The 57,671-nt window shown below is 54.9% G+C and carries 53 protein-coding genes (1 of these 53 running past the window's edge); 17 read left to right on the top strand and 36 right to left on the bottom strand.

Annotated features, from left to right (window positions below; genetic code table 11):
* From ACESLM_RS08880 to ACESLM_RS08850, 7 genes are all read right to left on the bottom strand, one after another.
* On the bottom strand, window positions 1-3,158 hold the 5' portion of the coding sequence (locus ACESLM_RS08880) for an S-layer homology domain-containing protein (RefSeq protein WP_372631200.1). The gene continues 1,927 nt to the left of window position 1, outside the view; only the first 3,158 of its 5,085 coding nucleotides appear in the window; it begins with the start codon at window positions 3,156-3,158; its stop codon lies off the left edge, out of view.
* 209 nt (window positions 3,159-3,367) lie between these two features.
* Window positions 3,368-4,231 (bottom strand): SDR family oxidoreductase, encoded by an 864-nt coding sequence (locus tag ACESLM_RS08875; RefSeq protein ID WP_372631199.1) that lies wholly within the window; start codon window positions 4,229-4,231, stop codon window positions 3,368-3,370.
* Window positions 4,232-4,553: 322 nt separating this feature from the next.
* Window positions 4,554-5,318 carry an SDR family oxidoreductase gene (locus ACESLM_RS08870; protein ID WP_372631198.1) on the bottom strand — a complete coding sequence of 255 codons (765 nt, stop codon included), beginning with the start codon at window positions 5,316-5,318 and terminating at the stop codon, window positions 4,554-4,556.
* A gap of 90 nt (window positions 5,319-5,408) precedes the next feature.
* Window positions 5,409-7,241: a hypothetical protein gene (locus ACESLM_RS08865; RefSeq protein ID WP_372631197.1), complete on the bottom strand. Its 1,833-nt coding sequence runs from the start codon at window positions 7,239-7,241 to the stop codon at window positions 5,409-5,411.
* Window positions 7,242-7,612: 371 nt separating this feature from the next.
* A complete protein-coding gene (locus tag ACESLM_RS08860; protein ID WP_372631196.1) occupies window positions 7,613-9,112 on the bottom strand; it encodes a malate:quinone oxidoreductase in 1,500 nt (499 codons plus the stop codon).
* Window positions 9,113-9,438: 326 nt separating this feature from the next.
* Window positions 9,439-11,028 (bottom strand): AMP-binding protein, encoded by a 1,590-nt coding sequence (locus tag ACESLM_RS08855; RefSeq protein WP_372631195.1) that lies wholly within the window; start codon window positions 11,026-11,028, stop codon window positions 9,439-9,441.
* Window positions 11,015-11,884 carry an SDR family NAD(P)-dependent oxidoreductase gene (locus tag ACESLM_RS08850; RefSeq protein ID WP_372631194.1) on the bottom strand — a complete coding sequence of 290 codons (870 nt, stop codon included), beginning with the start codon at window positions 11,882-11,884 and terminating at the stop codon, window positions 11,015-11,017. The genes ACESLM_RS08855 and ACESLM_RS08850 overlap by 14 nt, the downstream gene beginning before the upstream one ends.
* Window positions 11,885-12,002: 118 nt before the next feature.
* On the opposite strand from ACESLM_RS08850, the gene ACESLM_RS08845 reads away from it, so the two are divergent.
* Window positions 12,003-12,992, top strand: coding sequence for a GNAT family N-acetyltransferase (locus tag ACESLM_RS08845; RefSeq protein ID WP_372631193.1), 990 nt, complete (start codon window positions 12,003-12,005; stop codon window positions 12,990-12,992).
* Between the two features lie 383 nt (window positions 12,993-13,375).
* A complete protein-coding gene (locus tag ACESLM_RS08840; RefSeq protein ID WP_372631192.1) occupies window positions 13,376-17,356 on the top strand; it encodes a carbohydrate-binding protein in 3,981 nt (1,326 codons plus the stop codon).
* Window positions 17,357-17,774: 418 nt separating this feature from the next.
* Here the strand turns inward: ACESLM_RS08840 and ACESLM_RS08835 are convergent, their stop codons facing one another.
* The 6 genes from ACESLM_RS08835 to ACESLM_RS08810 all read right to left on the bottom strand — a co-directional run bounded on the left by ACESLM_RS08835 (window position 17,775) and on the right by ACESLM_RS08810 (window position 21,838).
* Window positions 17,775-18,272: a DinB family protein gene (locus ACESLM_RS08835; RefSeq protein WP_372631191.1), complete on the bottom strand. Its 498-nt coding sequence runs from the start codon at window positions 18,270-18,272 to the stop codon at window positions 17,775-17,777.
* A 107-nt stretch (window positions 18,273-18,379) separates the two neighbouring features.
* Window positions 18,380-18,721, bottom strand: a complete 342-nt coding sequence (locus ACESLM_RS08830) for a DUF1801 domain-containing protein (protein WP_372631190.1) — start codon at window positions 18,719-18,721, stop codon at window positions 18,380-18,382.
* 27 nt (window positions 18,722-18,748) lie between these two features.
* A complete protein-coding gene (locus ACESLM_RS08825) occupies window positions 18,749-19,171 on the bottom strand; it encodes a YciI family protein (RefSeq protein ID WP_372631189.1) in 423 nt (140 codons plus the stop codon).
* 66 nt (window positions 19,172-19,237) lie between these two features.
* Window positions 19,238-20,503 carry an RNA polymerase sigma factor gene (locus ACESLM_RS08820; RefSeq protein WP_372631188.1) on the bottom strand — a complete coding sequence of 422 codons (1,266 nt, stop codon included), beginning with the start codon at window positions 20,501-20,503 and terminating at the stop codon, window positions 19,238-19,240.
* Window positions 20,500-20,934: a YciI family protein gene (locus tag ACESLM_RS08815; RefSeq protein ID WP_372631187.1), complete on the bottom strand. Its 435-nt coding sequence runs from the start codon at window positions 20,932-20,934 to the stop codon at window positions 20,500-20,502. Before ACESLM_RS08815 ends, ACESLM_RS08820 begins: the two co-directional genes overlap by 4 nt.
* A 70-nt stretch (window positions 20,935-21,004) precedes the next feature.
* The gene (locus ACESLM_RS08810; RefSeq protein WP_372631186.1) at window positions 21,005-21,838 is read right to left on the bottom strand and encodes an alpha/beta fold hydrolase; all 834 of its coding nucleotides are present in this window, start codon (window positions 21,836-21,838) and stop codon (window positions 21,005-21,007) included.
* Window positions 21,839-22,314: 476 nt separating this feature from the next.
* On the opposite strand from ACESLM_RS08810, the gene ACESLM_RS08805 reads away from it, so the two are divergent.
* Both ACESLM_RS08805 and ACESLM_RS08800 read left to right on the top strand, forming a co-directional pair.
* Window positions 22,315-23,181, top strand: a complete 867-nt coding sequence (locus ACESLM_RS08805) for a cell wall hydrolase (RefSeq protein WP_372631185.1) — start codon at window positions 22,315-22,317, stop codon at window positions 23,179-23,181.
* A gap of 285 nt (window positions 23,182-23,466) precedes the next feature.
* A complete protein-coding gene (locus tag ACESLM_RS08800; RefSeq protein ID WP_372631184.1) occupies window positions 23,467-24,573 on the top strand; it encodes an acyltransferase family protein in 1,107 nt (368 codons plus the stop codon).
* A gap of 143 nt (window positions 24,574-24,716) precedes the next feature.
* Here the strand turns inward: ACESLM_RS08800 and ACESLM_RS08795 are convergent, their stop codons facing one another.
* The 3 genes from ACESLM_RS08795 to ACESLM_RS08785 form a co-directional block, all read right to left on the bottom strand.
* Window positions 24,717-25,322 carry a hypothetical protein gene (locus ACESLM_RS08795; RefSeq protein ID WP_372631183.1) on the bottom strand — a complete coding sequence of 202 codons (606 nt, stop codon included), beginning with the start codon at window positions 25,320-25,322 and terminating at the stop codon, window positions 24,717-24,719.
* Entirely contained in the window at window positions 25,303-25,800 is a 498-nt protein-coding gene (locus ACESLM_RS08790) for an RNA polymerase sigma factor (RefSeq protein ID WP_372631182.1), read from the bottom strand. Before ACESLM_RS08790 ends, ACESLM_RS08795 begins: the two co-directional genes overlap by 20 nt.
* Before the next feature lie 173 nt (window positions 25,801-25,973).
* The gene (locus tag ACESLM_RS08785; protein WP_372631181.1) at window positions 25,974-26,426 is read right to left on the bottom strand and encodes a helix-turn-helix domain-containing protein; all 453 of its coding nucleotides are present in this window, start codon (window positions 26,424-26,426) and stop codon (window positions 25,974-25,976) included.
* A 191-nt stretch (window positions 26,427-26,617) separates the two neighbouring features.
* Here ACESLM_RS08785 and ACESLM_RS08780 point away from each other — a divergent pair, with 191 nt between their 5' ends.
* Window positions 26,618-27,109: a pyridoxamine 5'-phosphate oxidase family protein gene (locus ACESLM_RS08780; RefSeq protein WP_372631180.1), complete on the top strand. Its 492-nt coding sequence runs from the start codon at window positions 26,618-26,620 to the stop codon at window positions 27,107-27,109.
* A gap of 107 nt (window positions 27,110-27,216) precedes the next feature.
* Here ACESLM_RS08780 and trpB read toward each other — a convergent pair whose 3' ends face one another.
* Complete coding sequence (gene trpB, locus ACESLM_RS08775) at window positions 27,217-28,380, bottom strand: tryptophan synthase subunit beta (protein WP_372631179.1); 1,164 nt, start codon at window positions 28,378-28,380, stop codon at window positions 27,217-27,219.
* A 398-nt stretch (window positions 28,381-28,778) separates the two neighbouring features.
* Between trpB and tnpB the strand changes: the two genes are divergently transcribed.
* Window positions 28,779-28,928: an IS66 family insertion sequence element accessory protein TnpB gene (gene tnpB, locus ACESLM_RS08770; protein ID WP_372631225.1), complete on the top strand. Its 150-nt coding sequence runs from the start codon at window positions 28,779-28,781 to the stop codon at window positions 28,926-28,928.
* Between the two features lie 38 nt (window positions 28,929-28,966).
* Here the strand turns inward: tnpB and ACESLM_RS08765 are convergent, their stop codons facing one another.
* Entirely contained in the window at window positions 28,967-29,878 is a 912-nt protein-coding gene (locus ACESLM_RS08765; protein ID WP_372631178.1) for a LysR family transcriptional regulator, read from the bottom strand.
* A 191-nt stretch (window positions 29,879-30,069) separates the two neighbouring features.
* Between ACESLM_RS08765 and ACESLM_RS08760 the strand changes: the two genes are divergently transcribed.
* Both ACESLM_RS08760 and ACESLM_RS08755 read left to right on the top strand, forming a co-directional pair.
* Window positions 30,070-30,579 carry a DinB family protein gene (locus tag ACESLM_RS08760; protein WP_372631177.1) on the top strand — a complete coding sequence of 170 codons (510 nt, stop codon included), beginning with the start codon at window positions 30,070-30,072 and terminating at the stop codon, window positions 30,577-30,579.
* Window positions 30,576-30,971: a nuclear transport factor 2 family protein gene (locus ACESLM_RS08755; RefSeq protein WP_372631176.1), complete on the top strand. Its 396-nt coding sequence runs from the start codon at window positions 30,576-30,578 to the stop codon at window positions 30,969-30,971. Before ACESLM_RS08760 ends, ACESLM_RS08755 begins: the two co-directional genes overlap by 4 nt.
* Window positions 30,972-31,005: 34 nt before the next feature.
* Here ACESLM_RS08755 and ACESLM_RS08750 read toward each other — a convergent pair whose 3' ends face one another.
* Both ACESLM_RS08750 and katG read right to left on the bottom strand, forming a co-directional pair.
* Window positions 31,006-31,431, bottom strand: a complete 426-nt coding sequence (locus ACESLM_RS08750; protein WP_372631175.1) for a Fur family transcriptional regulator — start codon at window positions 31,429-31,431, stop codon at window positions 31,006-31,008.
* A 119-nt stretch (window positions 31,432-31,550) separates the two neighbouring features.
* On the bottom strand, window positions 31,551-33,731 hold the full coding sequence (gene katG / locus ACESLM_RS08745) for a catalase/peroxidase HPI (RefSeq protein WP_372631174.1): 2,181 nt from the start codon (window positions 33,729-33,731) through the stop codon (window positions 31,551-31,553).
* A 679-nt stretch (window positions 33,732-34,410) separates the two neighbouring features.
* On the opposite strand from katG, the gene ACESLM_RS08740 reads away from it, so the two are divergent.
* Both ACESLM_RS08740 and nspC read left to right on the top strand, forming a co-directional pair.
* On the top strand, window positions 34,411-35,658 hold the full coding sequence (locus ACESLM_RS08740) for a saccharopine dehydrogenase family protein (RefSeq protein WP_372631173.1): 1,248 nt from the start codon (window positions 34,411-34,413) through the stop codon (window positions 35,656-35,658).
* 4 nt (window positions 35,659-35,662) lie between these two features.
* Window positions 35,663-36,790, top strand: a complete 1,128-nt coding sequence (gene nspC / locus ACESLM_RS08735; protein WP_372631172.1) for a carboxynorspermidine decarboxylase — start codon at window positions 35,663-35,665, stop codon at window positions 36,788-36,790.
* A 184-nt stretch (window positions 36,791-36,974) separates the two neighbouring features.
* Here nspC and ACESLM_RS08730 read toward each other — a convergent pair whose 3' ends face one another.
* Entirely contained in the window at window positions 36,975-37,925 is a 951-nt protein-coding gene (locus ACESLM_RS08730; RefSeq protein ID WP_372631171.1) for a helix-turn-helix transcriptional regulator, read from the bottom strand.
* A 155-nt stretch (window positions 37,926-38,080) separates the two neighbouring features.
* Here ACESLM_RS08730 and ACESLM_RS08725 point away from each other — a divergent pair, with 155 nt between their 5' ends.
* A complete protein-coding gene (locus ACESLM_RS08725) occupies window positions 38,081-39,259 on the top strand; it encodes an epoxide hydrolase family protein (protein WP_372631170.1) in 1,179 nt (392 codons plus the stop codon).
* Window positions 39,260-39,353: 94 nt separating this feature from the next.
* Here the strand turns inward: ACESLM_RS08725 and ACESLM_RS08720 are convergent, their stop codons facing one another.
* On the bottom strand, window positions 39,354-39,938 hold the full coding sequence (locus tag ACESLM_RS08720; protein ID WP_372631168.1) for a TetR/AcrR family transcriptional regulator: 585 nt from the start codon (window positions 39,936-39,938) through the stop codon (window positions 39,354-39,356).
* Window positions 39,939-40,093: 155 nt separating this feature from the next.
* On the opposite strand from ACESLM_RS08720, the gene ACESLM_RS08715 reads away from it, so the two are divergent.
* Complete coding sequence (locus ACESLM_RS08715; protein ID WP_372631167.1) at window positions 40,094-41,044, top strand: ketopantoate reductase family protein; 951 nt, start codon at window positions 40,094-40,096, stop codon at window positions 41,042-41,044.
* 28 nt (window positions 41,045-41,072) lie between these two features.
* Here the strand turns inward: ACESLM_RS08715 and ACESLM_RS08710 are convergent, their stop codons facing one another.
* From ACESLM_RS08710 to ACESLM_RS08695, 4 genes are all read right to left on the bottom strand, one after another.
* Window positions 41,073-41,522: a YdeI/OmpD-associated family protein gene (locus ACESLM_RS08710; protein ID WP_372631166.1), complete on the bottom strand. Its 450-nt coding sequence runs from the start codon at window positions 41,520-41,522 to the stop codon at window positions 41,073-41,075.
* Between the two features lie 17 nt (window positions 41,523-41,539).
* Window positions 41,540-42,343, bottom strand: coding sequence for an alpha/beta fold hydrolase (locus tag ACESLM_RS08705; RefSeq protein ID WP_372631165.1), 804 nt, complete (start codon window positions 42,341-42,343; stop codon window positions 41,540-41,542).
* 161 nt (window positions 42,344-42,504) lie between these two features.
* On the bottom strand, window positions 42,505-43,644 hold the full coding sequence (locus ACESLM_RS08700; RefSeq protein WP_372631164.1) for an aminoglycoside phosphotransferase family protein: 1,140 nt from the start codon (window positions 43,642-43,644) through the stop codon (window positions 42,505-42,507).
* Between the two features lie 458 nt (window positions 43,645-44,102).
* Window positions 44,103-44,705: a TetR/AcrR family transcriptional regulator gene (locus ACESLM_RS08695; protein WP_372631163.1), complete on the bottom strand. Its 603-nt coding sequence runs from the start codon at window positions 44,703-44,705 to the stop codon at window positions 44,103-44,105.
* A gap of 173 nt (window positions 44,706-44,878) precedes the next feature.
* Between ACESLM_RS08695 and ACESLM_RS08690 the strand changes: the two genes are divergently transcribed.
* Entirely contained in the window at window positions 44,879-45,442 is a 564-nt protein-coding gene (locus tag ACESLM_RS08690; protein ID WP_372631162.1) for a hypothetical protein, read from the top strand.
* 69 nt (window positions 45,443-45,511) lie between these two features.
* On the opposite strand, the gene ACESLM_RS08685 is transcribed toward ACESLM_RS08690, so the two are convergent.
* Entirely contained in the window at window positions 45,512-46,249 is a 738-nt protein-coding gene (locus ACESLM_RS08685; protein WP_372631161.1) for an SDR family oxidoreductase, read from the bottom strand.
* A 161-nt stretch (window positions 46,250-46,410) separates the two neighbouring features.
* Here ACESLM_RS08685 and ACESLM_RS08680 point away from each other — a divergent pair, with 161 nt between their 5' ends.
* Window positions 46,411-46,992: a TetR/AcrR family transcriptional regulator gene (locus ACESLM_RS08680; protein WP_372631160.1), complete on the top strand. Its 582-nt coding sequence runs from the start codon at window positions 46,411-46,413 to the stop codon at window positions 46,990-46,992.
* A gap of 17 nt (window positions 46,993-47,009) precedes the next feature.
* Here ACESLM_RS08680 and ACESLM_RS08675 read toward each other — a convergent pair whose 3' ends face one another.
* The 3 genes from ACESLM_RS08675 to ACESLM_RS08665 are packed head-to-tail and all read right to left on the bottom strand — an operon-like array spanning window position 47,010 to window position 49,206.
* Complete coding sequence (locus ACESLM_RS08675; protein WP_372631159.1) at window positions 47,010-47,441, bottom strand: hypothetical protein; 432 nt, start codon at window positions 47,439-47,441, stop codon at window positions 47,010-47,012.
* Window positions 47,442-47,452: 11 nt separating this feature from the next.
* Window positions 47,453-47,992, bottom strand: a complete 540-nt coding sequence (locus ACESLM_RS08670; RefSeq protein WP_372631158.1) for a LytTR family DNA-binding domain-containing protein — start codon at window positions 47,990-47,992, stop codon at window positions 47,453-47,455.
* 32 nt (window positions 47,993-48,024) lie between these two features.
* Complete coding sequence (locus ACESLM_RS08665) at window positions 48,025-49,206, bottom strand: serine hydrolase domain-containing protein (protein ID WP_372631157.1); 1,182 nt, start codon at window positions 49,204-49,206, stop codon at window positions 48,025-48,027.
* A 307-nt stretch (window positions 49,207-49,513) separates the two neighbouring features.
* Here ACESLM_RS08665 and ACESLM_RS08660 point away from each other — a divergent pair, with 307 nt between their 5' ends.
* Complete coding sequence (locus ACESLM_RS08660; protein ID WP_372631156.1) at window positions 49,514-50,278, top strand: potassium channel family protein; 765 nt, start codon at window positions 49,514-49,516, stop codon at window positions 50,276-50,278.
* Between the two features lie 66 nt (window positions 50,279-50,344).
* On the opposite strand, the gene ACESLM_RS08655 is transcribed toward ACESLM_RS08660, so the two are convergent.
* From ACESLM_RS08655 to ACESLM_RS08630, 6 genes are all read right to left on the bottom strand, one after another.
* Window positions 50,345-50,767, bottom strand: a complete 423-nt coding sequence (locus ACESLM_RS08655) for a VOC family protein (protein WP_372631155.1) — start codon at window positions 50,765-50,767, stop codon at window positions 50,345-50,347.
* A 114-nt stretch (window positions 50,768-50,881) separates the two neighbouring features.
* Window positions 50,882-51,307 carry an SRPBCC family protein gene (locus ACESLM_RS08650; protein WP_372631154.1) on the bottom strand — a complete coding sequence of 142 codons (426 nt, stop codon included), beginning with the start codon at window positions 51,305-51,307 and terminating at the stop codon, window positions 50,882-50,884.
* Between the two features lie 75 nt (window positions 51,308-51,382).
* Window positions 51,383-52,339: a sigma-70 family RNA polymerase sigma factor gene (locus tag ACESLM_RS08645; RefSeq protein ID WP_372631153.1), complete on the bottom strand. Its 957-nt coding sequence runs from the start codon at window positions 52,337-52,339 to the stop codon at window positions 51,383-51,385.
* Between the two features lie 118 nt (window positions 52,340-52,457).
* On the bottom strand, window positions 52,458-53,192 hold the full coding sequence (locus ACESLM_RS08640; RefSeq protein WP_372631152.1) for an ABC transporter permease: 735 nt from the start codon (window positions 53,190-53,192) through the stop codon (window positions 52,458-52,460).
* A 12-nt stretch (window positions 53,193-53,204) separates the two neighbouring features.
* On the bottom strand, window positions 53,205-53,957 hold the full coding sequence (locus tag ACESLM_RS08635; RefSeq protein WP_372631151.1) for an ABC transporter permease: 753 nt from the start codon (window positions 53,955-53,957) through the stop codon (window positions 53,205-53,207).
* Window positions 53,954-54,871: an ABC transporter ATP-binding protein gene (locus ACESLM_RS08630; RefSeq protein ID WP_372631224.1), complete on the bottom strand. Its 918-nt coding sequence runs from the start codon at window positions 54,869-54,871 to the stop codon at window positions 53,954-53,956. The genes ACESLM_RS08635 and ACESLM_RS08630 overlap by 4 nt, the downstream gene beginning before the upstream one ends.
* A 166-nt stretch (window positions 54,872-55,037) precedes the next feature.
* On the opposite strand from ACESLM_RS08630, the gene ACESLM_RS08625 reads away from it, so the two are divergent.
* Window positions 55,038-55,751: a response regulator transcription factor gene (locus tag ACESLM_RS08625; RefSeq protein WP_372631150.1), complete on the top strand. Its 714-nt coding sequence runs from the start codon at window positions 55,038-55,040 to the stop codon at window positions 55,749-55,751.
* A complete protein-coding gene (locus tag ACESLM_RS08620; protein ID WP_372631149.1) occupies window positions 55,752-57,140 on the top strand; it encodes a sensor histidine kinase in 1,389 nt (462 codons plus the stop codon). It abuts the gene before it with no gap.
* The last annotated feature ends 531 nt before the right edge of the window (window positions 57,141-57,671 follow it).

Raw genomic sequence — 57,671 nt, 5'->3', positions numbered from 1 at the left:
CCGGTTCGGAAGCCGATGACGCGAAGCCGGTCTCCGGGACCGAAGCCCTCGATCATGTCGGTTCCATTGCCGTTCTCCCGATATGCGATCGTCTCGGCCCCGGCACCCAGCTTAATCGTATCCGCGCCCGAAGACGGCCAGATGTCGATTCCGTTGCCGCTCAAGGTATTATCGGAAACATTGAGGGATGAGCCCGCTACGCTGGAGCCTTCCAAAATCGCAGTGCCGAAGCCCGCAATCACGTTGTTGCGTATTGCGACATTTTTACTGTAATTCAGCCCGATTCCATCGTTGGAATAACCTCCATCGTTGGATGTCGTGGAATTATGCCATGAGGGAACGGAAGGCCCGGTTATTGTGTTGCCTTCCAGAATAAATCCGTCAGCAGCCTCCCATAGAAGGATACCCGATGGGCCGTACAATCCCAGATTCAGATAGGATCCGGTCTGTCCCGGTTCGGGAATGACCAGGCCAAGGTCGGTAATCTGGTTGTTCCGCACGATTCCGGAAGTCCCCCTGCGATCTCCGTTGCCACCGCCGATAGCGCTTCTGTCGGAGGAGGCGATTTGGATGCCGTTGCCCGTGCTATAGAGCGTTCTGCCATGTCCCTGGATCGTATTGCTGCGAATGTCGACTTCCAGCGCCGGTCCCCAGGCCAGTATGCCAGACTTATGAAATCGCAGGATGACCGAATCCTGAACGGTTACTTGATGCGCGCCCGTTCCGGCAGCTCCCTCCAGCAGGATGCTTTCGTTATGGTTGGCGCCCGACGGTTGATCCTGCGGCGCATAGTCGCTTGGCAGCGGGGCAACGACTCCCGAATAATCGGAATACGTATCCCGGACATCGATAATTTTGACGCGATCGATCGTCGCCGAGGTGTCGCGGACGGCAATGCCGCTAAACGTATACAGATCGGAATTTCCGCCATGCTGCGGGAGATACCCTTGCTTGAGCCCGTCAATCGTCAAGTTGCGGATGACGACCTGCCCGGGACTTCCCGTCTTTACGCCGACCACCGCATAGATGTGCTGATCCTTCAGATTCCTCCAGGCGCTGGGCAGCAGTTTGTCCGAATCCGGCGACGCCAACACCGTCTGATCGATGCCTGCGCCTTCAAGAGTAATATTTTTAGCGATGTTCAGTTGTTCCTTAAACACGCCCGGCGCGATGCTGACCGTGTCTCCATCCGCCGCCGCGTCGACAGCCCCCTGAATGGAGCCGAAGTACGTGGTGACGCCCTCATGCGTAAGACTGGCGTACACGGCAGTCGTTACGCTCGCCTTGGAGACAGCCTGCGCGCTCGCCGAAGCGGATGGATCCGCGAACGCCGCCAGTTCGGGATAATAGACTTCGGCGATACGGCCGTCGATGTCCGTCGCGTGAGGACGCTTCAGCCATACGCCTCCGGACAGCCCGGACATGCTTCCGGACTGGGCCGCATCCAGAACGTTCGGCTCCGTCATCTCGCCCGTGTTCAGCGGCAGGCCCTTAAGATCGTCTGTCTGATTGGAAGTAGACGTATCATAGAAAGTATTTACGGCCGGACTTCCCCCGTTAGCTCCTATTGCGCCGCCAATCTGGGCTGCGCTTCCTTGAACGGCAGTCGGGATTCCTGTTGAATAGCTGCGAACTACATTGGAGTCGGTTCCGATAGATCCGATCAACCCTCCGACACGTTCCCAGTATACCGAGTCCACCTTGGCACGGCCTCTGCTATAGCTGTCTTTAACATCGGAAGTCGCGGTGGCGCTGCGCCCCAACAACCTGCCCGCCAAGCCGCCCGCTCCCGAATTGCCCTGAGCGGCAGAGCTGCGACTGTATGCATCGCCCGTGCTGAAGCTTTGATCGACGGAGGCCGCCCATAACATGCCCGCAAGGCCGCCGGCATACACTTGTCCGTTGTCCGTTTTCACGGCCGACGCATTGCCTGTCGCGTAGCTTCTTTCAACCAGCACGGATGCCGTAAATCCGCTCGAGTGTCCGAGCAATCCTCCCGCCGCGATCAGAGCAGCAGAATGCGCTTCGATCGAAACATTACCCGTACTGTAGCTGTCTGAGATTCGGGCCGGCGCAAACAACATATATCCGACAAGACCGCCTGCTCCGGCAGTGGCAGAGCCGGAGGGCGCGTTGTCTCTTAGCCGAAGATAGACATTGCCGGTCGCATAGCTATTCTCCACGACGCTTGTGACGATATGGCCGGCCAGACCGCCTGCGTACGATCCGCTCCTGCCTTCAAGCGCCGTAACTTCCGCCGAGCTCCAGCTTCCGCTGATCGTCGCGTTGCTCGTATAGCCGACAAGCCCCCCGACAGTCGGAGAGCTATTATTATCCAATCCAACGATGGCAGCTCCGTTAGCGCTCACCGTTCCTTGGCTGAGGCTGTCGGTTATTGCGCTGCCGCTGCTCGTCGAATCGCCCACAAGACCGCCCACATGAAGGACTTGGTAGCTGTTGGAGCCTTGAATCGAAACTGCGCCCGAGCTTTGGCTTACGATGCCGCCTTGGTTGCTGCCGGAACCGCGGTTGGAGCCGTTGGTGCCGACGAGGCCGCCGACCGCAAGATCTCCGCTCGTCGCCGAGACGGTGCCCGACACTTGAATACTCGTAACCGTACCCTCGTTCATGCCTGCGAGCGCCCCGACGAAGGCGGTACCGGCTGTTGATGCATTCGTATAGACGACATTGATATTGACTCCGGACAACGCCACGTTTTGAACTGCGCTGCCGGGCCCAAGGAGACCGAACAGCCCAACCAGCTTCGAAGCCGCCGCCTGGGGCAAGTCCTGACTTTCGTTAATCGTCAATCCGCTGATAATATGGCCCTTGCCGTCAAACGTTCCTTTAAACGGCGCATTCAAAGCTCCGATGGGAGTCCAATTATAATTGCTCAAATCAAGATCGTTTGACAGTTCGATTGTTGTCCCGCTGAAATCGTTCTCGGCATTCACGAGTTGGGCAAGTCCGGCCAGCTCGTCCGCCGTACCGATCTGATAGACGGGGGGGACAGGCGCATGCGTGTACCAAACCGTATCCGGCTCGGGTGAGCTGGCCGATGCAACAGGCAATCTGACGAGGGTCGCCAGTAAAGCCAACGCGGTTATCGCGGCCAACAATTTAAATAATTCGCTTCCAATTCTCGTAGTGCTGGTCAATGTGATTCCCCCATGGAGGCCAGAGTGTCTGCCTCTTGAGTATATCACGAAGGTAACAACATATAATCAACATATTGGAAAAGCGTTCGGCAGTACGAGAATACCGACGCCTTCAATGGAAAAGCGGTATCGGCAAGCGGATGCCACAGGAAATAAGCCACTCCCGTCCGGGAGTGGCTTTCTTGTAGTCGCAAAGATAATCGGACGAATCAGGAAAGTCCTTGAACGAGCCCGTTCAGAGCGTCGCGAAGCGGCGTAAGCGGACGGCCGAGCAGCTTCTCGAAGTCGCCGCTCTCGATCGCCAGCTCGCCGTCGCGAATGCCCTGCTGAATGCCGACGAGGAAAGGAAGAAGGAACTCCGGCACGCCCGCGCCCTTCATGATGTCGGCATACGCGTCGTCATCGACCTGTTGAACGGGGATGCTCTTGCCGAGAACGGCGCTCAGCTCGGCAACGAATTGCTCTTGGGTCAGCAGCGGACCCGACAGCTCGTATACGGTATTCTCGTGACCGCTGCCGGCCAAGACGGCTGCTGCCGCTTCCGCGTATTCCTGCTGCAGCGCCCAGCCTACTCGGCCCGTTCCGGCCGACGTCACCCAAGGCGCTCCGGCCTTCGCGCCTTGAATGCCGGACGCTTCGTTCTCCAGATACCAGTTATTGCGCAGGAACGAATACGGGATGCCCGTCTTCAGAATGGCCTGCTCCGCAGCTTGGTGCGGAGGAGCAAGGAATAGCTTGCTGTCGGCCGCGTTCGCAAGACTCGTATAGGCGATGAAGCCGACCTTCGCGCGGGCGGCCGCCTCCGCCGCGTTCGTATGCTGACGGATTCTCGTCTCCGTGTCCCCGTCCGCGGAGATGATCAGGAGCCGATCGATGCCCGTGAATGCCGCATCCAAAGATTCCGGACGGTCGAAGTCGCCCTGGCGAACGTCCACCCCGCGGGCGCGAAGGCTCTCCGCCTTCACGGGATTGCGCACGCTGACCGCCACCTGGCTTGCAGGCACGGTTTTCAATAATGTCTCGACAATTTTAGTCCCCAGCTTTCCCGTCGCTCCGGTAACCAGCAGTTTCATATTCTATTCCTCCGTTTTTCATCGTTATAACCACGATAGTTACAACCCGTGTTGTAACTATTTTAGTTACTTCAAGACACTTTGTCAATGCCGCCATTGCGGCTGTCTCGTTTCCGTTGTATCCTCGAGACGAGACGCGAAGGCAGCCTATTTTGCCGATGATGGCCCGGGTCATCGCCGCCAAGCTGAGCCACCCGCTGGTATCCGTCCATTCTTCGCATCAGTGCAGACGGTAAAAAGCGCCGTTCCCAAGCCCTGACGGGGGCTTGAGGACGGCGCTTGTCGGCGATCTTTCGTTCGGGCCCGGGATTCGTTCCTCCGCTTACAGATGCGAGCCGCCGCTGGCGTCGATCAGCTGCCCCGTCACCCAGCGACTGTCCGGGGAAGCGAGGAAGGCGGCGATGTCCGCGACGTCCTCGGGCTCTCCCCATCGCTTGAAGGCCGACAACCCCGCGGCGTATTGCTGTCCCTGAGGATCCTGCAGCGTGCCGGCGTTCATCTCGGTGTTGATGATGCCGGGCTGGATGGCGTTCACCTTAATGCTGCGGCCGGCCAGTTGTTTCGCCAGAAGCCGCGTGAACGTGTCGATGGCCCCTTTGGACATGCTGTAAGCGAACACGCTCGGAGAGGCCGCGCGCGTCACGAAGGAAGACAGGTTAATGATGCTTGCTCCGTCTCTAAGACGGGGGAGCGCATGCTGGGTGACGAATAGCGGCGCTTTGACGTTAATCCTCATCACTTCTTCGTAGGATTCCTCCGTCGTCTCTTCCAGCGTCAAAATTTGGCCGATACCGGCATTGTTGACGAGAATATCGAATTCGCGGCTGCCCGTGCGCTCCCGGACGGTTTCGTCCGTCTGCTCGAACAACCGGCGGACGCCTTCAAGGGCGCTCAGATCCGCTCCAACCGCGCATGCGCTTCCTCCGCTTTGCTCGATTCGCCGAACGACCTCCTCCGCTTCGTCCCGTCTTTTTCCGTAGTGCACGATAACCAGGGCGCCTTCAGAAGCCAGGCGCAAGGCGATGCTGCGGCCGATTCCCCGGCTTGCTCCGGTGACCAAAGCCGTTCTGCCCTTTAGCCTATCCATGTCGTTCTCTCCCTTATAGTGAACTTCATGTTTAGGTATACCATAGGGCAGCCATCGTAATGTTGCTGTCTCATTGAGCAGGCATTTTCTTTATTTTAATACCTTCAGAAGCTCCTCGTCCGTAATCGTCGCAAAATCCTCCCCTTCTCCGAATCGAAGGGTAATCATCGGCACATCCCGAATCGCGAAAACTTCCGCCTGGCTCAGATTCAGCACGGCCTTGCCTTTTCCGGGAACGATGGCGTCCGTCTTCATCAGAATAATCCTGTCCCCGTTCGGGGGGTCGAACAAACTGACGAAACGTTTGACCTTGCTCTCGTAGGCTATCTCAACCTTGGATCCGTCCTTCGTCTTGTACAGATTCAACGAAACGATTTTCAAATCCGGGCTGGTCAGATTAAGGCTGTAACGAACAGTTCCGTTCGTGATCGTGTCGCCGTCCTCGGGGCCCTGCTCGGAATGCGGTCCCGTCGCGCCCTTGCCGGGATTCGTATAAAGCACCATGTAATCGAAGCCATTGTTGTCCGTTCGAGGTCCAGCGTTGCCCGATGCCGGAGAAGCGGATTCCGCCCGCAGTACCCAAGCGCTCCATTTTTCCAGAAAGGCGTTCAAGGAAAGCCCGGTATCGCGAATGAGATTGTTCTGCGCGTCGGACACGTCGATATAGTTGCGGTACATCGCGCGCCGGGCCGCCTTCTCTCCGTACTGATCCTCCGGGAAGGCGTACATGGAACCCATCAGATAATACGTATACAGATGGCCGTCCGGATTCCGGGCGCCTTTCGTATACCACGACCAGTTCAGTGCGGTCTTGTAGCCGGCGACGAGCTCCTTGAACTTGGGCACTTCATGATTGGCAAGGAAACGATACCGGATAATCTGGCGGATATCGTTCGAATATGGGCCCTTCGGTTGCAGGTACTGCGTAAAATGACTCTGCCCCTGCCATTCCTGCAGCTCGAAGTTGTCGCCGGCATAAGCGTTGGCCGTCGCCAGCGCATGATTCAATTCATGGGCGATCGTTCCGGAGAAGGGACCTCTGCGCATGTAAATATACATTTGGCCGCCAGAGAGATTCGCGAAGCCTCCCCCGGCGGCCTCCGAATGCTCCTCCAAGTCTTTGCGCCCCGCGATCTTCGCGGCTGCGTTGCCGTCCTTCATAAACAGGGCGTTCACCTTGGCTTCGGGAAGAGGATAATAGTTGTACTTGGCTACCCTTGCATAGATCGAGTCCATTTCTTTCAGCACATCGGGGGTTATCTCGCCGATGTAGCTCTCATCCGCATACACGTTAAAATGTCGGGTGACGATACGGTGCAGCGTCGTCTTCGGATTTTGAAACTCGGCTTTCGTAACCGGCAGACGGGAATAGTCCAAGCTGACAGAATTCTCTTCCGCGATCCGCCGCGACAATTTATCGGACAGCTCGAGCAGCGATCGCACCCCGCTCTCGTAGCTGCTTCGGGAGACGTTCCCCGCCTTGTCCGTCAGTGAATCGTCCACCCACGTGTCCCGGTCCCGGACGAGGAGCAGCTTATTCGTCTTCGTCCGGAGTACGGACGACAAGGCGTTGCCCGGATCGGAGTTGAAGATCGGCGCGGGCGACACGGCTTGGGCGGCCGCTTCGAAGGACTTGTCCAGGTAATTCACGAACATGTCGCCCAGCCTGCCGTTTCCGCCCATCGCATACAGCTCGACCGTAGCGGCGATGCGGTCGAAGCTGAGCTTGTCCGTCAGCGCCTTGATGCCCTCCTGTCCCTTCCACTTGCTGCCCACAAAAGCGAAGATCATCGTATATTCGGGCGTGGTTTCTTTGTAATGCCGGGCCATGTCGAGCATCATCGCGGCGGACGCGGAACCCGCTTTGGCGCTTTCGTACCATCTGCCGTCCGGAAGGCTGCCGAAGCCGTCGATGTTCGTCACCCACAGAATGGCCTTCTCCTCGGATACCTGATTTTTTCGAGTCGCGGGTCCGTTTTCCGAACACAAGTGAAAGAGGCTGTCCCATAAGTAAACAGAGTCGTACAGACAATTATCGATGGATGAATGTTCATGGGCATCTATCTCCTTCCGCTGCAAGATACCCCACAAAGTGACGTTAAGCTTCGAAGCTTATTCCGATTACTTTGCGGGAACCCCGAACCCCGATCCTGAAATTTGATTGGTTAACCCGTCACAGGGTCATTTCAGGACCGTATGAGGCAGTCTCCAGGAGATAGATGCCCTTCTTTTTTCATCAATAATCTTGTACGCCCTTACTTATGAGACAGCCCCTTGATTCGAAAATGATAATATTATACCGGTTGAAGCTCCCTGCTAAGTCCGAGAGCCTGCGCCGTAGCCGCGTGAATCTCTTCGTTGAGCTTCGGATTTTTGACCAGGGACACGCCGTAGGAAGGAATCATTTCCTTGAGCTTAGGCTCCCAAGCCGGCATCTGCTGAGGGAAGCACTTCTTCAGAACTTCCAGCATGACGGAGACGGCCGTGGAAGCGCCCGGGGAGGCCCCCAGCAAAGCGGCGATCGAGCCGTCGGCCGCGCTGACGACTTCGGTTCCGAATTGCAGCGTTCCCTTGCCGCCTGCGGCGGTATCCTTGATGACCTGCACGCGCTGTCCCGCCACGACCAGATCCCAGTCCTCGCTTCTGGCGTTCGGGATAAACTCGCGCAGCTCCTCCATCCGTTTCTCTTTGGACAGCATGACCTGCTCGATCAGATACTTGGTCAGAGGAACGTTTTTGGCGCCCGCCGCCAGCATCGTCATCACGTTGCCCGGTTTCACGGAACCGATCAGGTCGAACATGGAGCCGGTCTTCAGGAACTTCGGCGAGAAGCCGGCGAAAGGCCCGAAGAGCAGCGACTTCTTGTTGTCGATAAACCTCGTGTCCAGATGGGGAACGGACATCGGAGGCGCGCCGACTTTGGCTTTGCCGTAAACTTTGGCGTGATGCTGCTGAACGATTTCCGGATTCGTACAGACCATGAACAGTCCGCTGACCGGGAAGCCGCCGATTCCTTTGCCTTCCGGAATGCCCGACTTCTGCAGCAGATGAAGGCTTCCGCCCCCGCCGCCGATAAAGACGAACTGCGCGGTATGACGCTCTACGGAGCCGCTGTTCAGGTTGCGAACCTTCAACTCCCAAGAGCCGTCGGCGGTCCGTCTCATATTATCCACGCTATGCTTGTAGTTTATGCCGACGCCTTGTTTGCTCAAATGGTCGAACAGAATGCGCGTCAGAGCGCCGAAGTTGACGTCGGTTCCCGAATCGATCTTGGTGGCCGCGATCGGCTCGTTCAAGTTCCGGCCCTGCATAATGAGCGGAATCCATCCCTTCAGCTTGCCCGGATCGTCGGAATATTCCATGCCTTGGAACAGAGGATTGCCGGACAGCGCCTCGAAGCGCTTCTTCAGGAACGAGACGTTCTTCTCTCCTTGCACCATGCTCATATGCGGCAGCGGCATTATGAATTCCTGAGGATTGCGAATCAGGCTGCCGTTGACGAGATAAGACCAGAACTGCCTCGATACCTGGAACTGTTCGTTAATGCTGACGGCTTTGCTGATATCGACCGTTCCGTCCGGTTTCTCGACGGTATAGTTCAGCTCGCACAATGCGGCATGGCCGGTCCCCGCATTGTTCCATTCGTTCGAGCTTTCCTCTCCCGCGCTGGCGAGCTTCTCGAATACCGTAATTTTCCAATCTGGAGCCAGTTCTTTCAAAAGGGTTCCCAACGTCGCGCTCATAATGCCGGCCCCGATTAAAATAACTTCTGTTTGGGATTGTCTGTCGCTCATGATTTTCCTTCCTCGCATGCTATATTTGAAAAAGTTGTAACGCTCCCGCTCGCTTACGCACACAGCAAGTCAAGGCGCGTTGGGTTTACGCACCTTTTCCGGATCCATTCTTTAATCTCATCACTTTCCGTGATAGACTAGTTGATTTGCTCTCTATTATATGATAGTTGCATGCGAGTTGAAAGCCGGAAAATTCAGTGTTGACATCCTGTTCCAGGGTAAGAACCCTTAAATATGGCCATAAACCGCCAGGAAACTGCAAAAAAGCAAGGCCGCGGCCTTGCCATTGTATCTTTCTATTAGCTCGATAAAACTTGTATATCACCCTATTCCGAGAGGCGTCTTCGGTCCGGCTTTCCCAGGGAAGTATACGGGAGCCGATCGACGAATACGATCTCGCCTGGCATCTGGAATCTCGCCAATCGTCCGCGCAGCCAACCGCGAAGCTCGTCCTCGGTCAGATCGGCCTTCTTCGGCCCGCGTGCCGCTGCCTCGGGGAGCGCGGCGATTTCGACGTATGCCTTCAGCCGCTGACCGAACCGTTCGTCGGGGACGCCGACGACGACCGCGTCCGCTACGCCGGGATGCGTGAGCAGAACCTGCTCCACCTCCAGCGGATAGACGTTCTCGCCCGCCGAGACGATCATGCTGTCCGTTCTCCCCCGGAGATAATACAGCCCCCGTTCGTCCCGGAAACCAAGGTCTCCCGTCTCGATCCATCGGAGAGTACCGTTCTTCGCAGACCAATCGTTCCGAATGCAGAACCGTCCGACCTTGCCGGTCGGCACCTCTCCCCCCCGCTCGTCCACGATCTTCAATCGGGAGCCGCGGACGAGCCTGCCGACTGTATGCGGGGACTCGGCTAGATCCTCCGGCGAAGCGATCAGATTCAGGCCGGCCTCCGACGTGCCGTAGAGATTGAACAGCACCTCGCCCAGGCGCTCCCTCGTTTCGACGACCAGCCGGGGATTCAGCTCCGCCCCTCCCGATGCGACGCAAGCGAGGGACCGCAGATCGTCTCCCTGGTCGGCGTCGAGAAGTTTGCGCAGCATCAAGGGAACGACCGTCACGACTTCGACGCGATGCTCGCGGATGAGCCGGCAGGCCCGCTCCGCGTCGAACCCCCGGCGAACGACCGCCTTTTTGCCCAATGCACAGAACAGCAGCAGAACTCCGATTCCGTAGCCGTGGTAGATCGGCGTGGCGATATAGGCGGTCTCGCGCTCCGCGAGCCGCAGCCGGCCCAGAAACTCGGAAAACGGATTCAAGTAATCCGTCAGCGACGGCTTGTGCGCAGCCTCCTTCGGCATTCCCGTCGTTCCGCCGGTCAGAAGCACCAGCTTGCCGGCGGAGCTTCGAGCCGGTTGCCGCAGAGGCCGGTCGCCGGAGGCGGAGGCCGCGAACAATAAACCGGCAACCGACGGAAGCGACGGATGGTCGCATAGAAGCGTCGCCCCCAAGTGGAACCCGCTCTCCAGAAGAGAGCCATATTCCTCGTCGTAGACGACCAGATCGAACGCATAGCTCTTCGCGAGCGCCTTCCAGCGGCTCTCCCCCATCTCCGCGTTCAGCAAATACAGATCGGCTCCCGTCGAAGAGACCGCATAGATCGTTGTCACCAATCCGGAGTGATTGCGGCACAGAAGTCCGACTTTGCGGCCTTCGCCCAAGCCGTACCGGTCCCGAAGGATCTCGGCCAGCCGGAAAGCTTCCCCGTACAGCTCCCGATAGGTCAGCGCTTCCTCTTCGTCCGCGTCCACGATCGCCGTCTTGCCTCCATAAGTCAGCGCCGCGAAACCGAGCAACGCCATCAGATTGACGCCATGACGATAGATCGCCCGGAACAGGCGGAACAACGACAGGGGCGAGAGCAGACCGATCCGGTAAAGCACGGTGAGCAGCCTATACGCCTTCATCCCTGCGCTCCTTTCTCCGGACCTTCCGCGCGGACGAACGCTCCCAGCTTCCCCGGAAGAGCACGGAAGCCAGTTGGCCGAATACGAGCCACCACGGCTTATAGGTTCTTCGGCGGGAATAGAAGGTGCGCGCGACAAGCTTCGCCGCGTTAGCCGCGGACATCGCGGGCATGTTCTTATAGGCGGCCGTAGGGGCGACCATAGGCGTCCTTACCAACGGCAAATAGACGGAAGCGACGGAGACGCCCATCGCGTTCAGCTCGGGAGACGCCGATCGCAGCCATACGTCGAAGGCCGATTTCGAAGCCTGGTAGGCCGCCCACCCCTGGACGGGAAGCAGCAGCGCGCTGACCGTCGAGACGTTGGCGATATGCCCTCCATTCTTTCCGAGCAAGGGAGCGACGCCCAGCAGCAAGCGGACCGGCGCGAAATAATTGATCGCCATCGTGCGGGTAAAATCGTGGTACCGGTCCAGCGATTCGCGGAACGGACGCCGGATGGAATGTCCCGCGTTGCTGACGACGACGTCCAATCCGCCCGGGAGCTCACGAAGGTAGGCCAGTAAGGCCTCCAACTGCCCCGGCTCGCGAAGATCGGCGGGAAACAGGTCGACCTTGGCTCTTGAGCCAGCACTCGACTCGATACCGGCTTTCGCCGCAGCAAGCCTGTCTCCCCGCCTCGCCGTCAAGATCAGCCGGACGTCGAAGCCCGCAAGAAGATAGGCCAACCGCTCTCCGATGCCGGAGCTGGCGCCCGTAATCAGAACGGTCTTGCCGGCAAGCCGGCGTTCCAGCTTCCCCGCGTCCAGACGAACGGACGGGAACAGCATACGCTCCAGCAAAGCATGAGAAACCAACGGACATTCTCCTTTCTATCTTCGCGGCGGCCTCTTTGATTATATTTAAATTTTACCATGAAAAGGGATCGGCGGCGTGCGATAATGACGGGAGACAGAGAACGGAGGTATCGGAAAGATGAATTATTCCATTCGCAGGCTGCGCCACCCGGACGACTATAAGGACGTGGCGCCGCTTCTTAATCTCGTCTGGACGGAGCCGACCACGCCCGAAAGATTGCAGGAGGAAGAGGAGAGAATCCCACCCGGACAGCTTCACTACGACGAAGACGGCAAGCTCGGGGGATGGGACCGTCCGAAATGGGTTGCCGAGGACGAGGCCGGACAAGTCGTCGCCTTCGCGATCGCTTGGAGAGCGCCGTGGACCGAGGCCGGAGCCCTGCACCAGCTCGTCGTCGTGCGCACCGACTTGCGCGGCAAGGGAATCGGCCGGGCCATGTACGCGGCGCTTCTGGAATGGGCCTCGGAGGTCCGGGCCTCCCGGCTGATGGATTTCATCCGCGAGACGGACGAAGAGTCGCTCGCCTTCGCGGTGCGCCGCGGGTACGCGAAGGAGCGTCATACCTTCGAATCCGTGCTGGAGCTGGGACGATACGAGGAAGACCCGAAGCTGGCCGCCTCTATCGGCGAAGCGGAACGGTCCGGCATCCGGTTCGTCACGCTGGCCGACGAGCCGGGGGAAGCCAACGAACGGAAGCTGCACGAGCTGTATCGGATTACGCATCCGGATATCCCCGGCTATACGGGCGATTTTCCCTGGTTCGAGGAATGGAAGAAATGGTCGCTCGACGCCCCCGGCTTGCGGCCCGAGTGGTTCCATATCGCCAAGGACGGCGAACGCTACGTCGGCGTCGTCGCGCTGATGCGCAACGAGCAAACCGGGGCGCTGTACCAGGAATATACCGGAGTGCTGCCCGAATATCGCGGACGCCGCATCGCGCTTGCTCTGAAGCTGCTCGGCATCCGTTCCGCGCAAGCGGCCGGCGCGCCTTATCTGCGAACGCACAACGACTCGATGAACGCCCCGATGCTGCGGATCAACCGCGATCTCCTCGGCTTCCGCGCCGAGCCGGGCAGCTACAAAATGGTTCGCGAGCTTCGCTCCTGACACAGATCATGCCCCCCGCGGGATCGCGGGGGGCTGCTCGTTTCATGGGAATCGTTCGGGCTTCGAAACGAAGCCGTTCAGAAAACTCCGAAGACGCCGTCTCCTGGTTCGATACCGAAGGCGGCGGCCTGTTTCCCCCCCTATTCTCCGCCTATTGCATAATCGCGCACATCATCTCGATAGAATCACTCCTTAACCGAAAGCTCCGACTGTCATATGATCAGGGTGCAGTCCCCAAAAAAGTTTTTCCGGGAAGGAGGAACGCCTCATGAGATGATATCGCTTACATTAGAAGAAAAAGAAAATTCAGATTGGAAGGAGCGAATGGGAGACGCAGCTTAGAGCAACGAATCGAGAACCTCCATTATGAAAGGAGAATAAAAATGAGGAAAAGCCAAGGACGAGCCGTCGCTTGGATCTGCATCGTGACGCTCATCTTGGGGACATTCCTGTCCTCCGTCGGAGCTCCCGCTTCCGTTCATGCGGCCGGAGGCCCGAATTTGGCCGCGGGCAAACCCGCGTCGGAATCCGGACATGCCGATGTCTACGTCGCGTCCAATGTGACGGACGGCAACGCCGCCACGTACTGGGAGAGCGTCAACAACGCTTTCCCGCAATGGGTTCAAGTCGATCTCGGCAGCGCGGTCTCGATCGACCAAGTCGTGCTGAAGCTGCCGGCCGGATGGGAGAGCCGCACGCAGACGCTGTCCGTTCAGGGAAGCCTTAACGGAACCGGCTTCTCGGATCTGAAACCGTCGGCCAGCTACACGTTTAACCCAAGCGCGGGCAATTCGGTCGCGATCGACTTCGCCGCCGCCAGCGCTCGCTATGTGCGCGTTCTCTTCGCCGCCAACACGGGGTGGCCAGCCGGTCAATTGTCCGAGCTCGAAGTGTACGGCGCTTCCCCGTCCGGACCTTCGGTCATTCCGGGCAAGATCGAAGCGGAAAATTACAGCGCCATGAACGGAATCCAGACCGAGACGACGACAGATACCGGCGGCGGGCTTAACGTCGGATGGATCCATGTCGGAGATTGGCTGGATTACAGCGTGAACGTGCAAACCGCTGGCGCATACACCGTCGAATACCGGGTGGCCAGCAACGCCTCCACGGGGCAGCTCCAGCTGCAATCCGGCGGAACGACGCTTGCGACGACGGCGGTGCCGAACACCGGAGGCTGGCAAAATTGGCAGACGGTCACCGCCAGCGTAACGCTTGCCGCCGGACCGCAGACGCTTCGCATCCACGCCAGCGGCTATGATTTCAACATCAACTGGATCAACTTCGTCGCCGGCAGCTCCGCGGACACCCAGCCTCCTACGGCGCCGGGCAATCTCGCTTACACGCAGCCGTCCTCCGGCACGATCCAGCTGACCTGGAACGCTTCGACGGATAACGTCGCGGTAACCGGTTACGACATCTTCGCCAACGGGCAGCTGCGCGGCAGCGTGAATGGCGCGACGCTCAGCTTTACGGACAACCAGCCCGCAAGCGCTACGGTGACCTACTACGTCGTCGCCAAGGACGCCGCAGGCAACGTCTCCCCGCCGAGCAATTCCGTAACGAGGAACGGCTCCGGCGGCGGCAACGAGACGAACCTGGCCCTCGGCAAGCCGATCACAGCCTCTTCTTCGACCTATATTTTTACGGCGGAGCAAGCCAATGACAACGACATCAACACCTACTGGGAGGCAGGCGGCCAACCCGGCACGCTTACCGTGGATCTTGGCGCAAACGCCAACCTCTCGTCCGTCGTGATCAAGCTGAATCCGTCCGGCGCATGGGCGACCCGGACGCAGACGATCCAAGTGCTCGGACACGACCAGAATTCCACGACCTTCGCGAATCTGGTGTCCGCGGCCTCGTATACGTTCAACCCGGCTTCGCAGAACACGGTTACGATTCCGGTAAACGCCACGGCAAGCCGCGTTCAGCTTCGGTTCACGGCCAACTCCGGCGCTCCCGGCGGGCAAGTCGCCGAGTTCCAGATTATCGGCACCCCGGCGCCGAATCCGGACTTGACGGTTACCGGACTGACGTGGTCTCCGGCATCCCCCGTCGAGACCAACGCCATTACGCTTAGCGCCGCCGTTCAGAATGCCGGTTCGGTCGCCTCTCCGGCTACGAGCGTAAACTTCTATCTCGACAGCACCCTTGTCGGAACGGCTGCCGTAGGAGCGCTTGCGGCGGGCGCATCGACGACCGTCTCCGCCAACATCGGGCCGAAGGACGCCGGCTCTTACTCCGTCACGGCCAAGGTAGACGAGAACGATACGGTCGTCGAGTCGGACAATTCGAACAACAGCTTCACCTCGTCGTCGCCTCTGGCCGTCGGCCAGGTGCAAAGCTCCGACTTGATCGCGACCGCTTCATGGACGCCTTCCAATCCGAGCGCGGGCAATACCGTCACGTTCACGGTGAATATCAAAAACCAAGGAAACATCGCTTCGGCGGGCGGCGCTCACGGCATCTCGCTCGTGCTGAAGAATGCGGCGGGAGCCACCATTCAGACGTTGAACGGCTCTTTCAACGGATCGCTGGCGGCAGGAGCGTCGGCCAATGTCAGCCTGGGCACATGGACCGCCGTCAACGGCAGTTACACCGTCACGACGACGGTTGCGGCCGATGCGAACGAAGTCGCCATCAAGCAGGCGAATAACGTCAGCACATCGAGCCTCTATTCCGGTCGAGGGGCCAACATGCCGTTCACCATTCTCGAAGCCGAAGCCCCCGCCAACAGCACCAACGGCACGAGACTCGCTCCGAACTTCACGCCGGGCGACTTCGCGGGCGAAGCATCGGGACGTTCGGCCGTCCTCCTGGACGCGACCGGCGAGTACGTGGAGTTCACGCTGACGGCTCCGGCGAACGCGTTCGTTCTTCGCAACGCCGTGGCGGAGAACACGACCGGCACGATCAGCATCTATGCGAACGGGGCGGACAAAGGCAACTTCACCGTCACGTCCAAGTTCTCTTATGTCTATGCGACTCCGACGACCCTCGGACAGCTCGGCTACAATAATTCCGGCTCCAAGGCCTACTGGCTCTATGAGGATTCGCAGTTGATGCTCGACCAGGTCTATCCGGCCGGAACGAAGATTCGGATTCAGAAGGACGCCGGGGACGTGTCCTGGATCTATGTGGACATGATCGAGACGGAGAACGTCGCTCCGCCCGCCTCGAATCCGGACCCGAGCAAGTACGTGGAGGTGTCCGCCAGCAAGTCGATCGAGCAGGCTCTGAACGAGTTCCGTCAGGATTCGTCCAAGAAGGGAATTTTCATTCCCGCGGGCGAATGGACGATCTCGTCGAAAATCTTCCTGTACGGCCGGGCCACCGAAATTATCGGCGCTGGCCCTTGGCATACGAAGCTGGTCGCTCCTCAGAACCAGACGAACACCGACGTCGGATTCAATATTTCGTCCTCGGCCAACGGCACCACGATCAAGGATTTGTCCGCTTGGGGCAACTATGTCTACAGGCAGGACGGTCCCGGCAAGTTCATCGACGGCAACGGCATGCAGAACGTCACCATCGAGAACATCTGGGCCGAGCATTTCATCTGCCTCTACTGGGGAGTGAACTCTTCCTACAACACGTTCAAGAACAACCGGATCAAAAACGTATTCGCGGACGGCATCAATATGACGAACGGTTCGTCCTATAACCTCATCGACAACAACTACTCCCGCGGAGCCGGAGACGATGCGTTCGCCCTGTTCAGCGCCATCGACGCCGGCGGCTCCTACAACGTGGGCAATAAGTACACGAACCTGACCGCCACCAACGTCCGGCGCGCCGCCGCTTTCGCCGTCTACGGCGGCCAGGACAACTTGTTCCAAAACCTGTACGGCGCGGATACGCTGACGTATCCCGGCGTAACCGTAAGCAGCCTGAGCTTCGGGTATAACACGCTCGGCTTCGGCGCCCTGGATACCGTCATCGACGGAGTCACGCTGGACCGCACGGGCGGGGATTTCTGGACCAGCGTAGGAGCCGACGACAAAATCAACGAGTACCAGAACTTCGGCGCGATCTGGTTCTTCGGCGGCGACAGAGACTTCAAGAACATCGTCGTCAAAAACGTCGACATCAACAACCCGGTGTACTTCGGGCTGATGTTCCAATCGAAGTCTCCGGAAAATCTGCCGATGCAGAACATCCGTCTGGAGAACATCACGATTAACAATCCGTCCCGCTACGGCATCAAGCTCGTCGCCAAGGCGGAAGACGGGCAAGGGCCGGTCGTCGGCTCGGCCAGCTTCACCAACGTCAAGGTGAACAACCCCGGCGTCACGGCGATCTACGGCGAGAATAAGAGTCCGAACTTCACCGTCATTCGGGGATCGGGCAACAACTGGTAATGTAAACGAACGAAGATGGGCCTGTCCCATACGTAAAGGCGTACAAGATTATCGATGAAAAAAGAAGGGCATCTATCTCCTGGAGACTGCCTCATACGGTCCTGAAATGACCCTGTTACGGGTCTATCCATTCCAAATTTCAGGACCGTATAGCATCGGAAGGAGATAGATGCGCCTGGCATCCATCCATCGATAATCTTTCTGTACGTCTTTTTTTCTTATGGAAAATATATGGGAACTCTGGAATTCACGCAAAATATCGGTGCGAGGGCCTCGGGAAGGCGGTGGAGAACGGTACGAAGAGCAGTTTTAGCGCAGCACGTCGGAAAGCCGGAGCAGGACGAGGCCGTCCCCGCGGAGTCGACTTGTTCAAGTCCTCTCGCGAAGCGGCCTCTTCCCGTCCTGCAGGTGCAGCGTCTTAAAGCGGCGGAGTCACTCCCAGCCGCGCCCAGCCTTCCTTCGAAGGACCGTACACGGCAGGGATAGGCAGCCCCGCCTGGCGCATCAAGACGGTGACCTGTCCCCGGTGATGGGCGATATGCTTGATCAGTCCCATCAGAATCATGGCATTGGACTCCACTCGTCCGAACGCATTCTGGGTTTGCCGCAGCGTATCGTCCGTCCATTGTTGCCTAAGCGCGTTAGCCGCATTCGCGGCCACCGTCCTGAAGGTTTCCGCGATCTCCCGCGCGGACGGTACCTCGTTCGCATCGCCCGCCTCGGCGATCGGCAAGCCGAATTCCGTTAAATACTCCGGAATATTCGAGACGAAATGCCAGGCGATCCTCCCCAGCGTGCGCCCTTCCGGATAGACCGGCTGCCCCAGCGCCTCGTCCGTCAACCCGTCCAGAATCCCCTGGGTCAATTCGGCCTCTTTGTTCCATTCGACGATAAAATCTTCAACCGTGACATACATGCGGCCATCCTCCTTTAAGACAGTAGCTTGCCCAGATTCCATCTTAAACGGGGATAGCGACAGATTCTGTCATAGTTACGATTTTTCATTGAAATCCTGCCATCGGCTCAAAGCGTCGATGCGGCTTGGCGCAGCAGCGAAGTCAGCTCCGCGCTGTCGGGCGCTTGTCCCTTGCGAAGCTTCAGCGTTTTCCTTTCCGGCGGCCCTTCGAACCGGTCCTCCGGCAGCTCCAAGCCCGATGCGTTAAACAGAGTGAAGCTGACCGCCTCCTTCGAAGGCGAGATAACGGCGGCATACTTCCCATTCTTGAGGAAGTGAGGCTTCTTGTACTGAATGCGTTCTTGAACGCCGTCCACCGCCTCGTGGACGATAGCTCTCAGGGCGGTCGACAGCTCGACCTGCCACGGTTCTTTCAAAGATTCGATAAAATCGGTGACTTCCGGATTCATCTTCATCGCTCCCTTGTTTGTCGCTTCTTAATCTTGCCTCAACATGCCGAGCTGGAGCGCCAGATCGTTCTCCAGTCCGATATTTCGCGGACCGGCGGCCTTGTCCTCCAACCGTCTAAGCTCGACTTCCATCCGTTCGCATCCTCCGGGAGCCGGAATCCGGCGCGCCCAGCCGATCGCCTCTTCCACCGATTCCGACTCGATGACCAAGTACTCCGCCAGCAGCCACGAATCCGCCGGGAAAGGACCGCTCTCCAGCTCCGGCTCGCCCTCCGGCGAGAACGCCATTCGAATTCCGCCCGAGCTGGGCTGCAGCCGCTCCGCGGCCAGAAGCACCCCCGCCTCGGCCATGGACGCCAGAATCGCTTCCTTGGCGAAGCGATGTTCCGGGCTATGCGGGACGCCCGCTTCCGAGCATCCCGTCGCTTTGACGAGAAGCATAAATCGCATTCTGGATTCCTCCTTTCTACCTGTTACGACGAATCGGGAATCCGGAAATCGACATGCGCGCGAAAATTAATCGGAGGAGCGAGTCTCGCACTCCGCGGCCCGCGCGCGCAACAGCTCTTGTTCACGGACGTTGCGGGTCATCGCCGCCGCACGCTCGAATTCCAGGCGCGCCTCCTCGTATCTCCCCAGCTTCCTGAGCAGCTCTCCGCGAACGCTCGGGAGCAGATGATAGTTCTCCAGAGCGGACAAGCCGGCAATCTCGTCGACGATCTGCAGACCGTAAGCGGGACCGAAAGCCATCGCGACCGCCACCGCCCGGTTCAGTTCGACGATCGGGGACGGAGCTTGCCGGGACAGCGCCTCGTACAGCGCGGCAATGCGAATCCAGTTGGTCTCCTCCGATGTCGAAGCCTCGGCATGACACGCCGCGATAGCCGCTTGCAGCGCATACGGCCCGAGCGGGCAGCCGAGCTTGCGGCAGCGTTCCAACGCCGCGAGACCGCGGCGAATCAGCAGGCGGTCCCACTGCGCGCGGTCCTGGTCCAGAAGCAGGATCGGCTCGCCTTGGTCGCCGACTCTCGTTCTCAGGCGCGAAGCTTGAATTTCCATTAACGCGACCAGCCCGTGAACCTCCGGTTCCCGAGGCGCAAGCTCCGCCAGAATACGGCCCAGCCTGAGCGCCTCTTGACAGAGCAGCGGCCTCACCCAGTGCTCCCCGGAGGTGGCCGCGTACCCTTCGTTAAACATCAGATAAACGACCTCCAGTACGGCGGACAGCCGCTCCGCCAGAGCTGCGCCCGAGGGCATCTCGAACGAGCTCCTCTCGGCATTTAACGTTTTCTTGGCCCGAACGATTCGCTGGGCGACGGTCGGTTCGGAGGTTAGAAAAGAGCGGGCGATCTCCTCCGTCGTCAGCCCGCACAGCAGCCGCAGCGTCAAGGCGACCCGGGCTTCCCGGGACAGCGCCGGATGGCAGGTCATAAAGACGAGACGGAGGAGATCGTCTCCGACCTCTCCGTCCAGCGCCTTGTCCATATCGTCATCCGAGATCAGCTCCGAGACGCGGGCAAGCTCCGCGTATTTGTCGTCCCGCTGCCTGTTCCTGCGTATCCAGTCGATCGCCCGGCGCTTCGCCACCGTCATCAGCCATGCGCCCGGATTGTTCGGAATCCCCGTCTCCGGCCAGCGCTCCAGAGCGACGACCATCGCATCCTGCGCCAGGTCCTCCGCGAGCTCCACGTCCCTGACCATTCGCGTCAACGCCGCGATCAGCTTAGGCGCCTCGATCCGCCAGATCGCATCGACGGTTCGGCGGGCCGCCGGGCGATTCACGGGCGCCTGCGCTCGTCGAGCTGCTTGCGCAGGGCGGCCTGGCCGGCCAACGCCTCCGGTTCGCTCGTCAGGTCATGGGGCTCGAACACCTGCCTGAGCTCAATCTCCCCCTGGCCGAGGCCGTGGGGATCCGGCATGCGGAGCGCCCATTCGATCGCCTCTTCCCTGGATTTCACTTCGATGAGCGTGTATCCGGCAATAATCTCCTTGGCCTCCGCGAAGGGACCGTCGACCACCTTCGGCTTGCCGCCCGGCTCGGGGTAAGAAATCCGAATCCCCGCGGAAGTGGGCTGCAGGCCGTCCGCCGCGAGCAGCACGCCGGCTTTGACCAACTCCTCGTTGTATTTCCGCATCGCCTCGAGCAGCTCCGGGCTGGGCGGCGTTCCCGCTTCCGAATCCGTCGTTCCTTTTACGATCATCATAAACCGCATGGTCTTATCCTCCTAAAATGAAATTCAAGTTATAAAACATTGAAATTGCCAAGTGCGCCGTTAGACACAATCAGGCCCCGGCAGAGCGTTCTTCCCGATCGTCCAGGAGAAAAGCCGTCAGCTCCGAAGCGACTCGCTTGGCGTCCAGCTTCTTGGTGTGGCCGAGCCCCCGCTTGCTGACCAGCCGCGCGTTCGGCAGCACGGTCGACAAGGCTTGAGCGGCGCGGCGCAGCGATGCCGGACTCTCCGTGCCTTCGAGGACAAGCGTCGGCATCGCGGCTCCGCTCCAAAGCTTGCCGTCGAGCGGGCGGCCCCCTATGTGCCCCTCAAGCAGCGTCGCATCGTACGGAAGCGTATGGGCAACGGCCTTCAGCTTTTCCCAGGTTCCAGGCATCAGCCGGAGCATGAACGGAACGAAAGCGGGGGCGCCCATGCCCTTGATCATGAAATAGCGGATGGCGTCCTCCCTGCGATCCTTGGCGATCATCCCGCTCACTTGCCGGACGAAGTCCGCCGGCGGCCTGGGGTCGCTGGGGTTCACGATGAACGGCGGCTCGTGCAGCACCAGCCTCGAGATCGGCGCTCCCTTGGCCGCGGCTTGAAGCGCAAGCACCGCGCCGGAAGACAAACCGTACACGCAAGCTTCGCCTCCCGCCTCTTCGATCATCGCCTGCAGATCCTCGATCTCGCGATCCGTCGAGTAGGACAAGCCGTCTCCGCTGTCGCCGCGTCCGCGCCGATCGTAATGGTAGACCGTAAACCTCTCCGCCAGGCAGGACGCGAGCTGCATCATTCCGGGAAATTTGCGGTAGCTGAACGCGCCTCCTGTCAGAATAAGCGGCGGCCCTTGACCGGTCTTGTCATACGCGATCTTCGTACCGTCCTTGGAAATCACTGTTCGCATCTGCGTTCTCCTTTGCCTTTTTTGTCGTTCTATACATTACGACGATCCGGATGCCGGCCAATCGACAGATCGGCGAAAAATTTTTTCGCGCCGCAACCTGCTTGTCCGATCCCGCTCCCCAGGTCCTCCTACACGTGAAGGCCACCCTGCAGCAGATGGCCTTCGTAGTTCAATTGGATCCAGGGGAGTCCCGTAATTTTCCAAGTCTATATTTATCCACATCATAGCAAAGCGGATTTTATAAATCTACATCCCCAAGGCCTATTCAGCGCTCAATCCCGTAATCCCACCCCAAAGCATCGTTAGAATTTCCTCATTCTTTTCAGAAAAGAAATGCCCGCTTCACGAAAAAATCCGCTTGGCTGCGCGCTTTTGGCTGGCGTGCCGTTCGAATGCCGATTCTCATCATCCTCAATCTGCCAGACGGACAGCCTTGGATTTTATCGTATGATGGTCCGAGGGAAGGGGCGAGTAACGTGTTGAAAAAATATTGGACTTTACCTTTAACGCTTGTATTGGTTGCTATTTTGGCTTGGCCGGCTCATAGCGCGTCGGCGCAGACGCTCGGCGGTGCGACGGTATACGTCAACGGTCAACCGGCATCGACGACCGTAATCATACAGAACGGTTATCAGCTTGTACCGGCATCCTGGTTTCGCGGCCTGAACGTCTCGGTCGGCTGGAGCGAGCAGTATCGCTCGGCCGTGCTCACGACGTCGTCGATCCAGATCGGGTTTCCCGCGGGCGAACGCCATTCCGATTATCGGAGCGCCGGGAAGACAGCATGGCAGAGGGACGACCTGGATACGCGGACGACGCTCATCGGCGGAACCGCCTACGTACCGCTGGCGTATACGGCAAGAAAGCTCGGCTTCGGCGTCCAATACGATTCGCGTAAAGGAGCTGCGCTGATCTCGACCGGAGAGGGCGGGTTCGTCGCGATGTCCCAGCAGAAGCAATCTTCGGACGAAGAGCTTCTCTGGCTGTACCGGATTACGGAAGCGGAGGCGGGCAGCGAGAGCTACGCGGGCAAAGTGGCCGTCGCGGCTTCGATCTTGAACCGGATCGCCCATTCCGAATGGCCGAACACGATCATCGATACGATTTTCCAAGTGGACTATTACAACGGCAAAGCCTACTATCAGTATTCTCCGGTGCTGGACAAACGCATTTATTCGGTGTCGCCGAGCCAGGAGACGAAACGCGCCGTGCAAGAAGCGCTGAACGGTTCCGATCCGGGACTCGGGGCCATCGTCTTCTACAATCCGAAGAAGACGGACAACGCCTGGGTGCGAAGCCGTCCGGTTACGGTGAAGATTGGCAATCACGTATTCGCGAAATAACTGAAAGCCCCATCCGATGGGAACATCCGCTTCGGACGGGGCTTTCTCTCGTCTCCCTCACCGCTAACCGGCCGAAAGTCCAGATCTGGAGCGCTGTGACGATCAGCCACGCCGACTCCCTTACGAGTTCCTTCCTAAAAAAGAGCCTCTATAGAAAGGCTCGATAGAGGAAAAAGGAAAGTTTTGTCGAAAAGTAAAGATTCAGATATAGGTCGTTCGAACCACGCCGCATGACGACTGATCGTATTTCTTGTGCCTTAGGAGGTTTTCTCTCTGAATCAACGATTGGACTATCTGGACAATCTGAGGACCGCCCTGACGGTTCTGGTCGTCGTCTTCCATACTTCGATCGCATACGGAGCGTCCGGATCGTGGATATTAGTGGACGTCGACACAAGCGAATTGACGATAACCTCCATTTTGCTGACCCTGTTCACGGCCGTGTGCCAAGCTTTCTTTATGTCGCTGTTTTTCTTTCTCTCCGCGTACTTTATTCCGACGTCCTACGATCGCAAAGGACCAAGCCGCTTCTTGAAGGATCGCCTGATCCGCTTAGGAATCCCGCTCATTGTCTACAGTTTCTTGATCGGCCCCGTGACGGGCTGGTATGCCCACTTGCGCGGTACAACGACGTTACAGGAGTTCTATCGTGCCGAAGTGTGGAGCTTTAAACATATCTTCGTAGGACCGGCGTGGTTTATTGAGGCTTTGCTCCTGTTCGCGATTGTATACGTCGCTTACCGCCTGCTGACCGCGAAAAGAGGGACGGCTTCGCCCGAGATTCCCTTCCCTTCCGGCAAGGTTCTGCTCGTATCGGCCGTTGCCAGCGGCTTGGTCGCGTTCGCGGTTCGATTCGCTTATCCTACCGGCGAGGGGCCGCTCGGGCTCCAGTTCGGCTACTTCCCGTTGTACATCTTGTTATTTATCGCCGGCCTGCTGGCCCACCGTCACAACTGGCTGGAACGGCTGACCGCCCAAACCGCCAAACGGTGGGGACGGATCGCGGTCCTCGTCATCCCTGTTCTGCCTGTCGGCCTTATCTTAACGGGAGCTCTGGAGGGAAACATCGCGTTCGAGGGCGGCTTTAACGCGCAAGCCATACTGTACGCGTTCTGGGAGCCCTTCGTTTGCTTCGGCATTATTCTGGCGCTGCTGCGCGCCTTTCAAACCCGCTTCCATGCGTCCGGCCGCCTGCGCAAGTGGATGTCCGACCACGCTTATACCGTATACTTGATCCATCCGCCCGTGATCGTCTTCTGGACGATAGTCGCGCAACCGCTCGACTGGCCCCAGGCCATCAAATGGGCCATCGTCTCCGTCCTTAGCGTCGGCTTATGCTTCCTGGCTTCCGCCGCGATTCGCTTAATCCCGGGAGCGAAACGGATCGTCTAAACCGCGAATCGTTCGGGTCGGCGCCGTCTTGATCCGCCTATTCGAACTCTGTTTGTCGATGTACCCTACATCATTCTGGAGCGCTCGAGACGCTTCCGGACGGACCGCAACCTGCCGAAGCGCTCGCCGCTTCGGCAGGTCTCTTATTTCGACGGAGCCATATTGTTATAGATGCGCGTCGCGTTCACTTTCCCCGTGCTGGTATCCTCGGTCGTAAATCCCGATACGATGTTCCCGACCTTAAATTCCTTCTGCAGCAGCTCTTCGGACGGCTCCGCGGCCGTCGGACCGTCGATGCCCAATGCGGTTTCCGGGGTCACGGTCACCCACAGATCGCCGACCCTGAAGCTTTGGCCGTCCTCGCTCACTTCGGTGATGACGCCTTCAATATTGACCGCCGCCTTGCCCGTAGTGATCGGAGGCTTCGACGCGACCCCCGAGGGCTGCGGCTGTGGAGAGGTGGACGGAGCCGGGGAGACCGCCGAAGGCTGCGGAGAAGCGGACGGCGTCGGGACGCTCTGGTTTACCGTGAGAATGCTGACCGCCAATACCGCGCAAGCCGCTGCGCCGACCGCCCACCCCGTTAACGTTCTTTTCTTCGCGTATTCCATATTGATCTTCTCCTTTGGTTTGTTCTCGTTTGACGCGGATCTTTCCGTTGCCAGCATCAGCTTCCGATACGTTTCTTCTTTGAAATTGTCGCTTGTCTTCACATTCGACATGGCCGATTTATAAACAGATTTCTTCATTCTCCGAGCCTCCGATCTTCTTCTTCAAGAGGAAGCGCCCTCTTGCCAGCCAAGTTCCGACGGTTGCCGGCTTGGCCTGCATGATCACCGCGATTTCCTGAATCGTATATCCCTCGAAATAGTGCAGATGAATCGGAATCCGATACTTCTTGTCCAGGGCGAGTACGGCCTGCAAAATCTCGTTCTCTTCCTCGGGGAGGTAGCTCAGGTTTTCGGGAACCGGGTTTCGGCTTCTGAACCACCCGGTCTTCAGCATGTTTTTGCTTTTATTGATCGCCGTGCGAATCAGCCAAGCTTTCTCGTGTTCGTCGTTCTCGAATGCGGGCCGCTTCTGCAAGTAGGCGAGAAACACTTCCTGCGCCACTTCCTCCGCGTCGGCTATATTTTTTAAGTAGGCGAAAGCGATTTTGATCAAGCTTTGCGAATATAAATCCAACACCCGCCGCACAGATTCATTGAGCTCATATGAATTGTACACCTCAGCGCCTCCTTTCACTGTTAATACAATCGAACGCGCTTCTATTTTTCATCGCTTCGGAATTTTTTTAACCTGCATCCGCTTGGAAGCGGACCGAGACGCCAACCTCTCTCCTGCCATAGACGCAAAAAAGCCCGCAAATGATTGCGGGCGAGTCGGAATGGATGAACTTGCTAATCTTGTTTGTACTTCTTCTTCAGCGTGTCCGACGCGACTCCCGCGCCGATCATAAGCACCAGAGGCCCGAAGTTCCAGAGGAACGATCCGCCGATTAACGCAATGTCCGTCGACGCGAATTTGTTCAGAAGCAGCACGACCAGCTTGATGACGAGCAAGGCGGCGCCTGCCAGAAACAGGACATCGACGGTAAATTTCAATCTCGGATAGGCCAGCTGTCTGCTTTCTTGAATCACTTTTTTCGTCAACTCCTCATCGCTCCTTAGCAGTTCGTCGATGGTTACTTCGAACAGATCGCTTATCTTAATAATGATTTCGATGCCAGGGTAATTCTGACCGTTCTCCCACTTCGACACCGACTGCCGGCTCACATACAGCTTCGCGGCCAATTCTTCCTGCGACCAGCCCTTCTTGCTTCTTTCCGTTTTCAACTTCTCGCCGAAGATCATTGCAGCAGCTGCCTTTCTGTCGTTTGATAAGCCCATATTGATCGAGCCGCACGCAAAAGTAAAGAGCGCTCTGGTTGCGCAAGCCCCGCAACCTGCGGTTGCAGGCGGGTTCCCGTATGGACGGCGCTGAATTTCGGAGAGACGCGGGTGCAATACTAAAGCGAAAAATACATCCGAAAAAGGTGAACGCCATGACGAATCCAACCTCCGACAACCGGGAAGCCATCGAGAAAGTTCGCGAATTGATCAAAGGCATCGAGACGGCGATGCTGACGACGGTATCGGAAGAAGGACTGGTTTCGCGTCCTATGAAAACCCAGGAGATGGACTCCGACGGCAGCTTATGGTTCCTGACTCAGAAAGACAGCGGCAAATTCCACGAGCTGCTGCGCAACCGTCAAGTCAACGTGGCCTATGCGGGCAAGTCCTTCGTTTCGATCCGCGGCACGGCCGAGCTGGTGGAAGACGTTGAGAAGCTGAAACAATTCTGGAATCCGATGTACAAGGAGCTGCTGGAAACGACGTATGACGACCCTACCCTCGTCCTGATCAAGGTAAACGCCGAAACGGCCGAGTATTGGGATTCCGGCAACAAATTCCAGATGGCGAAGTTCATGCTGCGGAGGTTAATGGGGAAAAATACGGAAGGAACGGAGATCAATCGTATCGTGACGCTGAGGTAGAGGACGTTTAAGGGGTTGTCCCGTGATGCCCCTGACATCATTCCATTGATAATCGTTCGGCATGACTCAGATTACTTACGGGACAACCCCTTCGGCGAAACGATTAGTTATTTTTTCAGCATATGGAACACTTGCTCGACGTCCTTGTCGCCGCGGCCGGACAGGTTGATGACGAGAATCCGGTCCGGGTCCATCGACGGAGCCAGCTTCTTCGCATAGGCGAGCGCATGCGCACTCTCCAGAGCCGGTATGATTCCCTCCACGCGAGACAGCTCCTGGAACGCTTCCAGCACTTCCTCGTTCGTGACCGTCGCGTATTCGGCCCGGCCCGTCACCTTCAGGTGGCTGTGCTCCGGTCCGATGCCCGGATAGTCGAGCCCGGCAGCGATCGAATAGGTTTTCTTGGGCTCGCCGTTCTCGTCGAGCAGCACCAGGCACTTGAAGCCATGAATGGTGCCCGGGACGCCCTGTGTCAAAGTCGGCGCCTGGTCGGGTTCGACGCCGATGAGGCGTACGCTCGGCTCGTCAATGTAGTGGGCGAACGCGCCGATCGCGTTGCTGCCTCCGCCCGCGCAAGCGATAACCGCGTCGGGAAGGCGTCCTTCCTTCTCGATAATTTGCCGTTTCGACTCTTCGCTGATGATCGCCTGGAAGTGCTTGACCATCGTCGGGAACGGATGCGGACCGACCGCGGAGCCGAGCAGATAGAACGTATTTTTGTAGTTCTGAACGAGATCGCCCAGCGCTTCGTCGACCGCGTCCTTCAGACGTCCCTGCCCCTTGTCGACCGGCACGACGGTCGCGCCGAGCAGCTCCATCCGGAAGACGTTCAGCGCCTGGCGCCGCGTATCCTCCGCCCCCATGTAGATGACGCACTCCATATTAAACATCGCGCAAGCCGTCGCCGTGGCGACTCCATGCTGTCCGGCTCCGGTCTCCGCGATGATCCGCTTCGCTCCCATTCTCTTGGCGAGCAAAATCTGGCCGATCGCGTTGTTGATTTTGTGCGCCCCGGTATGATTCAGATCCTCGCGCTTGAGATAAATCTTGGCGCCGCCCCAAGCTTCGGTCAGTCGTTCGGCATACGTCAGCGGGCTCTCTCGGCCAACGTATTCGCGAAGGTAATAGCGAAGCTCCTCCTTGAAGATCGGGTCGTCTCTGAACTTGTAAAACCGTTCGCTCAAGTAGTTCAGCACATCCTGCAGTTCCGGCGGAACGAAGCTTCCCCCGAACTCTCCGAAGTATCCCTCTTGCTCCAATGGTTGATTCACGTGAAAGCGCCTCCATTTATGGAAATGGCAAATCTCCCAATCTATTATACCGGAAGTTCGGGCTTCGAAGGAATATCTTCCTTGATGTCGAATGGCGGATCTCCCCAACGCTGGATATCTTTTGGCATACCATTACTTGTGATACGGTTCAGCTTAACGGGTCTATCGGCGAAAAATGCTAAAGGAGCATGCTGCGGTGCGTGTTGGCCAACCTTTCAAGGGGATCATAATCAGCCTATACTAATGCACGAAAGCCACCGAAGAAAATCGGCAATTTGGCGTGTTGTTTCGAAATTCATGGTTACTCTTCTATCAATATATGGATTCTGAGGAGGGCAACGGATTGCTTAAAAGATGGATAATTGTAACGTGTGTCATGCTTCTGATTCCCACGCAGACTGGAGCGCGGTACTTTTCAGTGGCCGCAAGCCTGCGGAGAGCCTCTCACCATCTCGAACCGCGAACTCCGCTGGCTGCTGGACGGGATGTCGCTTACTCAGAGGCACGCAATAGCCCTCCTGTCATTTTTGAGCAGGTGCGCGAGTTGATTCCAGCCTTGTTCCCTGAGTGGGTGGCCTTAATTGGTTTATCCCCACGAGCGACCGGTTTGATCTTTGACCCGCTGAATAAAAGCCTGCAATTCTTTAATGAATAGCTTCGCTGCTTGTCCCATAAATTTATCCACACGATATATGATGCAGATGCCTTGAGTAGGCGTTGGGTTGAGCAGAGTCACGGCAGTAATATTCTCGTCTTTGATATAATCTAGCAGCATCCTTGGGAGAATAGTCGCTCCTATTCCTTGATGGACCAGGGTTAGAAGCGTTGATAAGGTTGAAGTTACAATCGGATTGTTCATCACAATTCCTTGTTCTTGACAACAGGCTTGAATGATCTTGGTGATTTGATGATCTGAGCCGAACATAACCATCTTTAGATGCTGAAGTTGCTCGAATGGAACCGCCTTTGACTTTGCAAGGGGATGATCTGATCGAATAGCCAAAGAAAACTCCTCATCAAACAAAGAGACAACGGCAATACGGTCATCTACCTTCTGCGGTACCGTAGTAACTCCAAGATCTCTTGTGCCATTAAGAACTTGTTCGTAGACATCCATGGTCTCCGTAACGCTTAACGAAAGCTGAGGGTACGTTTTATGGAGATCGATAAGTAATGCGTCAAACAGTAATTCGCCATCTCCAGGCAAAATACCGATGTCCAGCTTGCCGCCTTCGATCGTTTTAAGATCCGCAATCGCCTTCTTTGCATAGTCAACATGTTCAAATATGTAGCGGCTCTGTTCGAGTAAGATCCTTCCTGCATCGGTTAGCGTAATTCGTTTACCTATGCGATCGAAAAGTGGGAGGCCGATCTCGTTCTCCAGAAACTTAATCTGCTGACTCAGATTCGATTGTGTAGTGCAGAGGTTCTCAGCTGCCCTGGAGAAATGCATCTCCTTACAAATCGCAGCAAAGTATTCAAGCTGTCGAAGTTCCATCGCTTGTTTCTCCTTCCGATATCCAATCCTCCACTGCCATTATATCGACTACAACTTGATTTCATCAAATGACGAGTTATTGATTACTGGAACCGATCAATTGCATCGGAATTCCGTGATGGTTGCATGGATGCCGGAAATGTAAGCTAGAAGTGTGGAAGGAACGATCCAATCACGAGGAGGAGTCAACTATGGCACAATCAATTATCAACACGGGGCAAGTACTTCGTCAAATCATCATCGGTCAGTTTCAGCAGGTAACCGAGACACAAATGGACATCCAGCCCAATGGCTTCAATAACACGGTTCGATGGAATGTGGGGCATATCGTATATTGGATGGATAAATACGCTGCTTTATGCTTCGATTCACCAACTGAAATTCCGGAGCACTATGAAAGAATGTTTGGCTCAGGTACGAAACCATCGGATTGGACAGAAACGCCGCCGTCGAAGGAAGATCTGGTTGAGCGGTTATCGGCCCAGCTTTCCCGATTGTCCGAATTGACACCGGAAATGCTTGATCATAATCTTCAATCGCCTTTTGAGATGGGGCCATTTATATTTCATACATCCGGAGAATTGTTTAATTTTGCTCTGGTACATGAAGCGATTCACCTTGGCGTCATAACGAGCCAACTGAAACTTGTCAATGAAGTAGAGACAGTCACGCGTAGATCAAAAGAGAGACAAACGATATGAAAGCAGTACAGGTACTGAAACTTTATATCGAAAATATGGCGGACAAGGACAGCGCGTTAAAATATGTCCACAGTGAAGCAATATTTATTGCAGGGTACGATACGGAGTCGGATAGACATCACTTTTATGGAACTTATTGCGGTATTGATGGCGTAAGAAAGCTTTTGTCCAAATTCGAGAAAGATCTTGATACCCAAGAATTTGAAATCGCTAAGATATTAGGTGATGATATATCCGCGTTTGCTTGGGGCAGATTTAAGCATCGTATTCGCCCTACCAATAAGCTGTTCGAAAGCTACTGGGCGGTGATTTGCGAAGTAGAAGATGGGAAGATCAAGTACTTTCGAGGCTTCGAAGACACTGGTGCCTTGGAAGCCTCTTTTAAAAAATGAAATATTGCCGTGCGCAAAGTTTGAGCCGCCCTTCCTAGCCCTTACACTGCGCGCATACGCCATAATACTCGACCTTGCAGCTGTCGACCTGGAACGCGCCTCCATTCGTCCCGACGACCCACAACGCTTCGGCATTCTCTGGCTCCAAGTTGTAGATCCCGCTGCAAAGCCTGCAATGAAAATGCCAGTGATTCTCGTCGGCCAGCTCGAAATTGTTGGATTTGCTGCCGTTGGAGAGCTCGCGGACGACGCCGATCTCCTTCAGGATCTTCAACGTGCTGTACACCGTCATCTGGCTGACGTAAGGAAATTTCTCGGCCATGCCCGCATAAATCCGCTCCGCCGTCGGATGCGACAATTCAAGTAGGAGTTCGATAATCCGAACGCGTTGGGGAGTGATGCGCAATCCTTCTTCTTTCATTTTGGCCAGTATCGTTTCTTTGCTCAGCATGACCGCCATCGTTCGTCCTCCTTTTCGAACTGAACAGCAGGAAAGCAAAGAGCAGTATTCGGCAACAAATACTGCTCTTTGCTTTCCATGTTCGGATTACAGGGTAGAAGATTCGGCCTTCGACGGCCTTAATGCAAGTCGAAACGATCGGCGTTCATGACCTTGACCCAAGCGGCGATAAAGTCGCGCACGAACTTGGCCTGGTTGTCGTCTTGGGCGTACACTTCCGCGATGGCGCGCAGAACGGAGTTGGAGCCGAATACGAGGTCCACGATCGTCGCCGTGCGCACGACCTCGCCCGTCTTGCGGTCGCGTCCTTCGTATACGCCGTCTTCCGCAGGCTTCCACTGCACTCCCATGTCGAGCAGGTTCACGAAGAAATCATTCGTGAGCAGGCCGACCCGATCCGTGAATACGCCGTGCTTGGTACCGCCGTAGTTGGCGCCCAGCACGCGCAAGCCGCCGATAAGCGCCGTCATCTCCGGCGCGGTAAGGTTGAGCAGCTGCGCCTTGTCTACGAGAAGCTCTGCAGCACTTACGCTGAACTGCTTCTTCTGATAGTTGCGGAAGCCGTCCGCGACCGGCTCCAGCACCGCGAAGCTCTCTACGTCCGTCTGCTCCTGGGTCGCGTCGCCGCGTCCGGCCGTGAACGGCACGGTCACGTCGAAGCCCGCATCGCGCGCGGCTTTCTCTATCGCGGCGCTGCCGCCCAGAACGATCAGATCGGCTAAGCTGACTTTCTTGTCCAGATCGTCTTGAATGGCTTCAAGGATCGCAAGGACCTTCGCGAGCTGCTTCGGCTGGTTCGCTTCCCAATCCTTCTGCGGAGCCAGACGGATTCGGGAGCCGTTGGCGCCGCCCCGCATGTCGGAGCCGCGGAAGGTGCTGGCCGAAGCCCAAGCGGTCGTGACCAGCTCGCCGATCGTCAGTCCGGAATCGAGAATTTTCGTCTTCAGATCCTCGACTTCTTCACTTGTTAATTCGTAGTCCGCGGCAGGCACCGGGTCCTGCCAGATCAGAACTTCATCCGGAACTTCCGGTCCCAGGTATCTGGCGCGAGGCCCCATGTCGCGATGCGTGAGCTTAAACCATGCGCGGGCGAACGCATCCGCGAATTCGTCCGGGTTCTCATAGAAGCGGCGGGAAATCTTCTCGTAGGCCGGGTCGACGCGCAACGCCATATCCGCGGTAGTCATAATTGTCGGAACGCGAATGGACGGATCCTCCGCATCCGGCGCGAGATGCTCCACGGCAGGATCTATAGGTGTCCACTGATGGGCCCCCGCCGGGCTCTTCGTGAGCTTCCACTCGTATCCGAACAGCAGCTCGAAGAACCCGTTATCCCACTGCGTCGGATTCGCGGTCCAAGCGCCTTCGATGCCGCTGGTGATGGCGTCCCGGCCTTTGCCGGAGCCGTGCGTGCTGATCCAGCCCAAGCCCTGCGCTTCTACGGCGGCCGCTTCCGGCTCCGCGCCGACGTGGGCGGCGTCTCCCGCGCCGTGAGCCTTGCCGAACGTATGCCCGCCGGCTACGAGCGCGACCGTCTCTTCGTCGTTCATGCCCATCCGCTTGAACGTTTCGCGAATGTCGCGGGCGCTTGCCAGCGGGTCTGGAGTGCCGTTCGGGCCTTCCGGATTCACGTAGATCAAGCCCATCTGAACGGCGGCAAGCGGGTTCTCGAGCTGACGGTCGCCGGTGTACCTTTTATCCCCCAGCCATTCCGTCTCGACTCCCCAGTAAATATCCTCTTCCGGATGCCACACGTCCTCGCGGCCGCCGCCGAAGCCGAACGTCTTGCCTCCCATCGATTCGATAGCGACATTGCCCGTCAGAATGAACAAGTCGGCCCAAGAAATCTTGTTGCCGTACTTCTGCTTGATCGGCCACAGCAGCCGGCGCGCTTTATCGAGATTGCCGTTGTCCGGCCAGCTGTTCAGGGGAGCAAAACGCTGCGTGCCGGTATTGGCCCCGCCGCGGCCGTCGCCCGAGCGGTATGTACCCGCGGAATGCCAGGCCATGCGTATAAAGAACGGACCGTAATGTCCGTAGTCTGCCGGCCACCAGTCTTGACTGTCGGTCATCAGATCGCGAAGGTCCTGCTTAAGCGTTTGGTAGTCCAGTTTTCCGAACTCTTCCTCATAATTAAACAATTCGTCCATAGGGTTCGACTTCCGGTCATGCTGGTGAAGAATGTTCAAGTTCAACTGGTTCGGCCACCAATTTCTGTTCGTCGTACCGCTAGACCTGTGACTTGCAGCGCTTCCATGATGGACCGGACACTTGCCGGCACCCGCACTCACCATATCCATTCCTGTCACCCCTAAAATATAATGAATTTCAAATAATAATGATTCTAATTTAGTTATAAGGCTCCTCGCCCAAGAAATCAATCTTTAATTTTTAGACTGAGGCGCTGTCGGCGAGCAGATTGCCATCAAAAAATGTGTACTTGGTGATTGATTATTGTTCTAGATGCTGATATGATAGTTTTCGTAGATTGGAAGAAGAAGCTATTAATTTTCAAAAAAATCTGAGGTTCACTGTCAGCAGATAATTTTTGACCACTTCCGACAAGAAGTTGAGGCCAACGGACAGCCGGGTCAAATGCCGATTGGCAACTTTAGTTGCCTTATTGATTGAGTTAAAAGCTCAAATTTTATGAGTTGGTTACTTTACAACCAGTGCATTCCGCACACAACTTGTGAAACGGTCAATAAGAGTGGCAAGTGATTATTTGCTATTTAGACTCTGAATCCACCGGGTATATTTTGAATAATTAAGAAGCTTCTACTGAAATGTTCATTTCACATGGCTAGTAGAGGAGTATGCCGTCAGCGTAGGCTGCGTGCGTGCTTTTTGCTTTTTAATCATGATAAATATATCAAAGCAAGCGATGTGCGCGATCAAAGCGTCTTCGGCTTGCTTTTTCTTTTGATCGAAATTTCGAAGCTTAAACAAGAATCTTAAACAGTTAGGGGAATTGTGAAAATGGGAAAAGCTCTAATCATCGGTTGCGGCGGCGTAGCTTCGGTTACGATTCACAAATGCGTTCAAAATAGCGAAGTGTTCGAGGAAATCTGCATCGCAAGCCGCACGAAGTCCAAATGCGACGCGCTGAAAGCCAAGCTGGACGGCGGCAAAACTAAAATCACAACGGCGCAAGTCGATGCCGACAACGTGGACGAACTCATCGCCTTGATCGAGCAGGTCAAGCCGGACATCGTCATCAACCTGGCATTGCCGTATCAGGATCTGACGATCATGGACGCGTGCCTGGCGACCAAGACCCACTATATGGACACGGCGAACTACGAGCCGCACGATACGGCGAAGTTCGAGTACAAGTGGCAGTGGGATTATCGCGAGCGCTTCGAGAAAGCCGGAATTACCGCTCTGCTGGGCAGCGGATTCGACCCTGGCGTAACGGGCGTCTTCTCCGCCTATGCGCTCAAGCACCACTTCGACGAGATCGAGTATATCGATATTCTCGACTGCAATGCCGGCGATCACGGCTATCCGTTCGCTACGAATTTCAACCCGGAGATCAATATCCGCGAAGTTACGGCTAACGGCCGCTACTTTCAGAACGGAGAATGGGTCGAAACGAAGCCGATGGAGATCAAGCGGGTATACGACTTCCCGGAGGTCGGCGAGAAAGATATGTACCTGCTGTACCATGAAGAGCTGGAATCGTTGGCCGTGAACATCCCGGGCATTAAGCGGATTCGCTTCTTCATGACTTTCGGCCAGAGCTACTTGACTCACCTGAAATGCCTGGAGAACGTGGGCATGACCTCGATCGAGCCGATCGAATTCGAAGGCAAGCAAATCGTTCCGCTGCAATTCCTGAAAGCCGTACTGCCGGACCCTGCTTCCCTGGGACCTCGCACGAAGGGCAAGACGAATATCGGCTGCATCTTCAAAGGCAAGAAGGACGGCAAGGAAAAAACGTATTACGTCTATAATGTGTGCGTTCATGAGGAATGCTATGAGGAAGTCGGTTCCCAAGCGATTTCCTACACGACGGGCGTTCCTGCCATGATCGGCGCCATGATGATTCTGACGGGCAAATGGAACAAGCTGGGCGTATACAACATCGAAGAGTTCGATCCGGATCCGTTCATGGACGCTCTGAACAAGTGGGGCCTGCCTTGGCAGGAAGACCTCGCTCCGACGCTCGTCGATTCCGACCCGATTCCGGCGCAAGAAAAAGAACTCGTAGCGGAGCACGTCTAATCGGATGCGATTCGAAGAGCTGCCCACTCCCTGTTACGTTGTCGACGAAGCTCTTCTGGAGAAGAACCTGAAGATTCTTCGCGGAGTCATGGATCGCACCGGATGCAAGATCATTCTGGCGCAGAAAGCCTTCTCGATGTATAAGCTGTATCCTCTGGTCGCGAAGTATTTAAGCGGCGCGACGGCGAGCGGATTGTTCGAAGCTCGTCTGGGGAAAGAAGAACTGGGGAAGGAAAACCATGTCTTCTCGCCGGCTTATCGCGAGGACGAGATCGATGAGATCGTCTCGCTGTGCGATCATATTATTTTCAACTCCTTCTCTCAGGTGGAGAAGTTCAAAGATAAGGCGCTGCAAGCCGGCAAGAAAGTCGGCTTGCGCATCAACCCGGAATGCTCTACGCAGGAGGGTCACGGCCTGTACGACCCTTGTTCGTCCGGCTCCCGTTTCGGCGTGACCTTGGAACAATTCCGTCCCGAGCTGCTGGACGGAATTTCGGGATTGCATTTCCACACGCTGTGCCAACAGAATTCGGACGATCTCGCCACTACGCTGCAAGCGGTGGAAGAGAAGTTCGGAGAGTGGCTTCCCCAGATGGAGTGGATCAACTTCGGCGGCGGCCACCACATCACCAGGGAAGACTACGACATTCCGCTGCTGGAGACGTGCATCAAGCGCATGCAGGAGAAGTACGGCTTAGCGGTCTACCTGGAGCCTGGAGAGGCCGTAGCCCTCAATGCGGGATATCTGGTGTCCACTGTCCTGGATACGATGCGCAACGGGATCGACATCGCTCTTCTGGACACTTCGGCTTCCTGCCATATGCCGGACGTGCTGGAGATGCCCTACCGTCCTCCTCTGTTCGGCTCGGGAGAAGCCGGCGAGAAGCCGTTCCTCTACCGGCTCGGCGGATCTACCTGCATGTCGGGCGATGTCATCGGCGACTATTCCTTCGATCAGCCGCTCAAGAGCGGCGATCGGCTCGTGTTCGGGGACATGGCGATCTACTCGATGGTGAAGAACACGACGTTCAACGGCATGAGCCTTCCCGCCATCGCCATCCAGAAGAAGGACGGGGATTGCGAAGTCGTACGCGAGTTCGGGTATGGGGATTTCAAGATGCGGTTGGCTTAAGGAACCGCGTTCCTAATATAGAAACAAGCCTGATTCTGCGCGCAGAGACAGGCTTGTTTTGTATGGAATAGTCCGTCGCCAGCTGTTGCCTACCGCTTCCTGGCGGATGATCGAAACATTAAGTATCGTACGCCCTATGGCATCAGCCAATACAAGGAGCCCCTCACTTGAGCAACGGGTTCGTTCATTCAGATTCCTGTTTATACCGATTCGCGATCTGCTCGCCTTGGCTTTTGATCTTCTCCGCTACAAAAGCGGGCTCAAGCACGCGAACATCCGGTCCGTATCCCAATATCATCCCGTACAACCAGTGATTGTCCGGATAACTGACTCTGACCAGCAGCGAGCCGTCCTGTTCCACCTCGACGTTGTCCAACCCGAAGGCTTCCTCCACCCGAACTCTTAGCTGCGGGCGAAAATGCAGCAGCAGATGAACGGCCGGCCCGGTCTCTTGATTCCCCCAGCGAGCATCCAGCTCTTCCATTCGAACGCCTCGATGATTGAACCGCTCCAGATGAATTCGTAATCCGCTCATTCGCGACACGCGGAACGTTCGGTAGTCCTCTCGACGCCTGCAATAAGCATACAAGTACCAGGCGTACCCCTTCCAGGCGAGGCCGATCGGCTCCACTTCCCGATGTTCTCCGATTCCTTCGGTATTTGTATATTGAAAAGATACGACGGAGCGATTTTTGGACGCATGTCTGATCGAGGCCAGTATAGACTTGTCCTTTAACCCGCCTCCATGCCATAGATTCGTATCGAATATAAGCGTTTCTCCGGTCTCTTCCATCTGCTTCTGTTCGGATCTGGACACCAATGCCTTAATCTTGGTCAGCAACCCGTCCAACTCCTGATCGGCCAGCGACGACTGTACTCCCTTTAATGCGGTCAAAATCGACTGAAGATCGTCAAACGTAACAATCTGCCGATCAATCCGGAACTGCTCCAGAATTTCGTAGCCGCCGTCGTTGCCCGTGTAAGAAACGATAGGAATGCCCGCCGCGTTAATGGCCTCCAAGTCGCGATAGATCGTTCTAAGCGATACCTCGAACTTATCCGCAAGCGTCTGGGCATTCACTCTTCGCTGGCTTAATAGCACCATCGTAATGCCGAGTAATCTTTGTATTTTCAAAAATACGCCCCTCCCTTATCCATAATTTTACTAGCGCACAAGGTCATAGTCGAATTTATTTCCGGATTCGTTATTCTCCCTGACAAATAGTTGTCAGGGACACAGCCGTACAATGAGAGTATAAGTCAACCCGATACTCAAGGAGGAAATGACCCATGAACACGAGAATCACCAACGTCGCGATCTCGAATGAAATCCGTCCCTATCGAATTGAAATTCCCCAAGGAGAGCTGGACGACTTGAACCATCGCTTGGCGCTGACGCGGTGGCCTGACGAAATTTCAGGCTCGGGATGGAATTACGGCGCATCGCTGAGTTTCGTGAAAGAGCTGGCTGAACATTGGCGCACTTCGTTCGACTGGCGCAAGCAGGAGGCGACTCTGAATGAATACCCGCAATTCACCACCACTATCGACGGAGCCAACATTCACTTTCTGCACATCAAGTCCCCCGAGCCGAATGCTCTCCCGCTCCTGCTCGTGCATGGGTGGCCGGGATCGCCTGTCGAGTTCCTGGATCTGATCGGACCGCTGACCGATCCGACTTCTTACGGCGGCGATGCTGCCGACGCGTTTCATCTCGTCATCCCATCGATCCCGGGGTTCGGTCTGTCCGGTCCTACGACGGAGGCCGGATGGACAGTATCACGGGCGGCCCGAGCGTTCGCGGAGCTGATGACGCGGTTAGGCTATGAGCGTTATGCCGTACAAGGGGGAGATATGGGCGCGATGATTGCGCCGGAGCTCGGCCGCGCAGCGGCGCCTCATGTCGTCGGCGTACACGTTAACGCGGCAACAATAGGATTCGTTCCTTTCGGCCAAGTCGAAGAGGACGTGCTCGCGACGCTGACCGATGCGGAGAAAGTCCGGTTGGCTCGATTGGGACATTTTATGCAGGAGAGATTCGGCTTTAATGTGATTCAATCGACCAGGCCGCAGACGCTCGCCTATGGGCTTCACGATTCACCCGTCGGATGGCTTGCCTGGGCCTGCGAATTGTTCTACGGCTTCGGAGACGCTGTCGGGGCTGTCGATCGCGACCGATTCCTGACCAATCTCATGTTGTATTGGTTTTCCGGAACGGCAAACTCCTCTGCCCGGATGTATTACGAAGGAGCGCATGATCCCTTGGCTTGGGCGCCGAAGGATCCGTCTCCGACTCCCGTCGGGGTGGCCGTATTCCAACTGTCCGATGTCGCGATTCGCCGCTACGGCGAGCAGGCCAATAACATTGTGCATTGGACCGAATTCGACAGAGGTACGCATTTCCCGGCGATCGATGCGCCGGATCTCATGATCGGCGATATCCGAGCCTTCTTCCGGAATTTGAAGTAGGAGAGGCCATGCGGAGATAAACGTCAACAAGGGTTACCCTGGGCGGTCAAGTTCGACCGTCGTCGGGGTAACCCTCTCGCATTCGTCCTCTCCTTCAACGTCCAATCAGCCCGTACAGCATCAGCTTGTGCACTTCGCCGATTTTCGTCTGATACTCGGAAGCCATTGCCCATTGCGTCTGCATGCCGGCTATAGCTTGCAGGAACTCCAGCACCGTCTCCGTAGAGATCGAAGCGTCGATTGCCCCTTCCTGTCTGCCGCTTTCTATGAATGCGCCCAGAATCTCCCTGCGAACATCGCTCGCGCTTTCGCTGAACAGCTCCAGAAACACCTTGTCGTTGATCGCTTCCGGCGAGAAATCATGCTCCAATAGCTTGTTCGGCATTTCGGCGCAGAGCGTCACGGCCTGCAGCAGCTTCTCCTTGAAGCCAATGCCCTCGCTCAACAAACTCTCCACCGCTTGCGTCGTCTCCCGCATCAGGATTCGCGCGCATTCCTTGACCAGCCCTTCCTTACTCCCAAAATAATTGTAGATCGACACAGAGGACACGCCCGAAGCGGCAGCCAGCTCATTGATGCTGACGTTCGTATAGCCCTTATCCCGGAATAGCTTCAATGCCGCTTGAATAATCGCCTCTTTCTTCCGCTGTGTTCTGATTTCATACTTATTCACGCGCATACCCCTTTAACATGGATATCTATATTATCTCATAAGACGATCTATTTTTAAACTTTGTGTGTGATATTTAAAAATTTATTGACAGCCGGCGGAATCTCCATTAGTTTTTAAACATGTTCGAATTAATTTAAAAACTAACCAAAGGGAGCGTCACCATGAAAATATTAATGTTTGGCCGCGGCGTCATTTCCACACAGTATGGATGGGCATTCGAGAAAGCGGGGCATGAGGTGGAATTTTATGTCCGCCCGGGGCGCAAGGAGCAATTCGGGCCCTATATCGATCTGGACATCCTGGATGGCCGCACAAGCTTCAAAGGCGTTCCCGTGAAGGAAAAATGGCCGATTCGGATGCGGGAAGAGCTTCCTTCCGATCATGACTACGACTTGATCGTGCTGAGCGTTAATCATGATCAGTTCGCCGAGGCAGTCAAGGTCGTTGGCCCGAAAGCGGGGAAGGCAACCCTTCTCCTATTCAATAATGTGTGGGACGATCTGCGCGTCTTCGCCGAAGGGCTGCCCATGGATCAGATTGTATGGGGCTTTCCTGGAGCCGGAGGGGGATACAGCAGCAAACATAAGCTGGAGGGAGGGTTTATGAAGTCGATCTATTTGCAGACTGAAGCGACTGCGGCTTCTCCAACGCGGCATCAAAGCGTGGCAGAGCTCTTCCGGCAAGCGGGGTTCTCGTTCTCCTGGCAGAAGGATATACGCGTCTGGTACTGGTTCCACTTCATCCTGAATGCAGGCATGGCCGCGCAAGCCCTGAAGGAAGGCAGCTACCGCAACCTGTATCAATCTCCGAAGAATGTAGCGCAAGCGATCTTGCTCATGCGCGAGATGCTTCCGTTAATCGCCGCCAAGGGAGGCAAGCTTGGGCTCGGCTCCTCGCTCGCCATGCGGCTGCCAGCTGGATTGGTCGGCTACGCGGCGTTCAAAATATTGAAAGGCAACTCGGTTCCCGCCGCCATCATGGAGAGAATGGAGCGCACGGCCTATATTTCGCGCGAATCGTTCGCCACCTTCCCGATCGACGTACTGGCCGAGGCACGCAAGCTCGGCATACCGCTCCCCAGGCTTGAGGCGCTGGAACGTTATTTTCGATAAGTTCCAGCGAGCCTCGCCTGTCGCTTGCTTATTGAAGCCTGCCTTCGCGCAGCAACTCGACGGACTTGTCGATGCGCCGCTGCCTGGTCTCCGCGCTCTTGGCGCCCTCGATATTCAAAACAAACCGGCGCTTATTGCTGTAGGACAACCCGCCGAAGAACTCCCGCGCCTCTGCATGACGATCCAACGCTTCCGCGAAATCGGCCGGCACGCTTACTTCACGCGGCGCGTCGTCCAGCTCGAGTTCGACTTCGATTTCGTCGCCGGCCTGAATGCCCGCTCCTTCGCGATGCTCCTGGCTTACCGGCAACAAGAACCTACCTCCCATCGACGCAACGGTGCTGCGATAGGTGTAGGAGCCGATCGTCACTTTGACAGGCGGCTTCTTGCCCGCTCCGAGCGCCTCCACGATGTCGTCGGGAACGTGAATGCCGGTAGCCGTCTTTTTGCTTAATTCGAGCGTCGTTCTGAATTTCATGCCGGAACCCTCCTTGGTTATTGTTTATCGAGATAAAAAGCGATCATCGGCGGCGCAAGCGACTTCGGCTTGACGATGTGAGTCTCCCCCGGCAATACGCTCAGATCCGCTTGAGGCAGCGCCTCGGCGAGCGCCTTCATCCCGTTCTGCATCCATGCGGGGCTTTTGCCACCGTACAGGACAAGCGTCGGAAGCTTGACGGAGGACCAGTAATCGACGGGCAGCGGTTTTCCTCTCTGGAAGCTCTCCGTCAGCAGCGTGTCGTACGGAAGCGTATGCGCAACCGCTTTAAGCTTCGACCATGCGGGCATGAGCGGCATCATCGCCGTGACGATCGCGGGAAGCCCCACGCCTTTTCTCATGAAATGCTTAACCGCCGCTCCGCGTCGATTCGCAGCCAGCAGCTTGTCGAACGTTGCGGCGTAATGGCCCGGCACCGGAAGTCGGCTGCCGTCAACGACGAACGGCGCTTCGTACACGACAAGCTTCTTGACCGAAGGGAGACGCTTGGCCGCCTCGAGCGCCAGGGCGGCGCCGGAAGAAATGCCGTACAGGTGCGCCGAGCCTCCCGCCTCTTCGATCAGCGCCGCAATATCTTCGACCTCCCTCTCGATCGCATAAGGCTTTACTTCGTTACTCTCGCCCCGACCGCGACGATCGTAGGTATACACGGTAAAATGCGGCAATAGCTCCTTGGCCAGCGGCTCGTTCGGGCCGGACGCCCGATAGCAGAGCGCCCCGTCGACCAAGATCAGGGCAGGCCCCTGTCCGACTTTCGTATACGCAATCGACGTGCCGTCTTTCGAGATAACGCGATTCATCGATCTATCCCTCTCTCTCCGAATGTCGTAGTGCTTCTCGATGCAGGCATGACTCGGACCGCCTCGGCGGAAATCCATGCTCACAGCGATTCTTCCCCACATCTACTTTGACGACGAACGGGCGCTCGAATAATCGACATATCCTTTAAATAAACAGAAGCCTACGAACTTTTAAGAGAATCCGCTTCCAGCGCCATTTGTTTTTGTATGGATACAATGCCGGAAAGCCGGTTCAGCCTCTCTTGGAGCTTCGTGTTCTCGGGTTCATTCTCCAACTGAGCCATGACGGAAAAATACTGCGGAACCTCCCACACGCTTCTCAAGGCCATGCTTAAGCAGAAGCCGTATCTCGCCAATTCCGCATTCCCCTGCCACCCCGCTTCCCGCAGCCCTTCCAGGTATGCATCGTAAACGGAGGTTTGGAGCCTTATGTATTGATCCGGAGCAATAATGCCAAGACTGAGATTCACGCCGAACAGCTTCCCTAAGTCTTCGCCGATTCCCGATAGACTCATGAACTGCCAGTCGATCAGAACAAGTCGATTGTCGTTCTTTTCCTGTTGCACGAGCAGCATATTCATCTGACTTAAATCCTGATGCGCCAGTACGCGCGGCAGCTGTTGGAGCGAATCGATCGCGGCCTCCAGGTTTCGGAGGATTTCTTGGTACCATGCCCATATGTTCCGGTCTTCTTCCGCCGATATCCGGCTAGCGTACTCTTCCATATTAGGGGCGTACATGCGGCTGGCGGTCGTCCATGACTTGAGCCACGCTCGGCATATCCACTCCTGATTCGGCAGCGGATGCAGACCTGTGAGATAAGCTCCGTTAAATCGGCCTAATTGTCGGGCAATATAAGCGAATTGTTCGACTGTATGGGCGTACTCCCCCTCTACGAACTCCATCCAAAGCCATACGGTGCCATCCGGTTGTTCTTCCACCAAAAAATGTTCTGCAGCGCGGACGGAATCGGGAAATCCCCTCAAAATCCCCGACTCGAATACGAACGCTTCACGCCGCCAATAGTTGTGATGTTCTGCGTTATCTTTCTCAGCGGTATCCGGTTTAATGATCTTAAGAATAACGCACCACGGCTTCAATTCGTTGTCCAGCTTAACCAGGCCATGCAGGCGGAATATACCGGAGGTTGTGAAGTTGGGCGTTTTACAACCGATAACGTCGCAGGTTACGCTTACAAGCTCGACAGCCGAATTTCCATGGATGGAATAGATGCAAGCATTGATCTGTTCGACCTTGTTTTCTATCTGCAGGCCGGTATTATTTTGAATCGTTGAATTCAAGCGCATTCACCTCAACCTCTCTTATGCACGCATCTTGTCAGGACCGTTGCTGATATAACGATACTTAAGTAGCTTTGCGTCGCCTCCGATTCCCGGTACACTATTTGCAAAACCCGTAATCGGAGGTAGCGAAAAGATGTTGACGAATCGCAGTTTGAAAAACCTGGCTCTCTCTGGCGGTATATCCGCGCTGGTCAATGCATTCGCGTATATCGTGGGGATCGGGCTCGTATTCACTTACTTGAGTCCGATTATGGAGGCCGAAGCCGAAGAGTACGTCAAATTCATTGTAGAACATCAGACCTTAATGCTCGTCTGGCATCTTCTCATTTACTTGGTCGCCGGAGTGACGATGGTTCCGTTGGCACTCATTAATAATACCTGGCTGCTCATGGTTAATCCCATGCCCCGCGTCAGGTATTATTTTATATCTAAATCCGCCGTCGTCCAATTCCCGCTTAGCTCAACTTCCCGCCCTGTCCGACCAGTCCGTAGAAGAACAGCTCCAGCATCGGATCGAGTATCCCGGCCAGCTCTTCGGGACTGCGCTCTCCCGACCAATAGCGGCCGAGCTCGTTCTTGAACATCGTGAAATACAGGATCGCGATCTCTTCCGATTGATCCTGACGAATATACCCGCGCTTCCCCAGCGAGACATATTTCATGAAAAAGGCCGCCGCCTTCTCCTCGCCGTACACCGCCACTCTCCCTCTCCAATCATTCCAATCGGAGGAAGGAGCTATCGCGATCCGATCCGACAGCAGCTTCAAATTGTGCGCCTCTCTGAGCATAATTTCCTTCGTCTTCTCGGGAAAACTCAGCGCCGAATCCAGAATCTCGTCATACTGCTCCAACTGCTTGTCCATCCAACTCATCAGCATTTCGGCGTACAGTTGCTCTTTCGTGCCGAAGTAATTGTAGATGGTGGCTGGCGAGACTTGCGCCGTCTGGGCGATCTCATTAACGCTGACTTTCTGAAAGCCGTATTGGGAAAACAACTGTAGCGATGCTTGATAGATCTGCTGGATTTTTTTCTCTTTCCGTCGTGCAAAGCCGTTCATCTATCCCACCTCAAGCTATAGTGTAGCTCAGGTTTTAGAGTAAATAAATTATTAGAGTATAAAACTATTGCAAATCCAAAACGTCATATTTATAATAATTTTGTAGTTATAGAGAATAAATACTCTAAAATTTTATTGTGCATGAAAAATCCATTACGTTGGGAGTATGTGAAGTGAAACCCTTACGGATTCCTAAGTCTTTGCATGATATCTTCGGGGAAAGACAAACTGTCGGAGCATTCGCGGCTGTCCTGCTCTTCGGCGGCCTGCTTACCGCCGCGTTAGGATTGCGGTTTCCCGAGCTTACAAATTCGTTGCCGGTGTGGCGCAGCGCTCTGGCCTTGGTTCTTATTTTCGATATATTTGCCGGCTGCATAGCCAATTTTACGGCTTCGACGAGCAATTTTTATGCTGCGCGTAAGAACAATCGCCTCCTCTTCATCGCTGTTCATGTTCATATTGTCCTGGTTGCGCTTCTGCTAAATGCGAATATCGGGTATTCGATAGCGGTCTGGTCTTATACGATAGCGGGCGCTTTTATCGTTAACGCTCTTGCCGGACAACGAACGCAGTTGTTCGTTGCAGCCTTGCTGCTATGTGCCGGTATCGGCGGCACGTCTTTATTGCCCGATGTGCAGCCCTACATGCTGATCGTGGGCATCCTGGTTATGATGAAGGTTCTGTTCAGCTTCGCCGTGGATCATTACGGCAAAGCGATCGTGAACGACGGACGATGAAACGACATGCAAGCAGGCTGCCGATGTGCTCGGCAGCCTGCTTGCGTGTCGTTGGGGTACGGCTCATTATTACAATGCGGTCGGCCGCACCATGATCTCGCTGATCAACGTATCGTCAGGCTCGTTAATGGCGAACGCGATCGCTCTGGCGATGCTGTACGGAGATATCCCTTTATCGCTGATATGTTTGGCCATCATCTGCACTTCCGGGCTCGTAATGCCGTCCAGAAGCTCGGTTCGCGTCAGGCCGGGAGCAATCAGCGTCGACCGGATGCCCGATGCCGCCGATTCCTCCAAGCGCAGTCCTTCCGTGATGGCTCTGACGGCGAATTTGGTAGCCGAGTACACGGCACTCGTCGGAGCGACTTCATAACCGGCCGTCGAGGACAGGTTGATCACATGACCGGACTGCTGCTCGCACATGATCGGCAGCGCTGCCGCGATTCCATATAGAACGCCTTTGACGTTTACGTCGATCATTCGGTCCCACTCGTCAACTCGCAATTCATTCAATCTGGAGTTCGGCATAATGCCCGCGTTGTTCACCCATACATCGATTCGACCGTACTTCTGGAGGGCGGTCTGGGCAAGCTTCAGCATATCTTCGGCGGATACGACGTCCGCTTTGACAGACACGGCTTCGCCACCGTCTCGGATAATGTCGTCGACGATCGCTTGGAGACGGTCCTCTCTTCTGGCTGCCAATACCACCTTCGCGCCGTTCTGGGCGATCAGCTTCGCTGTAGCCTCGCCGATCCCGCTCGATGCTCCCGTAATGACGACAACTTTATTTTTTATATTTTCCATCCTGAGATGCTCCTTTATACAACATGCGTTGAATATTTAACGGCCGTTGATTAACATTATAGATACAACCGCCTCATACTCAATGGTTAATGGATGCGATAATGTTACATATCCAACGCCGGCATCCCTATTGTTGATTATCTGAAGGAGCATCGTAACGAATGGAAAACGCCGTTAAAACCGACCGCCGCATTTTGCGTTCCAGACAAGCGATCACGAAGGCGTTCCTGGAGCTGTTCTCGGAAAAGGAGTTCGACCAGATCACCATCAACGAAATCGCGGATCGCGCCAACGTGAACCGCGGGACGGTGTATTTGCATTATGCGGATAAGTACGACTTATTGGACAAGTGCATCGAAGACCATGTCAACGAGTTTATCTCGTTATGCAGGAACCGGGAGGCGAGCCCGGCTGGCCAAGGAATGGTGCACGAGCCCCTGCCGGTGTTCGAATATTTTCGCGAGCATTTCCGCTTTTTCTTTGCTATGTTCTCCAATGAAAGAGTCATTCTATTCCGAGACCGACTGCTGCATTTTTTGTCCGATAATCTGGTTGAAAAGGTGGATAGCGGCACCGAGGACACCGCCGCCGACAAGGAGATCAAAGCGCAGTTTCTGGCGTCGGCTTTCATTGGGGTCGTGGAGTGGTGGATTCGTCACCGAATGCCGCATTCCGCGGCATTTATGGCCGAACAGGTGAAGGATTTATTCGAGAAGAATCAGGTTTATCCGCAGAACGGCTGAGGAAAGCGAGCCCCGGCTTATTTCTCCCGCATCCCCGCCTTGAACGATTCCAGCTTCGCCTGCGTCCGCCGATACATCCAATAATCCAGTGCGTTGGCCGCGCATACGATGCCGAGGACAGTCAGAATTACCGGCAGCCATTGACCTTGGTTTTCCAGAGCACGGTTAGGAATCAAGATTAGAAAGCCCACAATGACGGCGGTCACGACCAAGGCAATGAGGTTGTTGATAAAAAAATACGTTCGCGCGTTCGCAATGCGGATCGGGAGTCTCGCCGTCAACCCTTCGGTGATGAACCCGATCACGAAGCCGACGATGCCGCTGGCCAAGACCGATACGACCCTATCGAAAATGGACAGGTTTGCAGGATCGTAAGCCTGCAGGATTACGCCGATAAACAGACCGAGGAAAAAAGACTTGATCACGTTTTTCCCATTTATTTTCTCCATAGCCGGTTCCCCTACATTTTGAGAGTGGTCCTCAGTTTTTTCGAGAACATTTTGGACACTTCCAATTCAACTCCGTTATCCAGCCTCAGTACATATCGGGAGTTGAACCACGGGATAATTTCTTTGACATGAAGCAGATTGACCAACTGCGATTTGTTGATCCGGATAAATCCCTTGGCCGCCCAGCTTGTTTCGTAATAGTGCAGCGTGTCTTTGACGCTGTACCGGCCCGACGGAGAATAGGCGAGAATCCCGTCGGAGCCCGCTTCCAGGTACAAGACCTCCCGCGGTTCCAGTACCGCGAACTTATTATCACTTAAGCCCGTCAGCGTATCCAGGGAAAGCAGGTCGGCCCGAACGCCGGAGACCAGCAGCTTGACGGCATCCATGTAATCGATGGCGTCGAACACGAGGCAGAGCTTATCGGCCGGCTGGTCATATCCTCGTTCGACAAGCGCCAGTCCGCTGTCCGGATCGACTTCGATCCGGTATTTGGCCAACTCCTGCCTCAGCTTGTCATAGATTCGGTTTGAACACAATAATTGAACCATTCTGTGTCTCCCCACAGTCGCGTTTGCGTGTATTATTCCACGTCCAGCCTGTCGTAGATCATACGAATCCGGATCAGTTCCTCAATGCTTTTCTCCGCGAAATCCAGCGACCCGAAGTTGGCAATATAGTAGGTTTCCTTTCGAGGATCGACCAAGACGAAGGTTCCAGTCGCTCCGACACCGCCGTATACATCCGACATGGAGCCCAGCAGGAAGGACAGCTCGCTGAAGTCGAAGTGCATCAGGCCCATTCCATAATATATTCCTTTCTCGTAACGGTGGGCGAAATCCTTCATCTGACTGTAAACACCATCCGACAGCAAGGCTCCGTCCTCCAGCGCCATCATAAACGACAACAGGTCGCTCATCGTGGTTACGACGCCTCCGCCGGCCCAGTCCACCGACAACGCCTTTTGGTCGCTTAAATCGACATCCCCCGCATAGACGGCGAGGATGTCGCCCGGTTTGTCCTGTACAGACATCAAGTAGCTGTCCTTCATTCCTAGGGGCATGAAGATTCGGTCTTGCAGAATTTGCGCATACGGTTTGCGCTCGATCGCTTCCAGAATCAATCCCAACAACACATAACCCGTATCCGAATAATAAAATTGCTGTCCGGGTTTTCCCACGGCCTCCTGGTTGTCCCGGGTAAATGCGATCAGCTCTTCGGGCTCGAAGGAATGCTCCGGATTCTGCACGATCAGATCCAGCATCGGTTTCCCTTGTCGGACCGGACCTTCGAAATAATCCCCGACGCCTGACGTATGGCTCAGCAACTGTCTCATCGTCACCTGATCCGCGTAATCCGCGCCGTCCACCACGAATAAGCCCTTCAGAATGTCGACGCCCAGCCATTCTGTGATTTTGTCGTCATAGCCGATCTTGCCTTCGTCCACCAGCATCCCATAGACGACGGCATTCATCGTCTTGCCGACGCTGGCGGAATGATAGGGACTGTCGACTCGGGCCGACTCCATCGAGCGGCGATTCTTCGTGCCCACCGCAAATTGCTCCGAATATCCGGTTTGCTTGGAGTGAATGGTCAGCAGCGCGCTGGACAACGACTCGCTCTTCTCTACAAGCTTGGTCAGCCGCTTTTCGATTTTCTCCGTTACCGCTTCTTTCGATAGGGGCCTGGTTAAGTAAACAAGAACCCCATACCCGATGACCGCCAACAGAACAACTCCAGCCAAAATTCGCAGCGCTATTCTCATAAGGAACCGCCCTTCGTTTCATGTACGTTTTATACATAAATCTATCGGACGATATCCGAATGAGAAATGCTTTTCCGCCAAGCGGTCGAAATTCCCGGGTAAGAAGGCGAATTCGGGGACTGAAAAGTCAGAAACTTGCCGCCAACCCGACTCTTCGACGAAATACTTGAAATAACCGCGGCAAATCCGCTACACTTTGAGGAACGGTTGTCCGGAAGACCGCAATGAGTACTCCGAAGTTTCGCGAACGGCCGAAATCAACTCGCGGACGTTGTGACCTAATCGATAATGAGGGGGCTTAAACCGGATGCGTACAAGGCGGATTCTCTATGAACTCTTTACCTTGCTGCTTGTCATCGCCTATGCCATTTTCATCTTGTTTGCGCCCCCGGATCACTCCATTCTTACACCTGAATTTTTGATACGCTTCGACTTCGGATTGATCGTCTTCTTTGCCTTGGAGTATGCCGTCAGATTATGGCATGCCCCCGACAAGAAAAAATTCATGATTAGCAACTGGTTCGACCTGATTTCGATGATCCCCGTCTACTCTGAATTCCGGTTCATCCGGCTGATTCGCCTGATTCGCCTGATCCGGTTAATAAAAACCTCGCCTATGTTGTGGGCGGTGCTCCAATCCAAGCAAATTCAAACGATTCTGATTGTAACGACCGGGATCACGTTATGGAGCGCAAGCGGCATCTACTTGCTAGAACGGGATATCAATCCATCCGTGAGCACCTTCGCAGATGCCGTATGGTGGGCGGTCGTCACCACAACAACGGTCGGCTACGGGGATATTTCTCCCATAACGACCGGGGGAAGAATCCTTGCCGTTATGCTGATGATTACCGGAATCGGGCTGATTGGGACGATTACCGCCAACCTCGCCAATCAATGGATGTCCTTCTTTCGGTCAGAGCTTCCGGCCAATGAGAATGCGGCAACGAATAACACGGAAAACGAGTTGAAGAATCAAGCCAAAGAATGGATTGCGCGAGTCGAGCAATTGAACGAACAGGAGTATGAACGGCTGCTTAAGACGCTGGAGCTGTTAAGAAATAAACGCTGACCTTCTCCGATAGAAAAAAAGAGCCGCACCATCATGAGGATGAGGGGCGACTCTTGATCCGCTGTTTTAGTTCTCGATCTCCGTATACACCTGAAAGGTCACTCCGAATTTGTCCGTTACATCGCCGAACCCGGCGCTGAAAACCTCTTCTTGAAACGGGATGTTGACTTGGCCATCCTGCCGCAAAGCTTCAAAAATACATTTCGACTTGTCTACGCTGTTCGTTGTAATGCAGATGGTCACCCGTTTCCCGTTTTCAATAGGCGAACCGCCCGGCGCATCCGAAATCATGAGCTCCGATTCACCGATCTTCAGCTTGGCATGCGCCACAAGACTCTTCAGTTCGTCTGTGAACGTACTCGGCATGTTCGGCATCTCCCCGTAAGTCGCAACAGATAGAACTTCCGCACCGATGGCTTGTACATAAAACTCGATCGCTTCCTTCGCGCGTCCTTCCACCGTAATATAAGGGGTTAGCTTAAGCGTCATCGATTATTCCTCCTCAGGTTTGAGTTGATTCATAAGTATAGACGCTCCGGTCTCCGCAAATTCATCGGTGCTCCACAACAAAGGCGCCCAATAGGGCGCCCGTGTTTGTTATCTTTACGATTGTTCCGTATATCTTTTGAAATTGTCCATAATCGCCTGCCAGCCTGCCTGCTGGAACTCAACGGGATGGGTGCTTTCGGCGTCGAAAATCTCAACGACCTTCGTCTCATTGCCTTGATCGATGAAGGAGATCTCGACTTTTCTTCCGTCTCCCAATGTGTATGAAATCTCCTCATGATGCTTTACAACGTCGTAAGTGCCGCCGAAATCAAAGCCCATGCTGCCATCTTTCGCTTCCATCCTAGTCAGAAACTTGCCGCCGGCCCGCAGATCGTTTTCCGCTCTTGGAGCGTGCCACTCGTCCGAAGCTTGATTCCACTTCGTGATGTGACCCGGCTCGGTCCAATACCGCCACACTTTTTCTACGGGAGCCTGAATAACTGCCTGCACGGTCACTTTCGTCGATTGATTCGTTTCCATTTTGAAGGACACCTCATTCATTATGGTCGTATTTTTTTGATTCACACTTATTTAGACGAAGCCGAATTCCGATATTCATCGGTCAATTCGTTCAGGAAGCCCGAATCGGGAAAATAATTTGGAATGAATGAAGATTTGGGAGTGATGTATTCTCTTGTCCTTCATCACGACGATGTGAATCCCCCAAGGCACCAGGCAGGATTCTTCGCCGCTTGGCACATACTGCGCGAAAGCGGGATACCCGCCACTGGCCGTAACCGGTACAAACCTGGACCCTTCGCAATGCCCGCGAGTAAGCGAAAAGAACTTGGACAAGTCGTCTTTTCCCTGTACCCACATAGCGAAGGGCGGCATCGACAGACGGCCTTCCTCATGGAACAACGCTACCAGGGCCTGGATATCAAATTGTTCGAAGGCTTCCACGTACCGGGACAGCAGTCCACGATCGGGTTCGGCCTTCATCATGTCCAATTCGTCGGATTGAAGCTTCTCCCGTTCCATCGTTTCTCTGGCTCTTTGCAGGGCGCTGTTGACCGCTGCCGGCGACATTCCTAAAGTTTCCGCGATCTCTTTGGAAGACCATTCGAACACATCCTTCAAAATCAGGACCGCACGTTGGCGGGGAGGAAGCATTTGGAAGAGGGTGATAAAACAGAGCTGAAGAGTATCTTTGCGAATGAGACGATCTTCCGGACTGTCCGAGAAGTCGGGGGCCGGCCAAATCCAAGCGGAATCGGGCAATGTTTCGCGGGGCACGTCGATCGATGCCGCAGGGGCGAATAGATCAACGGGACGAACCCGGCGTTTGGCCTGTCTCAGCTTGTCCAGGCATAAGTTGGATGCGATGCGATAGATCCATGTTTTGGACGAGGATTCCTGCCGGAACGTATTCCAATTCTGCCATACGCGAATAAAGGTTTCCTGAACGGCATCGTCCGCGTCATCGATAGATCCTAGCATTCTGTAACAGAACGATGTCAGCTCCGGCTTTAAGCTCTCGAATAGCTGAAGCTCTGATGCGGTTTCGTTCATCTTGGCCTCCTGGGGACAGGCGAACCCTTATGCCTGAGTGCCTGGATTCACTGCTATTATTAGCATAATACTTCAACCGTAAATTCTCCAGGTTCTTTTCTCGCCATTGATGCTTTTATTATAAGGATGCCGAGACTCCTTTGTACTTTAAGCGGCGTATAGACATTGAAGAAAACATAAAAATAAAGACTACATTCATCATCCAAAACAACATGCTCTGCGTATTTGTCAGCTTATCCTGGCTCAATACACCCATGCCTATTGTGAGCAGCGAGAATGGAAAGAATAGCCCCATTTTGAGAATGTACATGCCTAAGCCAACAAACACCGCGCACAGACTTATGCCGATAGGCGTTGCGAAGCTGCGGATCCGCAATGACAATCCCAACTGCAGAGCGCCGATAGATAGGGAAGCAAACCAGCCGTTTATCGCCCAACCTACCGTTTCTAAAGGAAAAGGCCCTGGGATCGAGAACAAAGTGCCTGCTACCCGGTAGAGCCCCATGAACAACGCTTGCGCAAACAGGATTAGCATGCCGACAACAAACAATTTGGCAAGAAATACACTGGCGATCGATACAGGGGCAGTCAAGACGATGTTCCAATTGCGGTTTAGATGCTCCAGTCTACATATATAGGAACAACAGATTGCAATCAGAAGGGGCAGAAAAAATTCGCCATAAAACAGACTAACTTGTGTCCATAAGCTGTACCAACCATTTTGTAAGGTGGCCTGATTAAAATAATAATTGGAACATCCAATCAGCAGACTTATGATCGGAAGCGCAGCAAGCACAAGACCCATCCGGGAATGCCGAAGCTTGAGCCATTCAGCGGAAATACTTTGTTTCATCAGCTTTCCCCCTCAGATTTCCTGCCGGTTAACCTGGATGTTTCCGGCAATATAGAACAGCACGATCATTCCCAGCGCAGCCGCCACAAGCATAGAGCTCGTCGGCTGTGTCATATAAGAGCTTGCGGTTTCAGCATATTGAAAGGTAACCGGGCTAAGATCAAAATAATAGGACCAAATCAATAAATGTCGAACACTAGTCGGGAACAGGCCGGCGGTCATTCCGATAAAGCCGCCCAGCATGCCAAGGCACAATGCAAAAGCCTGGTTTTTGACCGCCAGAGAAATCCATTGCTGAAGTGCCGTAACAGCAAGTGTCGCCAGCATCGTTCCTCCAATGAAGCGGATTAGCCATTCGACAGGCGGAGCGCCTGGAAAATCTTTTATTAGCCCAAATGCAATCATCAACCCCGTCTGGGCGAGGATGCCGTACAGAAGCAAACTATTGGCGCATAAATACTTCGCTGCATAGAGACGGCCGCGGCTCACATTGGTCGCAACAAGCATTTTCCAAGTTGCCCCTTTATGTTCCATATCACAAATTCGTGAGACGACAATTGCTGAGATAATGGGCATAAAAAGGCCGTTCATCGAGGCGATACTAAAAATGATTGACTCCCACACGGCATGATCCGAGTTGCGGGCAATGGACATGCTGGTGGACAGGAAGGCCCACATCATCTCTGCCGCAAGAAAAAGCGTAATCATAATCCAGATCTTTTTGCGGCGGATTTTAAAGTATTCCAGTCCAAATATTTTGATCACAAGCTCCGCTCCTTTCCCGTCAGCTCCAGAAAAATATCCTCCAGGTTTTTGCTTCTCTCCCCGATTCGGATGACAGGAATGCCATGGGTGACAAGCAGCCGATTGATCTCCGCCACATCATCGTCCTCCAGATAATCAAACTCAAGCTGGTTGCCGCTTTGAATCGGGCTGTAGCCTTGAGCAAGCAGCAGCCGATTCGATGTGAGATTGTCCCCTGTTTTTACACAAATCGTGGATCTGCCTTTTGCTCGCAGGCTATCCAGCTTGCCTTGAAACATCAAATTCCCTTCGCTAATAATACCGACCGAAGTAGCCATCTGTTCAATCTCCGTAAGCAGATGGCTGGATAGCAGGATCGTCATACCGTAACGTGCAGGCAGCAATTTAATAAGCTCCCGAATTTCACCAATGCCCGCGGGGTCAAGACCGTTCGTTGGCTCATCGAGAATGAGCAGCTTGGGAAAGGCAAGCAAGGCCATTGCGATGCCTAGCCGCTGCTTCATTCCAAGCGAGTACTGCTCCGCTTTTTTGTTTTTGTGATTTTCGAGCCGTACAATCCGCAGCGCTTCATCTATATTGCGATCTGGCACGCTCCGCAAGCGCTGCATCACCCTCATATTTTCAAGACCTGTCAAGTGCCCATAATAGGAAGGCGATTCGATCAGCGACCCGGTACGTCTAAGAATGGATGGTCGGTTTTTACTGAGGCTTTCCCCAAAGATTTTAATTGCTCCTTCAGACGGCTTGATGAGTCCGAGCAGCATTTTTAATGTCGTTGTTTTACCCGCTCCGTTAGGGCCTAAAAACCCGTAAATTTCTCCTTCCTCCACATGAAGATCAACCTTATTGACCCGGTTTTTATCTCCGTACGTTTTGGTTAAGCTTTTGGTTTGTACAATTGCTGCATCACTCATCCGAATAATCAGCTCCAATCCAGTCATTTGGTATCGTTCTCCTTGATATCGACTGTAACGGATGCGCCTTGCCTCCGTCTAAAGACAACCTTACAGCAACCTTAAATGGATTCGCTAAAACGCGGAGCGCCATTTTGTTCATGTATAATGAAAGTGGGTGACGCAAATGGAAAATATAAAAAACAAAAAAATATTAATCGTTGATGATGAATCGGAAATTAGAATGATGATTGAAAGATTTCTTAGAAAAGAAGGCTTTTTTCGTATATATACGGCACTCGATAGCGCTTCGGCTTTGTCGATTTGCAGAGCAGATAAGCCGGATATCGCAATTCTCGATATCATGCTGCCTGATCGAGACGGCTTTTCACTCTTGTCGTCGATCAGACAGTTCTCGAATATGCCTGTCCTTTTTCTTTCTGCCCGAGGAGAGGATGAGGATCGGTTGCTGGGGCTAGGCTTGGGAGCGGATGATTACATCGTAAAGCCGTTTCTGTCGCGCGAGCTGCTGCTGCGATTAACGGCTATTTTAAAACGAGTTTACTCCTCCCCATTAGCGGAACCGTTGGCCGTCTTCCGATTAGGCGAGCTGACTATTGATCTGGACAGCGCTATCGTGCGGAAAGATCAGGAAGAGCTGCCGTTGACGGCAAAGGAGCGCGCCATTGTGGCGAAGCTGTATGAGAACCGCAATCGAATCGTCACGAATGACGCTTTATGTCAGGCTGTTTGGGGCGACGACAGCTACGGCTATGAAAATACATTAATGGTGCATATAAGGCGGGTACGGGAAAAAATCGAGCCCGCGCCCTCTAACCCCACCCATCTTCTCACCGTAAGAGGACTGGGATATAAGCTGCTGGTGAAGGACAATCGTTAAGTGGATGGAATAATTCGCATATTGCGCCGCTTTGTCGCCGCGACTATTTTGATCTCGATCTTTCTGCTTATATTTAACTTCATACTGCTTGGCACACTGGTGTTCACAGAAATTAATCAAAGACCGTCTCCTGAAGGGGTTGTAGGAAAAGTAGCGAAAGGCTTAACGCTGGAGGACAACAGCTACACCTTGGACGCGAATGCCTCAAAGCTTCTGCAAGACAATCAGGCGTGGGCTATGCTGCTTGGAGAAAATGGCCGCGTGCAATGGGAATATCAGTTGCCTGCTGATGTCCCGCGAGCCTATAATCTGATCGATGCAGCCAAATTTTCGCGCTACTATCTAATGGATTACCCCGTCTATATATGGGAGCATGAAGATGGCTTAGTCGTAGTCGGGTATCCAAAAAGCGGCTACGCAAAGTATCAACTGAACTTTCTTTCCGATTGGATAAGCTCATTGCCGGTACGGCTGCTTTGGCTGCTTTTCATTAATATAGCGATCGCTCTGCTTGTTTCTATCGTGATTGGAACGCGTCTTATAAAGCGGTTGCGTCCTCTGTTGGAAGGAGTCCATAAGCTTGCAAGGGAGCAAGAGGTGCAGTTGGACAACAAAGGAATATTCGGCGACTTGGCCCAAAGCATCAATACCGCGTCGACCGTGCTTCAACATAAAACGGCCGCTTTAAAGGTACGGGACGAAGCACGCTCCAACTGGATCGCCGGGATTTCACATGATATTCGGACTCCGCTCTCGATGGTTCTCGGCTACGCAAGTGAAATGGAGGACAATCCCGAGCTGCCAAGCGAACAGAGGCAGCAAGCTGGCATTATTCGCAGTCAAGGCGAAAAATTGCGCTCCCTGGTGAGCGACCTGAACCTCGTCTCCATGCTCGAGTACGAAATGCAGCCGTTGCATATAAAGCTCGTTCGTTTGTCGGTGTTGGCGAAACAGGTCGTCGCAGATTTCTTGAATAGCGGGCTGGATGAGCGATATGAGATAGACATAAAGCTAGCTGATGAGGAAATTCAGATCAATGGGGATGAGAAATTGCTGCTTAGGGCAATACGAAATCTGGTGCAAAACAGTGTGAATCACAACCCGCAAGGCTGCAAAATCAAGCTGGAAACCACTTTATCCAAGGATCGCACCCGATATCGGCTGATCGTAAGCGATACTGGAAGAGGAATCCGACCAGAGCAGCTGACTGAGATTATGGAGCTGCCCTATTCATCAAGGAGAAAGAAACCCGCCCACAACGGTCATGGTCTAGGGCTTCCAATGGTAGCCAGAATTGCAAAAGCCCATCATGGCAGCTTAACGCTTGATAGCAGCTTGGAGCAAAAAGGGCTTGTAGCCGTTATGGAGTTTCCGGTACAAGTGTTGTAAGAGTTTACCATGTGTATCGCCACGATGGCACATGAAGCACGATTCAGATAGGGATGATCGGGCTCTCCCTGCGGGCGGCCGCCGCGCACTTCATGCAAGATAAGGCGGCGGCCTATAACCATGCTTAAATTTGCAAGACTATTCAACTACAATTCGAATCTTGGCCGATTTGTTGCCAAACTTAATCGTTAATGTTGCGTTTCCTTTTCCTTGCGCGGTAACCATGCCATGCCTCACATGAGCAACCGTTATCTTCGAGGAGCTCCAAATCCCGTCGGCGGTAATCGTCCGTTCGGAGTTGTCCATGTACGTTGCGATTGCCTCTAGTTGAATCGATTGGTCGCCTTTTAGGGTTAGCTGCGCTACAGGTTTGCCGCTTCTATAAATATCCAAATATTTCAGTTGATCTCAGTAGCGTTGCATAAACACTGACATGACAAAGAGTCTGAATTGTCAGAAATTAAGCCTCTCCGGCCATGGGCTAAAAACTCATGGGGCCGCTAATCAGGCAGTCTTTGTCCATTTGGTATA

This window comes from Cohnella sp. (genome assembly GCF_041641335.1).
Taxonomy (GTDB): domain Bacteria; phylum Bacillota; class Bacilli; order Paenibacillales; family Paenibacillaceae; genus Cohnella.
The sequence above is the reverse complement of the archived record's forward strand: the minus strand, read 5'-3'. Positions and strand labels throughout refer to the sequence as shown.

Coding starts and splice junctions, on each gene's coding strand:
- ACESLM_RS08875 (WP_372631199.1), bottom strand. CDS start 4,231: ATGAAACTGCTGGTTACCGGAGCGACGGGAAAGCTGGGGACTAAAATT.
- ACESLM_RS08870 (WP_372631198.1), bottom strand. CDS start 5,318: ATGGATAGGCTAAAGGGCAGAACGGCTTTGGTCACCGGAGCAAGCCGG.
- ACESLM_RS08860 (WP_372631196.1), bottom strand. CDS start 9,112: ATGAGCGACAGACAATCCCAAACAGAAGTTATTTTAATCGGGGCCGGC.
- ACESLM_RS08855 (WP_372631195.1), bottom strand. CDS start 11,028: ATGAAGGCGTATAGGCTGCTCACCGTGCTTTACCGGATCGGTCTGCTC.
- ACESLM_RS08845 (WP_372631193.1), top strand. CDS start 12,003: ATGAATTATTCCATTCGCAGGCTGCGCCACCCGGACGACTATAAGGAC.
- ACESLM_RS08840 (WP_372631192.1), top strand. CDS start 13,376: ATGAGGAAAAGCCAAGGACGAGCCGTCGCTTGGATCTGCATCGTGACG.
- ACESLM_RS08835 (WP_372631191.1), bottom strand. CDS start 18,272: ATGTATGTCACGGTTGAAGATTTTATCGTCGAATGGAACAAAGAGGCC.
- ACESLM_RS08830 (WP_372631190.1), bottom strand. CDS start 18,721: ATGAATCCGGAAGTCACCGATTTTATCGAATCTTTGAAAGAACCGTGG.
- ACESLM_RS08825 (WP_372631189.1), bottom strand. CDS start 19,171: ATGCGATTTATGCTTCTCGTCAAAGCGACGGGATGCTCGGAAGCGGGC.
- ACESLM_RS08815 (WP_372631187.1), bottom strand. CDS start 20,934: ATGCGGTTTATGATGATCGTAAAAGGAACGACGGATTCGGAAGCGGGA.
- ACESLM_RS08810 (WP_372631186.1), bottom strand. CDS start 21,838: ATGCGAACAGTGATTTCCAAGGACGGTACGAAGATCGCGTATGACAAG.
- ACESLM_RS08795 (WP_372631183.1), bottom strand. CDS start 25,322: ATGAAGAAATCTGTTTATAAATCGGCCATGTCGAATGTGAAGACAAGC.
- ACESLM_RS08785 (WP_372631181.1), bottom strand. CDS start 26,426: ATGATCTTCGGCGAGAAGTTGAAAACGGAAAGAAGCAAGAAGGGCTGG.
- ACESLM_RS08780 (WP_372631180.1), top strand. CDS start 26,618: ATGACGAATCCAACCTCCGACAACCGGGAAGCCATCGAGAAAGTTCGC.
- ACESLM_RS08765 (WP_372631178.1), bottom strand. CDS start 29,878: ATGGAACTTCGACAGCTTGAATACTTTGCTGCGATTTGTAAGGAGATG.
- ACESLM_RS08760 (WP_372631177.1), top strand. CDS start 30,070: ATGGCACAATCAATTATCAACACGGGGCAAGTACTTCGTCAAATCATC.
- ACESLM_RS08755 (WP_372631176.1), top strand. CDS start 30,576: ATGAAAGCAGTACAGGTACTGAAACTTTATATCGAAAATATGGCGGAC.
- ACESLM_RS08750 (WP_372631175.1), bottom strand. CDS start 31,431: ATGGCGGTCATGCTGAGCAAAGAAACGATACTGGCCAAAATGAAAGAA.
- katG (WP_372631174.1), bottom strand. CDS start 33,731: ATGGATATGGTGAGTGCGGGTGCCGGCAAGTGTCCGGTCCATCATGGA.
- ACESLM_RS08740 (WP_372631173.1), top strand. CDS start 34,411: ATGGGAAAAGCTCTAATCATCGGTTGCGGCGGCGTAGCTTCGGTTACG.
- nspC (WP_372631172.1), top strand. CDS start 35,663: ATGCGATTCGAAGAGCTGCCCACTCCCTGTTACGTTGTCGACGAAGCT.
- ACESLM_RS08725 (WP_372631170.1), top strand. CDS start 38,081: ATGAACACGAGAATCACCAACGTCGCGATCTCGAATGAAATCCGTCCC.
- ACESLM_RS08720 (WP_372631168.1), bottom strand. CDS start 39,938: ATGCGCGTGAATAAGTATGAAATCAGAACACAGCGGAAGAAAGAGGCG.
- ACESLM_RS08715 (WP_372631167.1), top strand. CDS start 40,094: ATGAAAATATTAATGTTTGGCCGCGGCGTCATTTCCACACAGTATGGA.
- ACESLM_RS08710 (WP_372631166.1), bottom strand. CDS start 41,522: ATGAAATTCAGAACGACGCTCGAATTAAGCAAAAAGACGGCTACCGGC.
- ACESLM_RS08705 (WP_372631165.1), bottom strand. CDS start 42,343: ATGAATCGCGTTATCTCGAAAGACGGCACGTCGATTGCGTATACGAAA.
- ACESLM_RS08695 (WP_372631163.1), bottom strand. CDS start 44,705: ATGAACGGCTTTGCACGACGGAAAGAGAAAAAAATCCAGCAGATCTAT.
- ACESLM_RS08685 (WP_372631161.1), bottom strand. CDS start 46,249: ATGGAAAATATAAAAAATAAAGTTGTCGTCATTACGGGAGCATCGAGC.
- ACESLM_RS08680 (WP_372631160.1), top strand. CDS start 46,411: ATGGAAAACGCCGTTAAAACCGACCGCCGCATTTTGCGTTCCAGACAA.
- ACESLM_RS08675 (WP_372631159.1), bottom strand. CDS start 47,441: ATGGAGAAAATAAATGGGAAAAACGTGATCAAGTCTTTTTTCCTCGGT.
- ACESLM_RS08670 (WP_372631158.1), bottom strand. CDS start 47,992: ATGGTTCAATTATTGTGTTCAAACCGAATCTATGACAAGCTGAGGCAG.
- ACESLM_RS08665 (WP_372631157.1), bottom strand. CDS start 49,206: ATGAGAATAGCGCTGCGAATTTTGGCTGGAGTTGTTCTGTTGGCGGTC.
- ACESLM_RS08660 (WP_372631156.1), top strand. CDS start 49,514: ATGCGTACAAGGCGGATTCTCTATGAACTCTTTACCTTGCTGCTTGTC.
- ACESLM_RS08655 (WP_372631155.1), bottom strand. CDS start 50,767: ATGACGCTTAAGCTAACCCCTTATATTACGGTGGAAGGACGCGCGAAG.
- ACESLM_RS08650 (WP_372631154.1), bottom strand. CDS start 51,307: ATGGAAACGAATCAATCGACGAAAGTGACCGTGCAGGCAGTTATTCAG.
- ACESLM_RS08645 (WP_372631153.1), bottom strand. CDS start 52,339: ATGAACGAAACCGCATCAGAGCTTCAGCTATTCGAGAGCTTAAAGCCG.
- ACESLM_RS08640 (WP_372631152.1), bottom strand. CDS start 53,192: ATGAAACAAAGTATTTCCGCTGAATGGCTCAAGCTTCGGCATTCCCGG.
- ACESLM_RS08630 (WP_372631224.1), bottom strand. CDS start 54,871: ATGAGTGATGCAGCAATTGTACAAACCAAAAGCTTAACCAAAACGTAC.
- ACESLM_RS08625 (WP_372631150.1), top strand. CDS start 55,038: ATGGAAAATATAAAAAACAAAAAAATATTAATCGTTGATGATGAATCG.